General features: G+C 52.2%; 56 protein-coding genes and 3 tRNA genes (1 of these 59 only partly in view). 10 read left to right on the forward strand and 49 right to left on the reverse strand.

Features of this window, described 5'->3' with window-relative positions; translation table 11 throughout:
• Positions 1 to 154: 154 nt before the first annotated feature.
• The 3 genes from ACTOY7_RS05085 to ACTOY7_RS05095 are packed head-to-tail and all read right to left on the reverse strand — an operon-like array spanning position 155 to position 4295.
• Entirely contained in the window at positions 155 to 1897 is a 1743-nt protein-coding gene (locus ACTOY7_RS05085) for an NADH-dependent [FeFe] hydrogenase, group A6 (protein WP_004079188.1), read from the reverse strand.
• Positions 1898 to 1912: 15 nt separating this feature from the next.
• Positions 1913 to 3751 carry an NADH-quinone oxidoreductase subunit NuoF gene (gene nuoF / locus ACTOY7_RS05090; RefSeq protein WP_482670834.1) on the reverse strand — a complete coding sequence of 613 codons (1839 nt, stop codon included), beginning with the start codon at positions 3749 to 3751 and terminating at the stop codon, positions 1913 to 1915.
• Positions 3752 to 3800: 49 nt separating this feature from the next.
• Positions 3801 to 4295, reverse strand: a complete 495-nt coding sequence (locus tag ACTOY7_RS05095; RefSeq protein ID WP_004079191.1) for an NADH-quinone oxidoreductase subunit NuoE family protein — start codon at positions 4293 to 4295, stop codon at positions 3801 to 3803.
• A 231-nt stretch (positions 4296 to 4526) separates the two neighbouring features.
• On the opposite strand from ACTOY7_RS05095, the gene ACTOY7_RS05100 reads away from it, so the two are divergent.
• Entirely contained in the window at positions 4527 to 5537 is a 1011-nt protein-coding gene (locus ACTOY7_RS05100; protein WP_482670835.1) for a DUF4349 domain-containing protein, read from the forward strand.
• Positions 5538 to 5845: 308 nt separating this feature from the next.
• On the opposite strand, the gene ACTOY7_RS05105 is transcribed toward ACTOY7_RS05100, so the two are convergent.
• The 10 genes from ACTOY7_RS05105 to ACTOY7_RS05150 all read right to left on the reverse strand — a co-directional run bounded on the left by ACTOY7_RS05105 (position 5846) and on the right by ACTOY7_RS05150 (position 14219).
• A complete protein-coding gene (locus ACTOY7_RS05105) occupies positions 5846 to 6685 on the reverse strand; it encodes a metal ABC transporter permease (RefSeq protein WP_300884602.1) in 840 nt (279 codons plus the stop codon).
• Positions 6678 to 7496, reverse strand: a complete 819-nt coding sequence (locus ACTOY7_RS05110) for a metal ABC transporter ATP-binding protein (protein ID WP_300884601.1) — start codon at positions 7494 to 7496, stop codon at positions 6678 to 6680. Before ACTOY7_RS05110 ends, ACTOY7_RS05105 begins: the two co-directional genes overlap by 8 nt.
• A gap of 74 nt (positions 7497 to 7570) precedes the next feature.
• On the reverse strand, positions 7571 to 8608 hold the full coding sequence (locus ACTOY7_RS05115) for a metal ABC transporter substrate-binding protein (RefSeq protein WP_482670836.1): 1038 nt from the start codon (positions 8606 to 8608) through the stop codon (positions 7571 to 7573).
• 17 nt (positions 8609 to 8625) lie between these two features.
• Positions 8626 to 9135 (reverse strand): dihydrofolate reductase, encoded by a 510-nt coding sequence (locus ACTOY7_RS05120; protein WP_300884597.1) that lies wholly within the window; start codon positions 9133 to 9135, stop codon positions 8626 to 8628.
• A gap of 214 nt (positions 9136 to 9349) precedes the next feature.
• Entirely contained in the window at positions 9350 to 10198 is an 849-nt protein-coding gene (thyA, locus tag ACTOY7_RS05125; RefSeq protein WP_482670837.1) for a thymidylate synthase, read from the reverse strand.
• Positions 10199 to 10212: 14 nt separating this feature from the next.
• A complete protein-coding gene (locus ACTOY7_RS05130) occupies positions 10213 to 10647 on the reverse strand; it encodes a MarR family winged helix-turn-helix transcriptional regulator (protein WP_004079206.1) in 435 nt (144 codons plus the stop codon).
• Positions 10648 to 10668: 21 nt separating this feature from the next.
• Positions 10669 to 11670, reverse strand: a complete 1002-nt coding sequence (locus ACTOY7_RS05135) for a cation diffusion facilitator family transporter (RefSeq protein ID WP_482670838.1) — start codon at positions 11668 to 11670, stop codon at positions 10669 to 10671.
• 210 nt (positions 11671 to 11880) lie between these two features.
• A complete protein-coding gene (locus tag ACTOY7_RS05140) occupies positions 11881 to 12660 on the reverse strand; it encodes an SseB family protein (RefSeq protein WP_482670839.1) in 780 nt (259 codons plus the stop codon).
• 33 nt (positions 12661 to 12693) lie between these two features.
• Positions 12694 to 13560: a DMT family transporter gene (locus tag ACTOY7_RS05145; protein WP_482670840.1), complete on the reverse strand. Its 867-nt coding sequence runs from the start codon at positions 13558 to 13560 to the stop codon at positions 12694 to 12696.
• Positions 13557 to 14219 (reverse strand): HAD family hydrolase, encoded by a 663-nt coding sequence (locus tag ACTOY7_RS05150; protein ID WP_004079215.1) that lies wholly within the window; start codon positions 14217 to 14219, stop codon positions 13557 to 13559. Before ACTOY7_RS05150 ends, ACTOY7_RS05145 begins: the two co-directional genes overlap by 4 nt.
• 240 nt (positions 14220 to 14459) lie before the next feature.
• Between ACTOY7_RS05150 and ACTOY7_RS05155 the strand changes: the two genes are divergently transcribed.
• From ACTOY7_RS05155 to carB, 5 genes are all read left to right on the forward strand, one after another.
• Positions 14460 to 14834, forward strand: a complete 375-nt coding sequence (locus tag ACTOY7_RS05155; protein ID WP_004079216.1) for a GntR family transcriptional regulator — start codon at positions 14460 to 14462, stop codon at positions 14832 to 14834.
• Between the two features lies 1 nt (position 14835).
• Positions 14836 to 15687, forward strand: coding sequence for an ABC transporter ATP-binding protein (locus ACTOY7_RS05160; protein WP_482670841.1), 852 nt, complete (start codon positions 14836 to 14838; stop codon positions 15685 to 15687).
• Between the two features lie 68 nt (positions 15688 to 15755).
• Positions 15756 to 16418, forward strand: coding sequence for an ABC-2 transporter permease (locus ACTOY7_RS05165; protein WP_482670842.1), 663 nt, complete (start codon positions 15756 to 15758; stop codon positions 16416 to 16418).
• Between the two features lie 295 nt (positions 16419 to 16713).
• Positions 16714 to 17790, forward strand: a complete 1077-nt coding sequence (locus ACTOY7_RS05170) for a carbamoyl phosphate synthase small subunit (protein WP_004079223.1) — start codon at positions 16714 to 16716, stop codon at positions 17788 to 17790.
• Complete coding sequence (gene carB, locus ACTOY7_RS05175) at positions 17783 to 20986, forward strand: carbamoyl-phosphate synthase large subunit (RefSeq protein WP_482670843.1); 3204 nt, start codon at positions 17783 to 17785, stop codon at positions 20984 to 20986. Before ACTOY7_RS05170 ends, carB begins: the two co-directional genes overlap by 8 nt.
• Before the next feature lie 144 nt (positions 20987 to 21130).
• Here the strand turns inward: carB and prfA are convergent, their stop codons facing one another.
• The 5 genes from prfA to rho all read right to left on the reverse strand — a co-directional run bounded on the left by prfA (position 21131) and on the right by rho (position 25899).
• On the reverse strand, positions 21131 to 22204 hold the full coding sequence (gene prfA, locus ACTOY7_RS05180; RefSeq protein WP_160281172.1) for a peptide chain release factor 1: 1074 nt from the start codon (positions 22202 to 22204) through the stop codon (positions 21131 to 21133).
• Between the two features lie 78 nt (positions 22205 to 22282).
• The gene (gene prmC, locus ACTOY7_RS05185) at positions 22283 to 23146 is read right to left on the reverse strand and encodes a peptide chain release factor N(5)-glutamine methyltransferase (protein ID WP_160281154.1); all 864 of its coding nucleotides are present in this window, start codon (positions 23144 to 23146) and stop codon (positions 22283 to 22285) included.
• Positions 23143 to 24102 (reverse strand): DUF1385 domain-containing protein, encoded by a 960-nt coding sequence (locus ACTOY7_RS05190; RefSeq protein ID WP_482670844.1) that lies wholly within the window; start codon positions 24100 to 24102, stop codon positions 23143 to 23145. The genes prmC and ACTOY7_RS05190 overlap by 4 nt, the downstream gene beginning before the upstream one ends.
• A gap of 73 nt (positions 24103 to 24175) precedes the next feature.
• Entirely contained in the window at positions 24176 to 24376 is a 201-nt protein-coding gene (gene rpmE, locus ACTOY7_RS05195; protein WP_004079233.1) for a 50S ribosomal protein L31, read from the reverse strand.
• Positions 24377 to 24549: 173 nt separating this feature from the next.
• A complete protein-coding gene (rho, locus tag ACTOY7_RS05200) occupies positions 24550 to 25899 on the reverse strand; it encodes a transcription termination factor Rho (protein WP_160281156.1) in 1350 nt (449 codons plus the stop codon).
• 428 nt (positions 25900 to 26327) lie between these two features.
• Between rho and mnmL the strand changes: the two genes are divergently transcribed.
• Together mnmL and ACTOY7_RS05210 are read left to right on the forward strand one after the other, a co-directional pair.
• Positions 26328 to 27275, forward strand: coding sequence for a tRNA modification radical SAM protein MnmL/YtqA (gene mnmL, locus ACTOY7_RS05205; RefSeq protein ID WP_160281952.1), 948 nt, complete (start codon positions 26328 to 26330; stop codon positions 27273 to 27275).
• The gene (locus ACTOY7_RS05210; RefSeq protein ID WP_160281951.1) at positions 27268 to 27780 is read left to right on the forward strand and encodes a DUF4364 family protein; all 513 of its coding nucleotides are present in this window, start codon (positions 27268 to 27270) and stop codon (positions 27778 to 27780) included. Before mnmL ends, ACTOY7_RS05210 begins: the two co-directional genes overlap by 8 nt.
• A gap of 23 nt (positions 27781 to 27803) precedes the next feature.
• On the opposite strand, the gene ACTOY7_RS05215 is transcribed toward ACTOY7_RS05210, so the two are convergent.
• From ACTOY7_RS05215 to ACTOY7_RS05225, 3 genes are all read right to left on the reverse strand, one after another.
• On the reverse strand, positions 27804 to 29123 hold the full coding sequence (locus ACTOY7_RS05215; protein ID WP_300884591.1) for a replication-associated recombination protein A: 1320 nt from the start codon (positions 29121 to 29123) through the stop codon (positions 27804 to 27806).
• Between the two features lie 127 nt (positions 29124 to 29250).
• Positions 29251 to 29973, reverse strand: a complete 723-nt coding sequence (locus tag ACTOY7_RS05220; RefSeq protein ID WP_300884590.1) for a tRNA threonylcarbamoyladenosine dehydratase — start codon at positions 29971 to 29973, stop codon at positions 29251 to 29253.
• A gap of 87 nt (positions 29974 to 30060) precedes the next feature.
• Positions 30061 to 30783 carry a polysaccharide deacetylase family protein gene (locus ACTOY7_RS05225; protein ID WP_300884589.1) on the reverse strand — a complete coding sequence of 241 codons (723 nt, stop codon included), beginning with the start codon at positions 30781 to 30783 and terminating at the stop codon, positions 30061 to 30063.
• Between the two features lie 112 nt (positions 30784 to 30895).
• Here ACTOY7_RS05225 and ACTOY7_RS05230 point away from each other — a divergent pair, with 112 nt between their 5' ends.
• The gene (locus ACTOY7_RS05230; RefSeq protein ID WP_394682696.1) at positions 30896 to 32269 is read left to right on the forward strand and encodes an MATE family efflux transporter; all 1374 of its coding nucleotides are present in this window, start codon (positions 30896 to 30898) and stop codon (positions 32267 to 32269) included.
• Between the two features lie 198 nt (positions 32270 to 32467).
• Here the strand turns inward: ACTOY7_RS05230 and ACTOY7_RS05235 are convergent.
• The 20 genes from ACTOY7_RS05235 to ACTOY7_RS05330 form a co-directional block, all read right to left on the reverse strand.
• A tRNA-Thr gene (locus ACTOY7_RS05235) sits at positions 32468 to 32540 on the reverse strand.
• A 105-nt stretch (positions 32541 to 32645) separates the two neighbouring features.
• A complete protein-coding gene (gene dtd, locus ACTOY7_RS05240) occupies positions 32646 to 33092 on the reverse strand; it encodes a D-aminoacyl-tRNA deacylase (protein WP_160281946.1) in 447 nt (148 codons plus the stop codon).
• Positions 33089 to 33718: a sigma-70 family RNA polymerase sigma factor gene (locus tag ACTOY7_RS05245; RefSeq protein WP_160281945.1), complete on the reverse strand. Its 630-nt coding sequence runs from the start codon at positions 33716 to 33718 to the stop codon at positions 33089 to 33091. The genes dtd and ACTOY7_RS05245 overlap by 4 nt, the downstream gene beginning before the upstream one ends.
• 94 nt (positions 33719 to 33812) lie before the next feature.
• On the reverse strand, positions 33813 to 34616 hold the full coding sequence (rlmB, locus tag ACTOY7_RS05250; RefSeq protein WP_394682697.1) for a 23S rRNA (guanosine(2251)-2'-O)-methyltransferase RlmB: 804 nt from the start codon (positions 34614 to 34616) through the stop codon (positions 33813 to 33815).
• 19 nt (positions 34617 to 34635) lie between these two features.
• On the reverse strand, positions 34636 to 35082 hold the full coding sequence (locus ACTOY7_RS05255; protein WP_394682698.1) for a Mini-ribonuclease 3: 447 nt from the start codon (positions 35080 to 35082) through the stop codon (positions 34636 to 34638).
• Entirely contained in the window at positions 35067 to 36473 is a 1407-nt protein-coding gene (cysS, locus tag ACTOY7_RS05260; RefSeq protein WP_160281943.1) for a cysteine--tRNA ligase, read from the reverse strand. Before cysS ends, ACTOY7_RS05255 begins: the two co-directional genes overlap by 16 nt.
• 121 nt (positions 36474 to 36594) lie before the next feature.
• Positions 36595 to 37263, reverse strand: a complete 669-nt coding sequence (gene epsC, locus ACTOY7_RS05265) for a serine O-acetyltransferase EpsC (RefSeq protein ID WP_300884583.1) — start codon at positions 37261 to 37263, stop codon at positions 36595 to 36597.
• A gap of 75 nt (positions 37264 to 37338) precedes the next feature.
• Positions 37339 to 38505 (reverse strand): GNAT family N-acetyltransferase, encoded by a 1167-nt coding sequence (locus tag ACTOY7_RS05270; protein WP_300884582.1) that lies wholly within the window; start codon positions 38503 to 38505, stop codon positions 37339 to 37341.
• A gap of 34 nt (positions 38506 to 38539) precedes the next feature.
• On the reverse strand, positions 38540 to 39100 hold the full coding sequence (ispF, locus tag ACTOY7_RS05275; RefSeq protein WP_482670846.1) for a 2-C-methyl-D-erythritol 2,4-cyclodiphosphate synthase: 561 nt from the start codon (positions 39098 to 39100) through the stop codon (positions 38540 to 38542).
• Positions 39101 to 39202: 102 nt separating this feature from the next.
• Positions 39203 to 39637: a hypothetical protein gene (locus ACTOY7_RS05280; protein ID WP_160281940.1), complete on the reverse strand. Its 435-nt coding sequence runs from the start codon at positions 39635 to 39637 to the stop codon at positions 39203 to 39205.
• 108 nt (positions 39638 to 39745) lie between these two features.
• A tRNA-Met gene (locus ACTOY7_RS05285) sits at positions 39746 to 39819 on the reverse strand.
• Between the two features lie 22 nt (positions 39820 to 39841).
• Positions 39842 to 39914, reverse strand: a tRNA-Val gene (locus ACTOY7_RS05290).
• A gap of 170 nt (positions 39915 to 40084) precedes the next feature.
• Complete coding sequence (locus tag ACTOY7_RS05295) at positions 40085 to 40597, reverse strand: dCTP deaminase/dUTPase family protein (RefSeq protein WP_300884580.1); 513 nt, start codon at positions 40595 to 40597, stop codon at positions 40085 to 40087.
• On the reverse strand, positions 40585 to 41073 hold the full coding sequence (gene nrdG, locus ACTOY7_RS05300) for an anaerobic ribonucleoside-triphosphate reductase activating protein (RefSeq protein WP_394682701.1): 489 nt from the start codon (positions 41071 to 41073) through the stop codon (positions 40585 to 40587). Before nrdG ends, ACTOY7_RS05295 begins: the two co-directional genes overlap by 13 nt.
• A 2-nt stretch (positions 41074 to 41075) precedes the next feature.
• Positions 41076 to 43196, reverse strand: coding sequence for an anaerobic ribonucleoside-triphosphate reductase (gene nrdD / locus ACTOY7_RS05305; protein ID WP_160281937.1), 2121 nt, complete (start codon positions 43194 to 43196; stop codon positions 41076 to 41078).
• Between the two features lie 157 nt (positions 43197 to 43353).
• Positions 43354 to 43509 (reverse strand): hypothetical protein, encoded by a 156-nt coding sequence (locus tag ACTOY7_RS05310; RefSeq protein ID WP_160281936.1) that lies wholly within the window; start codon positions 43507 to 43509, stop codon positions 43354 to 43356.
• 50 nt (positions 43510 to 43559) lie between these two features.
• Complete coding sequence (gene metA / locus ACTOY7_RS05315) at positions 43560 to 44486, reverse strand: homoserine O-acetyltransferase MetA (protein ID WP_160281935.1); 927 nt, start codon at positions 44484 to 44486, stop codon at positions 43560 to 43562.
• Positions 44464 to 45843 carry an AI-2E family transporter gene (locus tag ACTOY7_RS05320; RefSeq protein ID WP_394682704.1) on the reverse strand — a complete coding sequence of 460 codons (1380 nt, stop codon included), beginning with the start codon at positions 45841 to 45843 and terminating at the stop codon, positions 44464 to 44466. The genes metA and ACTOY7_RS05320 overlap by 23 nt, the downstream gene beginning before the upstream one ends.
• 118 nt (positions 45844 to 45961) lie before the next feature.
• Entirely contained in the window at positions 45962 to 46279 is a 318-nt protein-coding gene (locus tag ACTOY7_RS05325; protein WP_160281955.1) for a DUF1540 domain-containing protein, read from the reverse strand.
• A gap of 89 nt (positions 46280 to 46368) precedes the next feature.
• Positions 46369 to 46884, reverse strand: a complete 516-nt coding sequence (locus tag ACTOY7_RS05330) for an SEC-C metal-binding domain-containing protein (protein ID WP_160281933.1) — start codon at positions 46882 to 46884, stop codon at positions 46369 to 46371.
• A 245-nt stretch (positions 46885 to 47129) separates the two neighbouring features.
• Between ACTOY7_RS05330 and ACTOY7_RS05335 the strand changes: the two genes are divergently transcribed.
• A complete protein-coding gene (locus tag ACTOY7_RS05335; RefSeq protein WP_160281932.1) occupies positions 47130 to 47336 on the forward strand; it encodes a hypothetical protein in 207 nt (68 codons plus the stop codon).
• Here ACTOY7_RS05335 and ACTOY7_RS05340 read toward each other — a convergent pair whose 3' ends face one another.
• The 8 genes from ACTOY7_RS05340 to galT all read right to left on the reverse strand — a co-directional run.
• Positions 47337 to 47558 carry a hypothetical protein gene (locus tag ACTOY7_RS05340; RefSeq protein ID WP_160281931.1) on the reverse strand — a complete coding sequence of 74 codons (222 nt, stop codon included), beginning with the start codon at positions 47556 to 47558 and terminating at the stop codon, positions 47337 to 47339.
• A 319-nt stretch (positions 47559 to 47877) separates the two neighbouring features.
• Positions 47878 to 49152: an adenylosuccinate synthase gene (locus ACTOY7_RS05345; protein WP_160281930.1), complete on the reverse strand. Its 1275-nt coding sequence runs from the start codon at positions 49150 to 49152 to the stop codon at positions 47878 to 47880.
• Positions 49153 to 49414: 262 nt separating this feature from the next.
• On the reverse strand, positions 49415 to 50986 hold the full coding sequence (cls, locus tag ACTOY7_RS05350; RefSeq protein WP_160281929.1) for a cardiolipin synthase: 1572 nt from the start codon (positions 50984 to 50986) through the stop codon (positions 49415 to 49417).
• 99 nt (positions 50987 to 51085) lie between these two features.
• Complete coding sequence (locus ACTOY7_RS05355; protein WP_300884524.1) at positions 51086 to 51442, reverse strand: hypothetical protein; 357 nt, start codon at positions 51440 to 51442, stop codon at positions 51086 to 51088.
• Between the two features lie 142 nt (positions 51443 to 51584).
• Complete coding sequence (gene pdxR, locus ACTOY7_RS05360; protein WP_160281927.1) at positions 51585 to 53045, reverse strand: MocR-like pyridoxine biosynthesis transcription factor PdxR; 1461 nt, start codon at positions 53043 to 53045, stop codon at positions 51585 to 51587.
• A 21-nt stretch (positions 53046 to 53066) separates the two neighbouring features.
• Positions 53067 to 54734, reverse strand: coding sequence for a glutamine--tRNA ligase/YqeY domain fusion protein (locus ACTOY7_RS05365; RefSeq protein ID WP_160281926.1), 1668 nt, complete (start codon positions 54732 to 54734; stop codon positions 53067 to 53069).
• A 523-nt stretch (positions 54735 to 55257) separates the two neighbouring features.
• Positions 55258 to 55605 carry a hypothetical protein gene (locus ACTOY7_RS05370; RefSeq protein WP_160281925.1) on the reverse strand — a complete coding sequence of 116 codons (348 nt, stop codon included), beginning with the start codon at positions 55603 to 55605 and terminating at the stop codon, positions 55258 to 55260.
• Between the two features lie 138 nt (positions 55606 to 55743).
• Positions 55744 to 56820: the 3' portion of a UDP-glucose--hexose-1-phosphate uridylyltransferase gene (gene galT / locus ACTOY7_RS05375; RefSeq protein ID WP_160281954.1), read on the reverse strand. 417 nt of this gene lie beyond the right edge of the window; 1077 of the gene's 1494 nt are visible here — the last part of the coding sequence; the start codon falls outside the window, past its right edge; its stop codon occupies positions 55744 to 55746.

Genomic DNA, 56820 nt, shown 5'->3' on the forward strand with positions numbered 1-56820 from the left:
CAAGACTCGCTTGGTGCGGTATAGCTTGTACCTTACACCGTAGGACTTTCACCCACCGAATTCCAAGCCCTTAGCTGGGCGCACCCTATAGAATAAAAAAGGCAGACCTGCCGGATTGCTTTCCTCCCGCAGGTCTGCTTTCTTAAAACAGGATTTAGTTGATACTTCTCTTCACATAGCTGGTATGCAGCACATGATGAGCTTTCTCGCTTCCCGGCTTGCCTAAGTATTCCTCGTACAGCTTCTTGATAGACGGATTGTCGTGGGACTTCCGAAGGGGCTTCGCCGCATCGTTGTCATACAGCACCTTCGCCCGGATGGCACGTACGTCTTCGAAGTTACGCACGTCCGCATGTACCTGGGGCTGGCCGCCGCCGTTTACACATCCGCCCGGACAGCACATGATCTCGATAAAGTGATAATCCGCCTCCCCCGCGCGGACTTTTTCCAAGATCTGCTTTGCGTTGGACAGTCCGGATGCCACCGCCACCTTCACATCCATGTCCGCCACATGGTAGGTCGCTTCCTTAATCCCGTCCGTTCCGCGAACTTCCTGAAATTCCACGTCTGCCAGTTCTTCCCCGGTCAGCGTCTCCACTGCCGTCCGAAGGGCCGCTTCCATTACGCCGCCGGTGGCGCCGAAGATCACGCCTGCTCCGGTGGACTCACCCAGCGGATCGTCAAAGCCTTCCTCCGGGAGGCTTCTAAAATCAATGCCCACCTTGCGGATCAGCCTTGCCAGCTCCCGGGTGGTGATGGAGATATCCACATCCGGCACGCCTGCCGCGTCCTGGTCGTCTCTGCCTACCTCGAATTTTTTCGCCGTACAGGGCATCACGCTGACGCAGACAATATCCTTCGGGTCAAGTCCCATCTTTTCAGCATAATAAGTCTTAGTCACCGCTCCGAACATCTGCTGGGGCGACTTACAGCTTGAAAGATGATCCAGAAGATCCGGGAAATAGTGCTCGCAGTACTTCACCCATCCCGGGGAACAGGAGGTCATCATCGGCAGCACGCCGCCGTTTTGCACCCTCTCGATAAATTCATGGGCTTCTTCCATGATGGTCAGGTCCGCGCTGTAATCGGTATCGAATACCTTGTCAAATCCGATCCTTCTGAGGGCCGCGGCCATCTTTCCTTCCACGTCCGTTCCCATGGGATAGCCAAATTCCTCGCCCAATGCCGCGCGTACGGAGGGTGCGGGCTGAACCACCACATGCTTTGCGGGGTCTTCCACCGCTGCCAGGACCTCGTCCACGAAATCCTTCTCATACAGCGCCCCGGTAGGACAGGCCGCGATACACTGACCGCAGGATACACAGCTTGTCTCTCCCAGCCCCATATCGAACGGAGATCCGATAAAGGTGGCGAATCCCCGCTGGTTCGGTCCGATGACACCCACTGCCTGGGATTTTTCGCAGACTGCGGAGCATCTCCGGCAGAGGATGCATTTGTTGTTGTCCCGTACCATATGGGCCGCGCTGGTATCCAGCTCATAATGGTTGGCTTCCCCGGCAAAATACTGCTCGTCCGCAACGCCTAACTCCTGGCAGAGCGCCTGCAGCTCACAGTTTCCGCTTCTCACACAGGAGAGGCACTTCTTGTCATGGTCTGACAGGATCAGCTCTAAGGTACGCTTTCTCGCGGCGATCAGCTCCGGAGTATTGGTCCGCACCTCCATACCTTCATTGATCGGATGCACGCAGGCCGCCACTAAGTTTCTTGCGCCCTTTACTTCCACGATACACATACGGCATGCGCCGATCTCATTGATCTCCTTGAGAAAACAAAGGGTAGGAATCTTGATTCCGGCAATATGTGCAGCCTCAAGAATCGTTGAACCTGCCGGTGCGCTTACATCAAGGCCATTGATCTTTAAATTCACATTTTCCATTCTCTCACTCCTCCCTTACTCTTTGTAGATCGCGCCGAAGCGGCATTTTTCGATACAAGCGCCGCACTTCAAGCACTTCTCGGAATTGATCATATGCGGCTCTTTTACGCTGCCCACGATGGCCCCTGCGGGACAAACTCTGGAACAAAGCGTACAGCCTTTACATTTATCTGCGTCAATCTTATACTGCAGCAGGTCTTTGCAGACGCCCGCAGGACATTTTTTATCCACAATATGGGCAATGTATTCATCCCGGAAATACCGCAGCGTGGAGATCACCGGATTGGGCGCAGTCTGCCCCAGCGCGCACAGGGAATTGGACTTTAAGTGGTAGCACAGCTCTTCCAGCTTATCCAGATCCTCCATGGTAGCCTGTCCCTTGGTGATCTTCTCCAGGATCTCCAGCATCCGCTGCGTACCGATCCGGCAGGGGGTACATTTTCCACAGGACTCGTCCACCGTAAATTCCAGGAAGAATTTGGCGATGTCCACCATACAGTTGTCCTCATCCATGACGATCAGCCCGCCCGAACCCATCATGGAACCGATGGCAAGCAGATTGTCATAGTCGATGGGTACATCCAGATGCTCAGCAGGGATACATCCGCCGGAGGGTCCTCCGGTCTGCGCTGCCTTGAACTTCTTGCCGTTCGGTACGCCTCCGCCGATCTCTTCCACGATCTCGCGCAGCGTCGTCCCCATGGGGATCTCCACCAGCCCCGTGTTGTGGATCTTGCCGCCCAGGGCAAATACCTTGGTCCCCTTGGACTTCTCGGTTCCCATGGAAGCGAACCACTCCGGGCCGTTGAGGATGATCTGGGGAATGTTGGCGTAGGTCTCCACATTGTTCAGGATGGTAGGTTTCTGGAACAAGCCTTTGAGCGCCGGGAACGGCGGACGCGGACGCGGCTCCCCGCGGTTTCCTTCGATGGACGTCATCAGCGCCGTCTCCTCCCCGCATACAAACGCGCCGGCACCGAGACGGAGCCCGATGTCAAATTTGAAGCCGGTTCCGAAAATGTCATCCCCCAGAAGGCCCAGTTCCCTGGACTGGCTGATGGCAATTTCCAGACGCTGCACCGCAATGGGATACTCCGCGCGTACATAGATGTACCCCTGTGTCGCTCCGATGGCGTAGCCGGCAATGGTCATGGCTTCCAGAACCGCATGGGGATCGCCTTCCAAAACGGAACGGTCCATGAACGCGCCCGGGTCGCCTTCGTCCGCGTTGCAGCAGACATACTTCTGATCCGCCTGGTTGGCAGCCGCAAACTTCCACTTCAGTCCTGTGGGGAATCCCGCGCCGCCGCGTCCCCTCAGGCCGCTGTCCGTGATGAGCTGGATGACCTGCTCCGGGGTCATCTCGGTGAGCACCTTGCCCAGCGCCTCATAGCCGCCCACCCCTATGTATTCTTCGATATGCTCCGGGCTGATCTCCCCGCAGTTGCGCAGAGCCACCCTGTGCTGCTTCTTATAGAAATTGGTCTCCTCCAGAGGCAGGATGTGTTCGGTCTTGGTGGTCTCCTCATACAAAAGCCGTTTGACCACATTGCCGTTTTTGAGATGCTCGGAAACGATCTCCGGAATATCCTCTTCCTTTACCATGGAATAAAAAGAGCCTTCCGGATGTACGATCATGATCGGCCCCAGGGCGCACAGGCCGAAGCATCCGGTCTTTACGATCTCTACATCCTCCTCCAGGCCGTTGGCCTTGATTTCCTGTTCCAGCCTTTCAATGATCCTCAGGCTTCCCGAAGAAGTACAGCCCGTACCTCCGCACACATGGACACGGTAACGGCAGGCATGCTTCTTCGCGTTTTCCCTGATCACACGTAATTCTTCAAGAGATTTCATATATGTCCTCCATTTTTCTCAAATTCTGCGGATATTCTGAAACAATGTTTTATTCATATTTTGCCAGGATATCGTCAATATCATCTACCGTAAGACGTCCATAAACCTCGTCGTTCACCATCATAACCGGCGCCAGTCCGCAGGCCCCCACACAGCGGCAGGCATCCAGGGAAAACTTCCCGTCCGGCGTACACTCCCCGCCGACGATGCCCAGCTTTTCCATCAGCGCATTGTAAATGTCCCCGGAACCCTTTACATAGCAGGCTGTCCCGAGACAGACTGAGATCCGGTACTTGCCCTTGGGACTTAAGCTGAACTGCGAATAGAATGTCACCACTCCGTAAATCTTCTCCAGCGGAATCCCGGTCCCGTCGGAGATCATCTTCTGCACTTCCATCGGAAGATAACCATAGATATCCTGCGCCTTCTGCAGGATCGGCATCAATGCCCCCGGTTCGTCTTTCAGCCCGGCGATCACTTCTAACAAAGCTTCTTCCTGTTCCTTTGTTCCTGAGAACGGAACCGTCTGTTTCTTTTCAGGCATTACTTTACCTCCATTTCTTAAATTAAGTCATTCTGTGGTACATTTTATCACAATATGTTATAATTTTCTACAAAATAAATGAAACTTTTGCAAAATGTGACTGCGGCTTGTAAAAATTTCCCATTTTTTTTGAATTTACCGCAACAAAACCGTCGTTTTCGTACTCTGATATAATATGGCGCAATCCATTTGCCGCGCAAATTGGTTACAAATATAAAGGAGGAGACACTTATGAAGATTATGAAAAGAAAATCCCACAACCTTCTGATCCTGTTTCTGATCACAGTCCTGATCTTGACCGGCTGCGGCGCAAAGGGCTATGACAGCGCGTCCGGCGGGACCGAGGCTGCCCAGATCGTGTCGGATGCGGACAGCGGTTTTCAGAACAACTATGGGGAAACAAAAGAAATGTCTGCCGTGGACGCGGAAGCGTCAATCCCAGAGGAGGGAGCAGGCGAAGACAATTCCTCTTCCCCGGAGATATCCGGGCAGGATCTGTCTTCCCGGAAACTGATCAAAACCGTATCCCTCACCATGGAAACCAGAACCTTTGATACCCTGAAAAAGCAGCTTGAAGACTCCATCGCTTCCTTCGGAGGCTATGTCGAGCAGTCCAGCTATGACGCCCCGGGCGGCCAGAGCTACCGCTACTACTACCTCTGTGTGCGCATCCCCTCCGAACATCTGGACGATTTTGTGAGCAAAGCAGGGAAGCTCGGCACGATTACGAACCAGTCGGAAAGCGTGCAGGATGTGACGCTGGACTATGTGGATAAGACTGCGTACAAAGATTCCCTGCGGACCGAATATGAGCGGGTGATGGAACTGCTGGAGCAGGCAAAAGACCTGGAGCAGATCCTTGCCCTGGAATCCAAGCTCTCGGATCTGCGCTATGAGATCAACAGCTACGAATCCCAGCTTCGGACCTATGACAACCAGATCGACTACAGCACCGTCGATATCAACATCCGGGAAGTGGAATATGAAAAAGAGACCTCCGACACTGTCGGCAGCAGGATCAAAGGCGGCTTCCGAAACAGCTTGTACGGGATCCGGGACTTCTTTGTAAATTCCTTCGTCTTCCTGGTGTCCAACCTGCCTGTACTGGTATTGCTTGCGGCGGTAGCAGCTCTTGCAGTGCTGTTCCTGAAAAAGGGACGGAAATTGTTCCTGAAAAAAGCTCTGAAAGACGAAAATGACAGCCGGGAAGTGCCGGAAAAAAAGGAAACGTCTAAAGAGTAACGATTCTTGTATTACTAATGATTGTTGCTATCACTACAATTTTTGTATTTTAGCACATGACAGAGCTAAAATACAAAAATTGAAAAGAGAGACAGCATTAAAGTAAGACCTAATCCATAGACAGCCTTGGAAATATGGCCGACCTTTACGGGGGCAGCGCCGATTTCCTGCTTGGCCGCTGCGAATCCCATATTCGGGATTCCAGTCAGCCCATTTTCCTGCAATCATTGCCAGCGCTTCATGGCTGGCCGTAAGTTCAGCTTGAAATCCTGCTTGTATGCCTGTAAATCAAAGTTTTTTTGAGAGGATCAACCATTTTGTTTAAAAACACTCCGGTTTTTCACTGCCCCAGCTATGGTATATCCCCCCAGCATCAGAAGGTTTGCAATCACCACGCTGGCGCCGGCAGGCGCGGCAAAAAAGTAGGACACGGTGATCCCAACGCAGAAGCAGACCACCGACACAACAGCGGAACTGACCGTCACGGAGCGGAAGGTTGTGCACACCCGCATGGAGGTCAGGGCCGGGAAGATGATCAGGCTGGAGATCAGCAAGGTTCCCATCATCCGCATGCCCAGCACGATGGTCACCGCAGTCAGCACCGCGATCAGGGTATTGTACAGCCCCGCCCTGACTCCGGTGGCCTGGGCAAAGGTCTCATCAAAGGTGACGGCAAAGATCTTGTGATAGAAGAATACATACAGGATCAGGACTGCCAGGGAAAGCAGCACGCTCATTTTCACATCCTGGCTGCTCATGGCCAGGATACTTCCAAACATATAGTTATACACGTCCGTATTCATTCCGGTAGTCATGGAAATGACCATGATTCCCACGGCCAGCGCGCTGGTGGAGATCAGGGCAATGGCCGCATCCCCTTTGATCTTGCTGTTTGCGCTGACCCGCAGAAGCAATACCGCCGCCGTGACCACCACCGGGATGGCCACCGTCAGCGGAGCGGCATTCAGCGCGGCGGCAACTGCCAGCGCGCCGAACCCCACATGGGAAAGCCCGTCCCCGATCATGGAATACCGTTTGAGCACCAGGCTGACCCCAAGCAGCGCACTGCACAAAGACACCAGGATTCCCACCACAAAGGCCCGTACCATAAATGGATAGGAAAGCATTTCAAACACCGTATCAATCAAAATCTGTACCTCTCTTTTCAGAAGTTTCTGTATACACAGGTATCCCGCTGCCTGTTATTTCTGCATTTCCCGCAGGCTCCTGACTCCCACAGGCCATTTCTCCGGGCGTTTTTGTACGCTCCAGAAACATCCGGCCCACCAGGCTTTCCCTGTACTCTTCCGCTTTTCCGTAAAACAGTGCGGTTTCCTGCAGGTGGAGGATGTGGGAGGCATCCCGCACGGCGCTCTCGATGTCATGGGAAACCATCACCACCGCGATCCCGGACCTTTGGTTTACTTCCTTGATGAGCTGGTAAAACTCTGCTGTCACAAGGGGATCCAACCCCGTCACCGGCTCGTCCAGAAGCAGCATCTTTTTCGTCGCGCAAAGCGCCCGGGCTAAGAGAACCCGCTGCTTCTGCCCTCCGGACAGATCCCTGAAACAGCTCCGTCTCAGCCCTTCGATCCCCAGAAGACCCATCATGGCCTTTGCCTGTTCCCTGTCCCTTGAGGTGTAAAAAGGCTTCATCCCCCGGCTGTTCAGACGGCCCGAGAGAACCACCTCCTGGACGCTGGCCGGAAAATCCTTCTGGACGTCCGTCTGCTGGGGCAGATAACCGATCTCCTTTTGCTTTAACCCGTCCCCCAGCACGATCCGCCCCTTCAAGGGGGCTTTCAGTCCGAGAAGGCTTTTCACCAGGGTACTCTTGCCGGAACCGTTTTCTCCCACAATACAGAGGTAATCTCCGGGATGGATCTGAAACGACAGATCCCGGACCACTACCTGTCCCTCATATGCGATTGTAAGCTCCTCACACTGTACCAGTGCCATAATCCGTCCATCCTCCCTGACCCGATTCTCTCTTTATTTTCCCTCACCGGCGCTTCTCTTGTCAATTTCTCTTGTCATTGTCCCAGCGCCGCCTGCAGGGTTTCCGCATTTTTACGCATCATGGAGAGATAACTCTCCCCGGCTTCAAACTGCTCTGCAGTCAGGTTGTGGCAGCTATAGAGCACCCGGACCTCTGCCCCGGAAGCCTCTGCCACCGCCCGGGCGATCTGTTCAGAGCTCAGCTCCATTTTCAGGATCACGGGGATCTGCTCCTCCCTTGCCTTTCGGATCAGAAACGCCATCATCGCCGCGCTTGGCTCCGTATCCGACGCGCACCCGGGAAATGCCGCATAATATTGCAGACCGTACTCCTGTGCAAGATAGCGGAAGGGAAACCGGTCTCCGAACAGCAGCAGATCCTGTCCCCTGGCCGCAGCCTTTTGTGTGATCTCCCGGAACTGGCGATCCAGCGCTGTAAGCTCTTCCAGATAGGCGTCCAGATTGGCCTTATATTCTTCTTGGCCATCCGGATCCAACGCAGAAAGCTCCTCTGTGATCCGCTTCGTGATCTCCATGGCATTTTTCGGGGAGGTCCAGACATGCTCGTCGTTTTCCTCCTCTTCTTCCTCTGACCCCGGGCATAGCTGCCCCTTATGCCGCATCCCTTCCACATGCTCTTCCTTTAGAAGCGCTGTGCAGTCCACCAGGCGGAGCCTTCGCACCTGCTTCATCTCCGGGGCATCCAGGATGTCTTCCACCCACGCATCATTTTCCCCGCCCACGTAGATGAACAGATCCGCATTCTGGATGGCAATGATATCCCGGGGCGTGGGCTCGTAGGAATGGGTCTCCTCCCCCGGTTTCAGCAGCATCTGAAGGGAAACCCGTTCTCCGGCGATCTGCCGTACAAAATCATACTGGGGAAAGATGGTCGTGACGATCTTAAGAGCAGAACCATCCCTGCCCTTGGAATCCGTTTCCCGAACAGGCCCGGACAAAACACCGCCTCCGCCCGTACAGCCGGACAGAAGCAGGGCCGCTGCCAGCAACACTGCCATGGAACATCTATACCAGGTTTTCCGTTTTTTCTCCGCTGCCGGATCATGCATCATACTCACCACTGTTCGTTTTACTCAAAGCCTTTTGTGCCGCTTTTGCGCTCATATTTTGTAAATACAAATTCCAGGTCAAAGCTTGTCTGCTCCTCGCCGGCCTCTGTCATCTCCCATTCCGGCATCTCATCCAGATTGGGGAAATGGGTGTCCGCATCGTAGGCGTGGTCGATCTTTGTGACATATGCCGTATCACAATAGGGCAAAAACTGCCGGTAAATGCTTTCCCCGCCGATGATGAAGATCTCCTCGGGAGCATAGCCTTTCAGATGCTCCAAAAGCTCCTCTGTGGTATGCATGACCAACGTCCCTTTTACCTGATAATTTTTGTCTCTGCTGAGTACGATATTCGTCCGCTGTTTCAGAGGGAGGCCGTTTGGAAAGCTTTCCAGAGTCTTCCGGCCCATCACCACCACATGTCCGGTTGTTTTTTCCCGAAAAAACCGCATATCCGCCGGAATGCTCCACATCATCTTATTATTCTTCCCAATCGCCCAGTTTTTATCTACCGCAACAATGATATTCATTCTGTGTTTCCTCCTTCAATGCTTCGCATTTGTCTTCCTCCTGTTATAAGGTAGCGCCCCCTCACCTGCGGTTCGAGGGCAAGTCGTCGGAAGGCATGAAAGAAATGCTTCGCATTTGCCTTCCTCCTGTTATAAGGTAGCGCCCCCTCACCTGCGGTTCGAGGGCAAGTCGTCGGAAGGCATGAAAGAAATGCTTCGCATTTGCCTTCCTCCTCTAAACAGCAACCGGTATATTTTTGATTTGGGGGTGGGTTTCGTAGTGATCCAGGCGCACATCCTCCGGGGTGAACCGGTAAAAATCCGTCACCTCCGGATTCAGCCAGAATTTTGGCGCGGGAAGCGGTTCACGGGAGATCAGCTCCTCCACCAGTGGGATATGGCGGTCGTAAATGTGGGCGTCCGCGATCACATGCACCAGCTCCCCGGCCTGCATGCCGCAGACCTGGGCCAGCATGTGCAGCAGTACCGCGTACTGGCATACATTCCAGTTGTTGGCCGTCAGCACATCCTGGGAGCGCTGGTTCAAAATCCCGTTTAAGGTCAGATCCTCACTGTCCCTGTTTTTCGTCACGTTAAACGTCATACTGTAGGCGCAGGGGTACAGGTTCATCTCATGGAGGTCCTGGTGCACATAGATGTTCGTCATGATCCTCCGGCTGTAAGGGTTGTGCCTCAAGTCGTAGATCACCCGGTCCACCTGATCCATCATGCCCTCTTTGTATTGGTGCTTCACCTGCATCTGGTATCCGTAGGCTTTTCCGATGGAACCGTCGGCATCCGCCCAGCTGTCCCAGATGTGGCTGTTCAGGTCATGGATATTGCTGGACTTCTTCTGCCAGATCCACAGCATTTCATCGGTACAGCTTTTGATCCCGGTGCGCCGAAGCGTCAATGCCGGAAATTCCCTGGACAGGTCGTAACGGTTTACCACCCCGAACCGCTTCACCGTATAGGCGGAGGTTCCGTCCTCCCACACCGGACGTACCTTCTCCCCTTCCGTGCTGGTGCCGTTGTCGATGATATCCCTGCACATGTCTATAAATACTTTATCCGCGTAGCTCATTGTGATTTCCTCCTTCACGGGTCTGCAATGTTGTACAGCATTTTCTCAAGCGCCCGGGTCACTGCCGCGACCTCCTTCTTCGTCATCCCCATGGTCAGCCGCTTATCCAGCTTTTTCCGGTCTGTTTCCATCCGTTTCTGGATATCGTACGCTTTTTCCGTCAGATAGATATTTTTCCTCCGCTTATCCTCTTCGTTGGGCACGCAGAGGATGTAGCCCTTTTCGTCCAGACGCTTTAAGATCCCGGTCACCGTCGGATTTTTCAGGTTCAGGTTCCGCTCCACGTCCCGCTGGTTCACCGCTTCCTTATTGGAGTGGAACAGATAGTCCAGCACCGCGCACTGGGAGGAAGTGACGCCGATCGTCCGAAGCCTCCCGTTGAGCTCCTTTTCAAATACATTATTGATCTGCTTCACTAGAAATCCTATCGGCTGTTTTCGGCTCTCCATATGCCTCCTCCTTTGTACTTCCTAATCCGGCCGGCCCTGCTTTCGTTTCTCCAGGTAGCCCAGAAGAAGCTGATACACATCTTCCAGATCCCCGTTATCCACTTCCCCGAGAAGGGCATACACCGTCTTGCGGTTGATATAAGGGTTGACATGGATCATGATATGCTTGATCTGCGGAAATGCCTTCTCAATCTCGTCATGGACATCCTCCGCAATCTCATGGGATTCATTCAGCGACAGATGGCCATCCGCCGCAATCTCCAGATCCACATAGATTTTATTTCCAAATTCCCTTGTCTGCAGGGAATCCACCCGCATCACGCCGCGCTGCCGCTTTGCCAGGGCGCGGATCTTCTCCACGGTTTCCTCGTCGCAGGCTTTATCCACCATCTTATCCACTGCGTCCTTGAAGATCTCATAGGCCGCCTGGAAAATGAACAGGCAGATGATCACGCTTGCCAGAGGATCCATCACCGGAAATCCCAGCCTGGCCCCGATGATGCCCGCCAGGGCGCCGATGGAAGACAGGGAATCCGAACGGTGATGCCAGGCATCCGCCATCAGCGCCCCGGAATTGATTTTTTTCGCATTTGCCCGGGTGTACCAGAACATCCACTCCTTCACCACAATAGACAGGACTGCCGCCCCCATGGCAAGGATTCCCGGGACCGCAAGGTTCTCAAAGGAACCGCCTGCGATCTTGCGCAGGCCGGAAAAGCCGATCCCCGCCCCCGTGAGGGCCAGCACCGCGGACAAAAGGATGGCTGCCACGCACTCCATACGCTCATGCCCGTAGGGATGCTCCTTATCCGCCTTTTTTCCGGCCATCTTGATTCCGATGATGACCACAAAGGTACTGAACACATCGGACGCGGAATGAACCGCGTCGGAGACCATGGCCTCCGATGAAGCCAGGATTCCCGCAGCCAGCTTCGCCAGGGACAGAAGCGTATTCACAAGGATGCTGGTTTTGGACACCCGCATCGCAACCTGTTCCATTGACATCGTTTCATGTTGATTCATATCATGCTCCTTTTTTGATGATAGTAAAGTATATGCCTGAGTATGCCCGAAAATCAGTTCTGCAGCCTGTATTACTGTTCACGGTGCCTTGCACCCTGCTGCAAGGCATCCGGCCAGTAAAATAGCGGTTGCGTGCATTCAGTCCGCTTTTTTCTGACATTCCCTCCGGCCGTTCCCCGGGCAGACACATTCCTGTCATCCGGCAAGGCGCTATCCGTTCTTCACCTGCTTCCCACGTTTGATCTGAAGCTGCAGGTTCACGCCGAAGGGATTGACCACCACGCCCGATGTCTCCGGCGCAAGGAGTCCCGGAATCTGATCCGCCGGAAGCACCGCAGACTTGATCTCCTTCTCCTGCTGCATGCTCAAGAACTTTTTATACTCCTGAATATCCGTAAAAACAGGCTGGAAGACCTGTCCGTTTTTTTGTTTCATCACCAGCGTTCCGGCGTTTTCTTTGACCGGGATGATGTATTTCCCGCGCTGATAATGTACCATCATTTCCTCATGGAGCTCTTTTAATTCCTCTGTCAGCTCCACTTTCTGCGCTTTCCGCACCGACTGCATAAAATAAAGGGCCGTCAGATGGAGCTGGGGATTCTCAATCAGGACATTCCCCTCCTCTTCCGGCTCCTTCCTGCGGATGATCTCATGGAGCTGGATGGAGATCTCCACCGGCGTATCCCGGTTCACAAGGATGCAGTTGACCCCCAGAGGCATCAGGCTGACATAGAATGCCAGCAGATCCTTTTTCTCAATCTTCACCGCCTGCACAGGCTCCTTTTTCTCCAGCAGCTTTTTCACCGCCGCCTTTGCCGCTTCTTCCTCAAAATAAAGAAGGATCTCATCATCGTAAGTGGTCTCGTCGCAGACCACATAAGGCATTCTGGTGCAAAGGGACAGGATCATGTAGACCGCCTCTGCCTTCCGGAGCATCTCGGCGGCTGCCCGCTTCACCGCAATATCATTACTATTATTCTCACTGCTCATGGATTTCACCCTCACTCTTTGACTGATTTCGTTTCACAAGGTCCGTTTCCGGTTATATAAAAACATGGCAACGGCCATGGAACAAATGATCCCGTACCCAATCCAGCTCAGCGCGTCCGGTATCTGCCCGAACACGAAAAAACCCAGGACAGCCGAAAAAAGGATCTGGGAATAATCATATACGGATATTTCTTTTGCAGGGGCGTGGAAATACGCCGCGGTAATACTGAACTGCCCGCCCGCCGCCGAAAGCCCAGCCAGCAGAAGACTCAAAAGCTGCCCTCTTGACATAGGCTGAAAATACAGCGGGAGGTAAGGCAGCGTCACCGCACAGGAAAAAGCGGAAAATACAAATACGACAAAAGGCCCTTTTTCCCCCTTCGTCCCCAGCACCCGGACATAGGTATATGCGATTCCGGCCCCCAGGCCGCCCAGCAGCCCGATCAGGGCCGCAGGGGAATGGAATACCGCTTCCGTCGGTTTGATGATCAGAAGGCTCCCCGCAAAGGCGCATCCCACGATCAGCGCCTGGGGAAGCCGGATCTTCTCTTTCAGGATCAGGTAGCTGAACACGATCGCGAAAAACGGCGACATCTTATTCAGCATGGATGCGTCCGCCAGCACCAGATGGTCCACCGCATAAAAGTTGCAGAGGATTCCCAATGTTCCTGCCGCAGAGCGCAGAAGCAGATACCGGATATTCTCCCGCTTTCCCGAAAACCACGCGCCCTCCCGTTTTAAGATCGCAGCGGCAAAGGCAAGGGATACCAGGTTGCGGAAAAAGCTTTTCTGCACCGACGGCAGGTCTCCGGACAGTCGCACAAACATATTCATCAGCGAAAAGAACAGTGCGGAAAGCAGGATGTAAATGACTGCAATAGCTTTCTTCTTTTCTTTCACAATTTTGACACTCTCCTCCAAAACAGATCAAAGTCCGCATATTCGGACAGATAGATGTCCGCCGTATTCCAGATCTTGCCAAGTTTCCCGTCGTTGGCCTCGTCGTATACGGCCACCGTCCGGAAGCCGTATTTTTTTGCGGTCAGGACGGCGTGGTAAGCATCCTCAAAGACAAGGGTCTCCCATGGCTCCGTATCCAGCTGCAGGGACGCGGCCAGATAGATGTCCGGCCGGTTCTTGTCGGTTCCCATCTCCGTGCAGGTCAGCATCCCGTCGAAAAAGTTCATCACGCCCAGCCGTTTCAGCGCGGCCTCTACATTTCCCCGGTCGCTGGAGGTCACGATGACCATCGGAATCCGATATTCCCTCAGACCCTCCAGAAAATCCCGGACTCCCGGCTTTAAGGGAACCTTCTGGGCATAAAAATCCCGAACCTGCTGGTTGATGCCGTCCAGAACCTTGTTCCGCGTCTTCCCCAGATGATAGTGCTGGATCAGATAATCCGCCCCCTGCGGCAGGCTCATGGCAGACAGTTCCTCGCCCAGCCCCGGCTCCGCCTCGACCCCGACGGATTTCAGGTAAAGCTCGCCTAAATTTTCCCAGACTGGCATGGAATTCAGCAGTGTACCGTCTACGTCAAATATCGCACCTTTAATCATAGCAGCTCCTTTTCCTGTCGCTTTTATCTAAAAAAAATCAACGGATGGATGGCGATGGAAACAAAATCCTTGCTCATCCGCGTATTATGAATGTAATACCGCTTCCAGTTTTTGTCAACTATTTCATTATATCATAAAACTGTCCGCAGTGAAACAAAATTATTTTTGAATAAACAGTATAAAACAGTTGACAACAGTTTATTACTGTTATATACTGTTTATGCAGAAGGAGGGATGACAGTGAAATTGATCATCAACAATTCTTCCATGCAGCCCATCTACGAACAGATCGTCTCGCAGATCAAGAAGTTCATCATGAGCGGGGATCTGCAGGAGGGGGCCATGCTCCCATCGGTGCGCACCCTCTCCAAGGAGCTGAAAGTCAGCGCGCTGACCGTAAAGAAAGCCTACGACGCGCTGGACGCGGAGGGCTTTGTCGTCACCGTACATGGGAAAGGCAGCTTTGTCACGCTGGCCAGCCAGGAGCTGATGCTGGAGGAGAAGAAAAAAGAAGTGGAGGCCGACCTGGAGATGGCGATCCGGAAAGGCCGAAGCTGCGGTATGAGCAACCAGGAGATTACAGATTTATTTCAGATTGTATTGGAGGATCAATAAGATGTTAAGACTAGAACACGTAACCAAGCACTATAAAGGATTTGACCTGGAGTGCTCCATAGAGGTCCGCAAGGGCTGCGTCACCGGCCTGGTGGGGAAGAACGGAGCCGGAAAAAGCACCACGTTTAAAGCGATCCTGGGGCTGATCTCGCCGGAGGGCGGCTCCTTACAGATCTTTGGAAAACCGGCCCAAAACCTGGATCTGCAGGATAAGGCCCGGATCGGCGTGGTCCTGTCGGATTCCGGCTTTAGCGGCTCTTTGACGGTTCAGGAGCTGATTCCCATACTCCGTGCCATGTATCCCGATTTTCAAAAGGATAATTTCCTGAAAAAATGCGAAGAGTTTTCCATTCCCACAAAGAAGAAACTGCAGGAATTTTCCACCGGGATGAAGCAGAAGCTGCAGGTTCTGACAGCCATTTCCCACAATGCCCGTCTGCTCGTCCTGGACGAACCCACCGCCGGACTGGACGTGATCGCAAGAGACCATCTGCTGGATCTGCTGCGGGAATACATGGAGCCGGGAGATCGTTCGATCCTGATCAGCTCCCACATTTCCGCGGATCTGGAAGGTTTCTGCGACGATCTGTATATGATCCATGAGGGAAAGATCATCCTCCACGAGGACACGGATGTGCTGCTGGATAGCTACGCCCTTCTCAAGATGACAAAGGAGCAATACGACGCCCTGGACAAATCTTACGTCCTCCGGTATAAAAAGGAAACCTTCGGGTATAGTTGCCTGACGAACCAGAAGCAGTTCTATCTGGAAAACCACCCGGAGATTACGGTGGAAAAAGGCAGCATTGACGAGCTGATCGTGATGATGATCTGCGGGAAAGCCCTCGGATAAAGGAACAAACCAGGAATATGGACTCTGAATCAATCAATAGAAAGAATAGAATGAAAGGATTATAAGCTATGAAAGGATTATTGATTAAAGATTTTCAATTATTAAAGAAGCAAAAGATGCTGGTTGTTTTATCCATGGTGATCTCGTTTGCGTTTTTGTTATTCGGCACCAGCGGCATTCCCTTCATCATCGGCTATATCACCATCATGTTTTCTTTGGCATCTACGTCTACGATCTCCTACGACCAGCACTCCAACGGGATGAGCTTCCTTCTGACGCTTCCGGTCAGCCGCAGGGGCTATGCAATGGAAAAATATGTCCTGATGCTCGTTACGATGGCCGGATCACTGGCTGTGTCCTCCGTGCTTCTCCTGGCCGCGGTTTGCACAAACCGTATCCCCTTTGATCCGGGACTTATGCTGCGGGTTCTGCTGTCATGCGCCCTTTGGTCGGCGTTAGTCCATGCGCTGATGATCCCCATCCAGCTAATATTTGAAGCCGAAAAAAGCCGGATTGCATTTGCCGTAATCATCGGAATAGCGTACGCAGTCTTTTTTGGTGGGATTGCGCTGGCAAGGCATTTCCATATTGATGTTCCCGGGTTATTCAGGAGTCTTGTTTCCCGAATGGACACGGCAGTCCTGACACTGCTCCTTTGTCTGACCTCGGCCGGAATACTGGGGATCTCCATTCTGGTCTCCCTGCATGTTATGAAGAAGAAGGAATATTAAAAATCCGATAGAAAACCTGCCGCTGTTCTGTGCAGAATCGTATCTGGAACAGCGGCAGGAAGAAAGGTCTTTCTCCCGAAAATAAACCTCTAAACTTTTCTAAACCCGCAGATAATCCATAAATAATCCCTCTGAAAAAAACAAGTTGAATTATCAAAGGAGTTGTAGTATAATCTTTACAATTTGGGAATGCGGACACCGATCGTTCCCGGATACCGCTGCCCTCTCCCGCCGGGAGCCGCCGGCAGTTGATTGCTACTACAAGACGAATACACACGAAGGGAAAGGTGAATGGATGAAAGCGTTTCTCATTTTAGAAGACGGAACTGTGTTTACAGGTACAAGCATCGGTTCCACAAGAGACATGATCAGCGAAATCGTATTCAATACGTCTATGACAGGATATTTAGAGGTGCTGACAGACCCTTCTTATGCGGGACAGGCCGTTGTGATGACCTATCCTTTAATCGGCAATTACGGAATCACACCGGATATGGAATCCCGGAAGGCATGGCCGGACGGTTATATTGTGCGGGAGCTGTCTCGCAGGCCCAGCAATTTCCGCTGTGAAGGCACCATTCAGGATTTTCTGGCGCAGCAGGATATCCCGGGGATCGCAGGCATCGACACCCGCGCGCTGACCAGGATTCTGCGGGAAAAGGGAACCATGAACGGTATGATCACCACCAATTTGAATTACAACCGTGAGGAGATTCTTCCTCTGTTAAAGTCATACCATATCGGGGACGTTGTTTCCAGGGCGACCTGCCGCAAAAAACAGGTTCTTCCGGGGGACGGCAAAAAGGTAGCACTTCTTGATCTAGGGGCAAAACAGAACATTGCCAGATCTTTACACGAACGCGGCTGCGAGGTGACCATCTATCCGGCGCACACCGCCGCGGAGGAAATCATTTCCGCTAATCCGGACGGTATCATGCTTTCCAACGGGCCTGGAGACCCGGCGGACTGTGTTTCTATTATCGAAGAAATCAAAAAAATATATCAGTCGAATATTCCTGTATTTGCGATCTGCCTCGGCCACCAGCTCATGGCCCTTGCCGCAGGCGCTAAGACCCACAAGCTCAAATACGGGCACCGGGGCGGAAACCACCCGGTCAAGGATCTGAGAACCGGACGGGTCTACATTTCCTCCCAGAACCACGGCTATGTGGTGGATACCGACCAGATGGATTCGTCCGTTGCCGTTCCTGCCTTTGTCAATGTCAACGACGGCACCAATGAAGGGCTGGAATATGTGGGCAAACCGATTTTTACGGTCCAGTTCCATCCGGAGGCGTGTCCGGGGCCCCAGGATTCAGGATACCTGTTTGACAGATTTTTGGAAATGATGGAGGGATCAAACAATGCCTAGAGATATGAGCATCAAAAAAGTACTGGTTATCGGCTCCGGCCCCATCGTCATCGGCCAGGCCGCAGAGTTTGACTATGCAGGAACCCAGGCATGCCGTTCCTTGAAGGAAGAAAACCTGGAGGTGGTACTTTTAAATTCCAACCCGGCCACGATCATGACCGACAAGGATATCGCGGACAAAGTCTATATCGAGCCCCTGACGCCGGAAGTGGTGGAGCAGTTGATTTTAAAGGAACAGCCGGACAGCATCCTTCCCACCCTGGGGGGACAGGCGGGCTTAAACCTGGCCATGGAGCTGGAGGAGTCCGGTTTTCTGCGTGAGCACCATGTGCGTCTCATCGGAACCACCTCCGAGACCATCAAAAAAGCGGAGGACCGGCTGGAGTTCAAGGCTGCCATGGAGCGCATCAGCGAGCCCGTTGCCGCCTCCCTGGTGGTGGAGTCCGTGGAGGACGGACTGGCCTTTGCACGGGAGATCGGCTATCCGGTGGTCTTACGCCCTGCCTATACCCTGGGCGGAAGCGGCGGAGGGATTGCCCGCAATTCCGGCCAGCTCATGGAGATTTTGGAAAACGGCCTGCGCCTCTCCCGTGTAGGGCAGGTTTTGGTGGAGCGCTGCATTGCCGGCTGGAAAGAGATCGAATACGAGGTGATGCGGGACGGCCGTGGCAACTGCATCACCGTATGTAATATGGAAAATATCGACCCTGTAGGCGTCCATACCGGGGACAGCATCGTTGTTGCGCCCTCCCAGACTTTGGGTGACAAGGAGTACCAGATGCTGCGGACCTCCGCACTCAAAATCATCGACGAGCTGAAGATCACGGGAGGCTGCAACGTGCAGTACGCCCTCCATCCGGAATCCTTCGAGTACTGCGTCATCGAGGTCAATCCCCGGGTGAGCCGCTCTTCTGCCCTGGCTTCCAAGGCCACCGGATACCCCATCGCCAAGGTGGCGGCAAAGATCGCCCTGGGGTATACGCTGGATGAGATCAAAAACGCCATCACCCACAAGACTTATGCCAGCTTCGAGCCCATGCTGGACTACTGCGTGGTGAAAATCCCCAGGCTTCCCTTTGACAAATTCATCAGCGCCAAGCGGACGCTGACCACCCAGATGAAGGCCACCGGGGAGGTGATGAGCATCTGCGACAATTTCGAAGGTGCCCTGATGAAGGCCATCCGTTCCCTGGAGCAGCATGTGGATTGCCTTTTGTCCTATGATTTCACCGGCCTGAACCGGGAGGAATTGACCGAACAGCTTTCCATTGTGGACGACATGCGGATCTGGCGGATTGCGGATGCCCTCCGCAGAGGGTTTGATTATGATACGATCCACGAGCGAACCATGATTGACCCATGGTTCATCGACAAGATTGCCATCCTGGTGGAGATGGAGCAGTCCCTTCAGACAAGCGAGCTGACGCCGGAGCTTTTAAAGGAGGCGAAGCGGATGGAATTTCCGGATGCCGTGATCGGCAGGCTCACCGGCAGGACTGAGCGGGAGATCCACGACATGCGCCATGCAAACGGCATTGTGGCGGCCTATAAGATGGTGGACACCTGCGCCGCAGAATTTGCCGCCGAGACCCCCTACTACTACTCCGTATTCGGCAGTGAAAATGAGGCGGCAAAAACCAATGACCGGAAGAAGGTTCTGGTTCTGGGCTCCGGCCCCATCCGGATCGGCCAGGGGATTGAGTTTGACTTCTGCTCCGTGCACTGTACCTGGGCATTTTCCCGGGAAGGCTATGAAACCATCATCGTGAACAACAATCCGGAGACCGTCAGCACAGATTTTGATATTGCGGACAAGCTCTATTTCGAACCCCTGACTCCCGAAGATGTGGAGAGCATCGTGGATCTGGAACAGCCCGACGGCGCGGTGGTGCAGTTCGGCGGACAGACCGCTATCAAGCTGACGGAAAGCCTGATGAATATGGGGGTTCCGATCCTGGGAACCTCGGCAGAAAATGTGGACAAGGCGGAGGACCGGGAGCTGTTCGACCAGATCCTGGAGGAATGCGGGATCCCGCGTCCCTCGGGCGGCACTGTCTACACTGCGGAGGAGGCCAAGGAGGTGGCAAACCGTCTGGGCTATCCGGTTCTGGTAAGGCCCTCCTACGTGCTGGGCGGACAGGGGATGCAGATCGCCATCAACGACCACGATATCGATGAGTTCATCGGCATCATCAACCGGATCGCCCAGGACCATCCGATCCTGGTTGACAAGTACCTCAGCGGAAAAGAGATTGAGGTGGACGCGGTCTGCGACGGCCAGGAAATCCTGATCCCGGGAATCATGGAGCATATCGAACGGGCCGGCATCCATTCCGGGGACAGCATCTCCGTGTATCCGGCCCAGAGCCTGACAAAGGCGGCCAAGGAGAAGATTGCGGAATACACCCGGAGGCTGGCAAAATCCCTCCATGTCATCGGACTGATCAACATCCAGTTCATTGTCTGCGGGGAGGCGGATGTGTATGTGATTGAGGTCAACCCCCGTTCCAGCCGGACCGTGCCTTATATCAGCAAGGTCACCGGGATCCCCATCGTGCCTCTGGCCTCCCGTGTGATCACAGGCAGTAAGATCCGGGATCTGGGATATACGCCGGGCCTGCAGAGGGAAGCCGAATACTTTGCAGTCAAGATGCCGGTATTCTCCTTTGAAAAGATCCGCGGCGCAGATATCAGCCTGGGACCGGAGATGAAATCCACCGGAGAATGCTTAGGCATCGCATCCACCTTCGACGAAGCCCTGTACAAAGCCTTTCTGGGGGCGGGGATCAAGCTGCCCCGGTTTAAGAATATGATCCTCACGGTGCGGGACGAGGACAAGGAGGAGGCGGTGGAAATCGGCCGCCGGTTCGCAGCCATCGGATACCGGATCTTCGCCACCGCAGGCACCGCCGCCGCATTGAAGGCCGGCGGAGTGAAGGCCATCGCGGTGCGTAAGATCGAACAGGAATCCCCCAACCTGCTGGATCTGATCTTAGGCCATGAGATCGACCTGGTCATCGACACCCCGGCCCAGGGGGCGGAGCACGCAAAAGACGGCTTCGTGATCCGCAGAAACGCCATAGAGACAGGGGTCAACGTCCTGACTGCAATGGACACGGCCCGGGCACTGATCACCAGCCTGGAGAATACGGATATCAAGAAGCTGACGCTGGTGGATATCGCTGAGATAAAGTAAAGGAGCAAAAAGACAGACCATGCGGGAAAACAATGTTCCCGTCGGTCTGTCTTTTTATACCGTCGTATGCAGAAAAGCTGCCAGTGGCAGGTTTTCTGTATGTTCTGTATGGTGTCACTCTACTTATTATTATTCACAGACACTTCACTGTCCATTCATCTTCGCCAGCTTTGCGCTCTGGTCCGCGGCGATCAGGCTGTCGATGATCTCGTCCAGATCCCCGCCCAGAATGGTATCCAGCTTGTGCAAAGTCAGCTTGATCCGGTGGTCTGTCACCCGGCCCTGGGGGAAATTATAGGTGCGGATCTTCTCGGAACGGTCCCCGGTCCCCACCTGGCTCTTCCTGGCTTCCGCCTCCGCGTCATGCTGCTTCGCCAGCTCCAGCTCGTAGAGTCTGGCCCGAAGCACCTTCAATGCCTTGTCCTTATTCTTAAGCTGGGACTTCTCATCCTGGCAGGAGATCACGATCCCTGTCGGAATATGGGTCAGACGCACCGCGGAATCCGTCGTATTGACACACTGGCCTCCGTTACCGGACGCCCGGAACACGTCGAATTTACAGTCATTCATATCCAGCTCCACATCCACCTCTTCCGCTTCCGGCATGATAGCAACCGTGATCGTGGAGGTGTGGATCCGTCCTCCGCTCTCTGTCTCCGGAACACGCTGTACGCGGTGGACGCCGCTTTCATATTTTAATCGGGAAAATGCCCCCTGTCCGGTCAGCATAAAGACACATTCCTTAAAGCCGCCGATCCCATTTTCATTCAAAGAGATCATCTCCGGACGCCAGCGCCGGGACTCTGCATAATGTACGTACATGCGGTAGATCTCCGCCGCGAACAAAGCGGCTTCGTCCCCGCCGGCTCCTGCCCGGATCTCCACGATGACGTTTTTATCATCATTGGGATCCTTGGGCAAAAGCAGGATCTTCAATTCCCGTTCCAGCTCTTCGATCCGTGCCTTAGCTTCGTTCAGCTCTTCCTTGGCCAGCTCCCGCATCTCTTCATCCGACTCTTCCTCCAGCATCACCAGGCTGTCCTCCACATTCTGCCGGCACTGCTTATATTCCTTAAATGCTTCTACGATAGGAGCCAGGTCGCTCTGCTCCTTCATCAGCTTTCGGAAACGCTCCGTGTCATTGGCCACGTCCGGCTCCTGCAGCTCTCCCATGACCTCCTCATAGCGAATCAGCAAATCCTCTAATCTGTCAAACATCATCTCATCTATCCTCTCTCTGCCCTGCGGTTACAGGCCGCATTTTGACCAGGCGTGCCCTGTAACTCCAAATCTCCACTATCCATCATACACACCGGATACCACCCGGTCAAGCCCTGCCAGATCTTTTTTTACGGAAATCCTCTGAAATCCGGCCTCCCGCATCCATTCTCCGACCGCCTGTGCCTGGTCATATCCAATCTCCAGCATGAGATACCCCTTCGGCAGCAAATGCTCCGTACTCTCCCGAATGATCCTCCGGTAAAAATCCAGTCCGTCCGCTCCGCCGTCCAAAGCCATGAGCGGATCATGTGCCCTCACCTCTTCCTGGAGCGTCCCAATCTCTCCGGTTCGGATATAAGGCGGGTTGGAGACGATCATAGAAAACCTGCCGTCTATCCTTTCAAACAAATCACTCCGGCAAAATACCGCTTCTGTTCCCAGAATTGCCGCATTTTTTCCGGCAACCTCCAACGCCTGCTCCGACAGATCCGCGCCTGTCCCATATATGAAGTCACACCCGCATTCCCGTTGCGTCAACTTCAGAATACTCAGCAGAATACAGCCCGAACCGGTACACATATCCAGCAGCGTGACCGTTCCCTTTTCCTTTTTCAGAACCGACAGCGCTTCCTCTACGAGAATTTCCGTATCCTGCCGCGGGATCAGCACATGCTCATTGACCAGAAACGGAAATCCCATGAACTCCTGTACCCCTGTCAGATGCTGCAGTGGGATCCGCTGCCCTCTTTTTTCGATCAATGTGAAATATTTTGTTTCCTGATCCGCATTCAGCTCTCTGCAGCCGTCCGAAAAATAAAGTGCCCGGCTGATACCTGTCACATGCTCCAGCAGATACCAGGCATCCAGCTCCGCTTCGGAAATCCCCTTCTGCCGCAGGATTTCCGTTCCCCTGATACATGCTTCCCGGATGGTCCTCATATTCCCTGCGCCTGCTTTTCTATCATACGGCTGCCGGCGCCAAAGTTTTCCGCCTGATATTCCTTCCAGTCAAATACGGCCTCCACTGCCTGGATCGCCACCTCAATCATGCTGTCGTCGGGCTCCTTGGTAGTCATGTTCTGTACCCACAGACCCGGCTGGCTTAACAGGTTCACCACCGGATTGTCGGTGTTACCCGCCAGACGGATGATCTCGTAAGAGACTCCCGCAATCAAAGGCATCAGCGCGACGCGCAGCACCACGCGCATGATCTGAGATTCCGCCGTGATAAAGAAGCAGAAGATCATGCTGACGATCATAACAAAGAACAAAAAGCTTGTACCGCACCGCTTATGCTGTCTGGAGCTGATTCGGACATTTTCCACATTCAGGTCCAGACCATGCTCGATACAGTTGATGCACTTGTGCTCCGCGCCGTGATACATAAATGTCCTCTGGATGTCCTTCATACGGGATACCAGGGTAATATAGCCCAGAAAGATCATCACCCGGATCAGACCCTCCAGTACGGTCAATACCCCTCTGGACGTGATCACCCGTTTCAGCAGCCCGCTCAGAAAATACGGCAGGACCATAAAGATCCCGATGGCAAGAACGATGGACAGAACCAGGACAAGAGACATGACCAGGGATTCCTTTTTCTCTTCCTTTGCCGCTTCGTCCGCTGTCAGTTCCCGCGCCTCTCCTTCTTCATCCTCGATAAATTCCGCCGAAAACATCAGTGCCTTCATTCCCAGTACCAGAGAATCTATAAAATTAAATATCCCCCGGATAAACGGGATCTTGCGCACTGCCCTGGGCACAAAGCTTTTATGCTCCTGCACGCGGACCTCGATCTCCTGATCCGGCCTGCGGACGCCTACCGCATAACGGTCGCCGTTCTTCATCATAATGCCTTCGAGCACGGCCTGTCCACCTATATTTGAAGATTTCATACTTATCAGCTCCTATATTTCTGAATAAGAAGAGGCTGAGATATATTTACCCCAGCCTTCTGCTTTGTTCCATTTATTTGATACCATATTTCTTATTGAACTTATCAACACGTCCACGAGCCTGTGCCGCCTTCTGCTGGCCTGTATAGAACGGATGGCATTTGGAACAGATTTCCACATGGATGCTCTTGTTGGTGGAGCCTGTTACGAATGTGTTCCCACAGTTACAAGTCACGGTTGCCTGATGGTACTCCGGATGGATTCCTTCTCTCATGTCTTTCACCTCTCTATTTTCAAAATATTCATTATACTCTCCAAAACAACGTTGATATTGTATCATACCGTACAAACTTTTGCAAGAGATTTTCCACGATTCTCACGTGTTTTTCTAAATGTTTTTTAATGTATTTCTAAATTGCGCTCCGATTCAGAGCCGCATCAAAATTCTCAGATAAATTTCTGCCGGATGACCATTCTGGTCAGCTCGTCGTTGCTCTTGGTCCGCGAGAACATGTTCAGAAGGTTGTCCACCGCCTCATCGGACTTCATGCTGTTCAAAGCCTTCCGGATGATGTAGACCGCGTCCTGCTCTTCCTTGTTCAGAAGCAGGTCTTCCCTTCTCGTACCGGATTTTGGAATATCAATAGCCGGGAATACCCGCCGCTCCTGCAGCTTCCGGTCCAGAACCAGCTCCATATTGCCGGTGCCCTTGAATTCCTCATACACCACATCATCCATCTTGCTTCCGGTATCCACAAGGGCTGTCGCGAGAATCGTAAGGCTTCCGCCCTCCCGCATATTTCTGGCTGCGCCGAAGATCCGCTTGGGCATGTGCAGGGCCGTGGGGTCAAGACCTCCGGATAAGGTCCTTCCGGACGGGGGCACGATCACATTGTAGGCGCGGGCCAGACGGGTGATGCTGTCCAGAAGGATCATGACGTCCTTGCCGTGCTCCACCAGACGCTTCGCCCGCTCGATGACCATCTCAGATACCCGCTTATGATGCTCCGGAAGCTCGTCAAATGTGGAATACACCACTTCTACATTGGGACCTGCTATAGCCTCCCGGATATCCGTCACTTCCTCCGGACGTTCATCGATCAGCAGGATCAGAAGATGGATATTGGGATCCGACTTCTTCACAGAAAGCGCGATCTCCTTTAACAGGGTCGTCTTACCTGCTTTCGGCGGGGATACGATCATACCGCGCTGCCCTTTACCGATGGGGGACAGCAGGTCTACGATCCGCATGGCCATGGTACAGCCCGGCGTCTCCATCCGCAGACGCTGGTTCGGAAAGATAGGTGTCAGATCTTCAAAGTTGCGGCGCTTCTGCGCATCGGCCGGACGCATGCCGTTGATCGCTGATACATAGAGCAGGGCGCTGAACTTCTCACTCTGAGTCTTGATCCGGGTATTTCCCATCAGGATATCTCCCGTCTTGAGGCCGAACCGCCTGATCTGGGACGGGGAAACATATACGTCATTTTCACCGGGAAGATAGTTGTCGCTTCGGATAAAGCCGAATCCATCCGGCAGTACTTCCAGGATCCCGCTGGCAGTCTTGCCGCTGTCAAGCTGCTCGATATCCGTAGACTCCTTCTTTTCCTTCATCTCTTCCCTTACTTCTTCTTTTGCTTCCTCCTGGGCCGCTTCCTGATTGTCCTTCTCGTCCTGCGCAAGCATCGCGTCGATCAGGTCGCTCTTCTTCATGGTGGAGACCCCTTTCATACTCCTTGCTTTCGCAAGCTCCTTCAACGTAGCAAGAGGCAGTGATTCATACTTCTCTCTCGTCATAAAATTACCTTTCCTTTCTATATTGCTTCATTATTCGGTTGGTGTCTATGGATTTTTATGGGTCAGATGGCAGAACTGCTGTTGAATACGGTCATATCTGTTCGGATAAAAATGAAAAAATAAAATGACGGTATGGGCAGTTCCTTCTATCTCCTCAAGAATCTTAGTCTGAATTGACTCAAATGAACTAAAACCTGTTTGTATTATACACGAACTCTCAGAAAAAGCAAACCTTTTTTTCAAAAAACTGGCAAATAAAGTATAAATTGTTTGGTAAGCGTAATTTTTCGTATTTCCGGATTCGTCTTGCGCAGTCACTTTAAGCATGATATGATTAGTTACAGGTCACTGACAAACCAGTGCCCTGCAACATAGGATTACTCCATGTGTAAAACTTCTATCAGGACCGGAAAGGAATGGTTGGATTTATGACAGATTCGCATCAGAAGCAGGTCCGCTGGGGAGAAAAGCGTTACCATTCAATGGATTATGATTTAAAGCAGACCTACGGTGAAAAGGTCTATAAAATCACATTGAACGGAGGTATGACCTGTCCAAACCGGGACGGCACCGTCGGACGCGGCGGCTGCATCTTCTGCAGCGCCTCAGGGTCCGGAGATTTTGCCGGCTCCCGTCTGCTCTCCATTACGGAACAGCTCCGGCAGGGAAAGGCGGACCTTGCACTGAAACGCCCCGTGCATTCCTATATCGCCTATTTTCAGGCGTTCACCAATACCTATGCTCCTGTCAGTCATCTAGAACGGATCTTTACAGAAGCGCTCCGGGATCCTGAGGTCAGGATCCTCTCCATCGCGACCCGCCCGGACTGCCTTGGAGAACCTGTACTGGATCTCTTAGAACGGCTTGCCCGGATTAAGTCCGTTTGGATCGAGCTGGGACTGCAGACTATCCACCCGGGCACTGCCGCTTATATCCGGCGGGGCTATGCGCTGCCTGTCTTTGAGCAGGCCGTCCAAAACCTGCGCCGCCGCCGCATTTCCGTGATCGTCCATACCATCCTCTGCCTTCCGGGAGAGACCCGGCAGCAGATGTTCGAGACGCTGGACTATCTGAACCGGAGAGATATCCAGGGGATCAAGCTTCAGCTTCTTCACATCCTGCGGGATACGGACCTTGCCGCCGAATATGAGAGCCATCCCTTCCCGGTCCCGGATATGGCAGAATATATCACCCTGCTGGGAGAATGCATCTCCCGGCTGCGGCCGGATCTCACCATCCACCGCCTGACCGGCGACGGGCCGAAGGAGCTTCTGATCGCGCCGCTCTGGACAGGCAATAAGCGCACTGTACTGAACAGACTGCATCAATATCTGAAAGAACAGGATATCTGGCAGGGAAAGGAATATCATGAATGAAACATTTACCTTATATAAATTGATGATCTTATATCTGCTCAAAAAAGTAAAGTTTCCCCTGGCTACCACGCAGATCTCTGACTTTATGCTGGGAATGGAGTATACCAACTATTTCCGGCTCCAGGAAGCCCTGTCCGAGCTCCGGGAAGCCGGCATGATCGAAGCGGAAAATACATACCGGCGCACGCTCTACCACCTCACCGGCGACGGCGCCAGAACGATCCGTCTTCTCCAGGGAAATATCAACCATGAGATCCGGCGGGATATCGATGCCTTTGTAGAAGAAAATGAATACGACTTACGGGAAGCCATGTCCGTGAAGGCTTCCTATTATCTGAATACCAATCACGAATATGAGGCGCGCTGCCAGATCCTGGAGGGAAAGTACAGCCTCCTGGATCTGAAGCTGACCGTCCCCACCAAGGCCGAGGCGGAATCCATTGTTAAAAACTGGAATCTGTCCAGCCAGGATATCTACGGGGAGCTTCTCACGAAGCTATTATAAGGATCAAAAACAGCGGTCCGCGATCACTTCATCCCCCGCAGACCTGCCAGGTATTCCCTGATCTGTTTCTCATAGCCGGAATCACTGGGCTCATAGAACCTGGCTCCCTGCACTTCATCCGGCAGATACTGCTGCTCCACATAATGTCCGGGGTAATTGTGCGCATACTTGTAGCCGGTCCCCCTTCCCAGGTTCTTTGCCCCTTTATAGTGGGCGTCCTGGAGATGGACGGGAACCGATGTACGGGTTTGGCGCACGCTTTCCCCGGCCGCCGCGATGGCCATGACCGCAGAATTGCTTTTGGGCGCGGACGCCACATACAGGACTGCCTGGGAGAGAATGATCTCCGCCTCGGGCATTCCGATACGCTCCACCGCCTGAGCTGCCGCTACCGCCACCGTCAGCGCCTGGGGATCCGCATTTCCCACATCCTCGGACGCGCAGATCATGATCCGGCGCGCGATGAACTTGATATCCTCCCCTGCGTACAGCATTTTTGCCAGATAATACACCGCCGCATCCGGGTCCGATCCCCGCATGCTCTTGATAAATGCCGAAATCGTGTCATAGTGGTTGTCTCCGGTCTTGTCGTAGTGCACCACACGCTTCTGGATGCATTCCGAAGCCACCTCCAGGGTAATGTGGATCAGGCCGTCCTCGCTGCGGTCCGTGGTCAGAATCCCCAGTTCAATCGCATTGAGCGCGTTTCTGGCATCCCCTCCGGAAATATCCGCCAAGAAATCCAGGGCGTCCTCGTCAATCTCCGCATGGAAGGAGCCCATCCCCTTTTCCTTGTCATACACCGCCCTGCGCAGGATCGTTTTGATATCCTCCTTATCCAGCGCATGAAGCTCAAAGATGCTGGATCTGGACAGCAGCGCCCCATTGACCTCAAAATACGGGTTTTCCGTAGTCGCCCCGATCAGCGTGATGGTGCCGTCCTCCACAAACGGAAGCAGGTAATCCTGCTGTCCCTTGTTGAAACGGTGAATCTCATCGATAAACAGGATGGTCTTTTTCTGATACATCCCCAACACTTCTTTTGCTTCTTGAATGACCTGTTCCATGTCCTTCTTACCTGCGGATGTGGCATTGATCTGCTTGAATTCCGAGCGGGTGGTATTGGCGATCACCTTTGCCAGGGTCGTCTTCCCGGTTCCCGGAGGCCCGTAAAAAATGATGGAGCCCAGCTTGTCCGCCCGGATGGCCCGGTACAAAAGCTTGTCCTTCCCGATGATGTGCCTCTGTCCCGCTACCTCATCCAGGGTTGCGGGCCGCATCCTGGATGCCAGCGGAGACTCCTTTTCCTGCTGTGTTTCTCTCATATAATCAAATAAATCCATGTTCAATCCCTCTTCTTTTGATCACCATTTGGAACCGCCGCAATCTGAAAAACAGACCATATTGATTCCATCACAGTTCCTTATCTGTGACATGTGGCTTTTTCCGATTGCGGTGATTCTTCTTTTTTCAAGTATCAATGCCGGCCAAAGCGCGGATCACTTCCCCCGCGATCAAAAGCCCAGCAGCCGGCGGAACGAAGGAGATGCTTCCCGGTACGGCCCGGCGTCCTTCCTGCGCTTCCTCCGGCATCCGTCCGGAGACATCTACCGGCTGTTCTCTGGAATACAGTACTTTTAAATGTGGAATCCCTCTCGCCTTCATCTCCCTGCGCATCACCTTGCAGAGCGGACAAACACTGGTCTCTGACAAATCCGCAATCTCAAACAGCTCCGGGTGCAGCTTATTTCCCGTTCCCATACAGCTGATCAAAGGAACTCCCTCACGCTGCGCCCATTCCGCAATGGTCAGCTTCGCGGTCACGGTGTCTACCGCGTCCACAATGTAATCCGGCTTCTTTTCAAACAGCCCGGACAGGTCTTCTTTCAGGATAAAGCGTTCGTAAGTCTGAACCCGGATCCCCGGGCAGACGGCCCGGATCTGCTCCTCCATGATCTTGGTCTTATACTGTCCGACCGTATGGTGGTATGCCACACACTGGCGGTTGATGTTGGTCAGAGAAACCTTGTCATTGTCGATCAGGATCAGGCTGCCCACTCCGCCGCGCGCGAGGGCGTCAATGCAGTGAGAGCCTACGCCGCCCACGCCGAATACCGCCACCTCGGCCTTTTTCAAACGCTCCATCGCCTCCGGGCCGATCAGAAGCTCCGTTCTGGAAAATTCATGTATCATCGTTTCTGTTTTCTCCTGTATTTTTTAAGGAGCTGTAGAAAAATAAGTGATACAGACTGCACAGGATATTTCTACAGATCCTGACCGTCACTCTAAGAGCAGTTCGTCAACCGTAACGAATTGATAGCCCTCGGCTTCCAAAAGATCTACGATCCGCAGGGCCGCCCTCACAGAGCTTTTATAACAGTCATGTAACAAGATAATATCATTTTCTTCCACTTCCGTCACTACTTTATTTACAATTTCATCCTCATTTTCCGTAGCCCAGTCCAGTGGATCCACAGTCCACATGACCGGAAGCACATGGATCCTCTGCTCCAGCTTTTTCTGCCACAGGCCGAAGGGTGGCCGCATATATTCCACCGGCGCGCCGGTAATCTCCGAGATCAGGTCGTTGGTGGCCTTGATTTCCTGGTAGGCTACGTTATTGCTCACCCGCGTGATCTCCACATGGTTGTATGTATGGTTGCCCACCAGATGTCCTTCCTCCCACTCTCTCTTCACGATGTCCGCATTATTGCCCGCCTCGATATTTTTCCCGATCAGAAAAAATGTAGCCTTTATGCCGCGTTCCTTCAATCCGTCCAGCAAAAATGGCGTAAACTGCGCGTTCGGACCATCGTCAAAGGTCAGGGCGATCTTCGGCTTTTCCATTTTTTTGTCCGTTTCTTTTTTCGTTCTTTCCGAACGGATCAGATAGAGTGTTTCCCCTGTGTCATTCTGCGCGTTTCCGCCTGCCGCCCCGGGGACGCAGATTCCCAACAGCAGCAGGATATAGATCAATCCGATTCCCTGCATCCATCTTTTCATGATTTGCCTTCCGGTTCCCTTTATTCTTTTCAATATATGCATTGTACTTTTAATTTATTGATGCTATAATGTAATGCGCTGACGCGCAAAATAAAGGAGGTTTATTTCTGAAATGCAGAATACACAGACAAAAGAAAACAAAATGGGGGTCATGCCGGTTCCCAGGCTGTTGATCACCATGTCCCTGCCTATGATGCTGTCCATGCTGGTACAGGCGCTGTACAATATTGTGGACAGTATTTTCGTGGCCCAGATCAATGAAAATGCACTGACAGCCGTGTCGCTCGCGTTTCCGATTCAAAGCCTGATGATTGCCATTTCCGCAGGAACCGGCGTGGGGATCAATGCCCTGCTCTCCCGCAATCTGGGGGAGAAAAAGTTCGAGGACGCGAACCGGGCCGCCAAAAACGGAATCTTTCTCGCCCTTGTCAGCTTCGCGCTCATGGCCCTCATCGGCCTCACCTGCTCCCACAGCTTTTTCCGGCTGCAGACCCGGGATGAACAGATCGTCACCTATGGTACTCAATATCTGACGATCATCTGCATCCTCTCCATCGGAATCTTTATGCAGATGACCCTGGAACGTCTCCTGCAGTCCACCGGAAAGACCGTCTATACCATGATCACGCAGGGGATCGGGGCGATCATCAATATTATCATGGATCCCATCCTGATCTTCGGCCTGTTCGGATTTCCCAGGCTGGAGGTAGCCGGAGCCGCCATCGCCACAGTGACCGGGCAGATCGTTGCCGTTACCCTTTCGGTCTACTTTAACTGTACCAAAAACAAAGAACTGAATCTGAATATGAAAGGATTCCGCCCGGATAAAAAAATCATTGCTACCATCTATCAGGTTGGCGTGCCGTCGATCATCATGCAGTCCATCGGTTCCGTCATGGTATTTGGAATGAACAAGATCCTGCTCATGTTCTCTTCCACCGCCGCCGCGGTGTTCGGCGTTTATTTTAAGCTGCAGAGCTTTATCTTCATGCCGATATTCGGGCTTAACAACGGCATGATCCCGATTATCGCCTACAATTACGGCGCCAGAAATAGAAAACGGATCGAAGCCACCATGAAGCTGAGCATCGGCCTGGCAGTAGGCATCATGTTCGTTGGGCTGGCCGTGTTCCAGATCTTTCCAAAACAGCTTCTGGGCTTTTTCGACGCTTCCGAGCATATGCTGGAGATCGGGGTGCCCGCGCTGCGTATCATCAGCCTGAGCTTTATCTTTGCCGGGTACTGTATCATTGTAGGCTCTGTTTTTCAGGCTTTGGGAAATGGTGTCTACAGCCTGGTTGTATCGGCGGCGAGACAGCTCCTGGTGATCCTTCCGGCGGCATACCTTTTCGCCGTACTGTCCGGTCTGTCCATGGTATGGTGGTCGATTCCCCTTGCAGAGATTGTCTCCGTGGTTCTCTCCACCCTGCTGTTTAAAAGGATCCGGGTTCTGAAAATCGAGCCCCTGGACAATCCTCTTGAATAAAAAGGCTGTATGCTGCATAAGATTGCGTGATCCGTGATACCTCACAGCAATCTCATGCAGCAATACAGTCTTTTTTCTCTGAATCCAATACAGCATTGCGCCATTATTCATCACATAGTGATCCCTGCAAAATAATATAAAAAAAGAAACCTCTCAAGAAAATCAATCTCGAAAGGTCTCCATCTTCATTCCGTATAAAGCTGCCTAGCGGATTTGAACCGCCGACCTCATCCTTACCAAGGATGCGCGCTACCTGCTGCGCCAAGGCAGCCTGCAACATGTCTGAATCTTCCGCTCAAGCCGAAGCATCATGTCACACAACGTTATAAGTATACAATAGAACACTCCGATTTGTCAATATTTTTTTCAGAATTTGTCATATTTTTTCAGAATCGAGCAGAACCGTAAACGGCCCATCATTGACCAGACTGACCTTCATTTCCGCTCCGAAGCTGCCAGTCTCCACAATCGGTACGTTTTCACGGCATTTTGCGATGATATACTCATAAAGCGCATTCGCCTTTTGGGGAGAACCTGCCTCCGTAAAGCTGGGGCGGTTTCCCTTTTTACAATTGGCGTACAGCGTAAACTGGGAGATCAGGAGCAGCTCCCCTTTCACATCCGCCAGGGACAGATTCGTCTTTCCGTTTTCATCCTCAAAGACGCGAAGCCCGGTCAGCTTCCTTACCAGCTTGTCCGCGGTTTCCTCGGTATCCTCCTCGGCAACCCCGATCAATACCAGGAGTCCCTTCCCAATCTTTCCGATTACAGTTCCGTCTACGGATACGCTGGACTGCGTGACCCTCTGTATTACAAATCTCATAATTGTACTCCTGTCCTTTCCAAAAGCTTCCCTGCCTTCGTCTTGATCCGCTGCAGCGCATTGTCGATCGTCTTGGGGCTTTTATTCAGAATTTCCGCAATGGTCCGGTAATCGGTCCCCATCAGATGCAGGTAGAGCACATGGTTTTCCAGCGCGCTCAAAGCCCCTTTCAGATTCTCCACAAAAACTTCCACATACTCTTTTCCGAAATACAGCACCTCCGGATTGTTGTCTACCTCAGACCGGATCTTGTCGATCAGCGGGATCTCCTTGCTCTCGTCATCATCAGCTTCCACCTCATACAGAGACACATAGGAATTCAGCGGCAAATGCTTTTTCCGCCTGGAAGCTTCGATGGCGCTGTACATCTGGCGGGATACGCACAATTCTGCAAAGCTCTGGAAGCTGTTCCCCTGCTCCGGATCAAAATTCTGCACGGCTTTCATCAGTCCGATCATCCCCTCCTGGATCAGATCGTCATTCTCCCCGCCGATCAGGAACATCTCCCTTGCCTTACGGCGCACCATGGATTTATATTTCACCATCAGATAATCCATGATATCCCGCTCCCCTGCTCGAAGCCGGGACAGAAGCTCTTCATCTGTCATCGTATCATATATTCCCAAGTTTTTTCCTCCAGACCCGAAAGCCCTTACTTTTTGACTCATGCGAAGCGTTACAGGCCACACCCTCACCAGGCGCGCGCTGTAACTCAGGCCGTCAGACGCTCTTAAGCATCCGCTGCCGCGCGATCTCATAGGACAGCATCCCGGCTGCCACCGATGCATTGAGGGAATTGATCTCCCCCTTCATCGGGATTCCTGCCAGAAAATCACACCGTTCTCTGACCAGCCGCCCCACGCCTTCCCCTTCATTGCCGATGACCAGGCCGATGGGTCCTGTCAGATTCATCTCACAGGGAACCTTTCCGTCCATGTCCGCGCAGACGAACCAGAGCCCCTTTTCCTTCAGCTCTTCGATGGTCTTTGCCAGATTGGTGACCTTGGCCACCGGGGTATAATTCAGCGCCCCGGCGGATGTCTTGGCCACCGTAGAGGTCAGGCCCGAGGCCCGGCGCTTCGGAATGATCACCCCGTGGGCCCCCATCACATTGGCTGTCCGGATGATTGCCCCAAGGTTATGGGGATCTTCAATATTGTCCAGCAGGATCAAAAAAGGATCCTCCCCCTTTTTCTCTGCCAGCTCCAGCATGTCCTCCACCCGGGCATATTCATAGGCCGCTCCGTAGGCAATGACCCCCTGGTGCTTTCCGGTCGCGGAAATCTGGTTCAGCCGTTCCTTTCCCACAAAATTCAGGATCACATCGTGCTTCTTTGCTTCCCGGACGATGGTACGGATCGGACCGTCCTGGCATCCGTCCAGTACAAACAGCTTGTCCACCGGTTTTCCTGAGCGAAACGCTTCCAGAACGGCATTTCGTCCTTCGATCACCAGAGACTGCTCCTGCTGCTCCTTTTCGTTCCCAAAAGCCCGGCTCCCCGTCCTTTTTTCTGTTTTATCCATATATGATATACTCCTGTTTTCATTCCTTCTCTTTCAGGCTATCCAGCCCGATCTTGACCAGCTCCATCAGACGGGCATACCTTTTTTTCAGAAACAGGTATCCCACCAGCGCCTCAAATCCGGTGGCCCTGCGGTAATCCGTGATGGTCTGGTTTTTTGCCGCGGATACGGACCTGGTATTGCGTCCCCTGCGGTAAATGGCATGCTCCTCCTCCGTCAGATGAGGCTGCATGGCACGCATCATCCGTGACTGGGCGGAAGCCTGCACATAGCTGCTGGTCTCTTCATGCAGCCTGTGAACCTGCTTATTTCCCCTGCTGACCACCATGCTCTTGATGATCAGGTCATAGACGCAGTCCCCCATATAGGCCAGGACAAGGGGCGAATAGCTGTCCACATCCGTCTCCGGAAGCCCCAGCACCTCCCGGATCTGATCATAAAACTCAAATGTTATGCCCTTTTCCATTGCACTCCTTCTCGTGTGTCCTTCAAAATGATCCCTCTCGCAAGCAGCTCATCCCGGATCTCGTCAGCCCTTGCAAAATTCTTTTCCTTCCTTGCCGCCTGCCGTTCCTCGATCAATGCCTCAATATCCGCGTCCAGCAGCTCTTCCTTTTTCTCCACGATGATCCCCAGCACATCCGTCAGCTTCCCGAGCACATCCAGGATTCCCTGCAGGTATTCTTTCGAGCTGTCCCCGTCCGCCGTCGTATTGGCATACTTCACCAGCTCAAATACAGCCGCCACCGCGTCCGCCGTATTAAAATCATCGTCCATCGCTTTCTCGAAGCCCTCCACATACTCCCGAGTCTTCGCAAATGCTTCCTTCTCGGATTCGTTCATGGCCTCCGCCTGTGCGTTTTTCATCAAAAATCTCAGGTTCTCCGCCGCCGTCACGATCCGCTCCAGTCCGTTTTTCGCTGACTCCATCAGCTCTGCGCTGAAATTCAGCGGGCTGCGGTAATGAGCGCTGAGCATAAAGAACCGCAGGACCTGGAGGTCATATTTCTCACTGATCTCACGAACCGTAAAGAAATTTCCGAGAGATTTGGACATTTTCCGATTGTCGATATTCAAAAATCCATTGTGGAGCCAGTATTTTGCAAATTCCTTTCCGTTTGCCGCCTCACTCTGGGCAATCTCGTTCTCATGGTGCGGGAAGATCAGATCCTCTCCGCCTGCATGGATATCAATCTGCTCTCCCAGATATTTTTTCGACATCTCCGAGCACTCGATATGCCAGCCAGGCCGTCCCTCGCTCCAGGGCGACTCCCATGCGGGCTCCCCTTCCTTTTTCGGCTTCCAGAGCACAAAATCCAGGGGATCCTCTTTTTCATCCTCCCCGGTCACAAGAAGGGAACGGTTTCCGGAACGCAGGTCATCCAGATTCTTATGGGACAGTTTCCCATAATCCGCAAATTTTCTGGTACGGTAATATACGGTACCGTTTTTCTCATAGGCAAAGCCCTTGTCGATCAGCGTCCGGATCAACTCGATCATGCCGCCGATCTCCTCCGTCGCAAGGGGATGCGTGGTGGCCGGCTTTACATTCATACCCTCCATGTCCTTCTTGCATTCCGCAATATAGCGTTTGGAAATCTCATCTGCCGTAACGCCTTCCTCGATCGCCTTTTTGATGATCTTGTCGTCCACATCTGTAAAATTGGACACAAAATTCACCTCATATCCCTTGTATTCAAAATATCTGCGGACCGTATCAAACACGATCATCGGCCTTGCATTTCCGATGTGGATAAAATTGTAGACTGTGGGACCGCAGACATACATCTTGACCTTATCCTGCTCTAAAGGCACGAACTCCTCTTTTTTCTTTGACATCGTATTATATAATTTCATCACGCTCTTCCTCTCTTCCTGATCTGTTTCGTAAGAGAACTGCCGGCCTCATGCCGTTTGTCGCCAGACAGCTCCCGTCTGTTTTTTCCAGCCGCGGCTATTCTGCGCCGTTTCTGCGGCATCAATGCTTATGCTGCCAGGAACCCATCCGCTTTTCCATCTCTGACATCTGCTTTTTCAACTGCTGATTCTCCTGCTGCAGCGCCCGGATATCATTCAGCACCGGATCCGGCAGATGCACATGATCCATCTCCGTGCGGGGCACCTTCTGGTTGCCCATCCGGACCACACGCCCCGGAACGCCCACTACGGTACAGTTGGGAGGTACCTCCTCGAGCACCACGGAGCCCGCCCCGATCTTGGAATTTTCCCCGATGGTAAAGGAACCCAGGATCTTGGCTCCGGCGCTGACCATAACATTGTCCTTTAAAGTCGGATGCCGTTTTCCCTTTTCCTTCCCGGTCCCTCCCAGCGTCACACCCTGGTAGAGCGTCACATTGTCGCCGATAATGGTGGTCTCTCCAATGATCACGCCGCTTCCGTGGTCAATGAACAGCCCCTTTCCGATCCGCGCTCCCGGGTGGATCTCAATCCCAGTCTTCCTTGTCGCCCTCTGGGAAATCCACCGGGCCAGGAAATAGTGCTTCCTCCGATACAGCTTATGAGCCACACGGTAGCTTAAGATCACCTTAAAGCTGGGATACAGAAGTACCTCCATATTGGACTTGATCGCCGGATCCCGCTCCCGGATCACCTGGATTTCCTCTTTGATATAAGATATGATTCCCATTTACAACCTCCCCGCGTCCGCGGCCCCTGTCGTCAGGCAAAAGCTCTGATGACAGCGCGCGGCCGCTTGCTTCCTCTATACGATCTCATTCAGCCAGACATTTTTGAGCACCTTCAGCTTTTTCATCTCCGCCTTCAAATGCTCTGTCATGATCACGTCCTCTTCCTGTGCCGCCTCTTCGATCGTCCGGTAACCAAACAACAGGCTCGTCAGAGCGCCGATGGTCAGTACGCCTTCCGAATCCTCTGTCTCCCGCACCCGGACCTTACCGCCGTCGGTCTCTCCGCCCTGAATCCGCCAAACCCGGCTGTTCTGCGGCAGAAAAGGATCCAGCACCGCAAAGGAGCAGTCCATCTCCTGGCCTTCCCGGACTTTCATGCAGGAAAGCATGCTCTCCAGATGAAGGATCCGGGCCATGATCATGGGGATCCTTTTTGTCCCTTTTTCCCATGCATAGAGCTTCACACGGTCTCCTCTGCCCTCCGTCAACGCGAGCACGGCCTGCGCAAACGCCGCCTCATATTCCGGAAGATACAGCGGTTCCCGGATCTCCAGCCCGTCTTCGTCTGCGTAGAGAAAAAAGCCCGCAAGCCTTCCCTCCGCCCGGATCAGCCGGATCCCGCCGTGTTCACTCTGCTGTTCAAAAATCAGTGTATGATAATATTCCTCATTTCGTTCCGCATAGACCTGCCATTTTTCTGTGAAATGCGCTTCCACAAATGCACAGATCTCCCCTGCGTCCCCCATCGACGCATCCTCAAAAGTCACCGTCTTGCAGGAGAGATGTCCGAAAGACAGCATATCCTGCTGCTCAAAGCAGCCTGGATCCGCCCCGCCCTCCTCCGTCTGGCTCTGGTCATATACAAACCGGAAATCATAGGGTGTATAGATCCTTTCCGCGGCCGGCATCAGGAACGTAAAGGGCTCCTTCCTGCCGTACATCTCCTCCATGGCACGGCGCAAAAGCGCTCCCATATAGCCCCGCTTCCGGTAGGCGCATTCCGTGGCGACTCCGACAATATAATGACAGGGCCGGGAATCCTCCTCGATCCACAGGGTATAGGGATTGAGCTGAAGCATGGAGCGGATCCCGCCGTCCTCCTCAATCACAAAAATCTCATTATCCTTTGTCTTAAAATAATAATAATAATCCAAGAATTCTTTGGAATCCTCTGAAAACACAGTTTCCCACAGCTCTCTTGTGTTCCGGTGTTCACCTGGTTCCAGCTTCCGAAGCTCCATCCTGTTTTTGTTTCCTTTTCTGGCCGACACTCTGTCACTCCCTATCCGCAGAAAGCCGCTGACAGCCGGGACAGGATTCACAGGCCCCGCTTCCGGGTGTCACGTCCACACTGCTGTAGTTCATGAACTTCTCCAGAAGGCACACCGCCTGTGCGGAGATTCCCTCTCCCGTACCGGTAAATCCAAGCCCTTCCTCCGTAGTCGCTTTGATATTGACCTGATCAACGGATATCTTCAGCGCTTCCGCAATATTCTTTCTCATCATTTCGATATGGGGCAGCATCTTCGGCTTCTGCGCAATGATCGTCGCATCAATATTTTCTATCAAATACTTCTGCTCGTCCAAAAGCGCTGCCACCTGTTCCAGAAGCCGGATACTGGAGATTCCCTTGTACTTCGGGTCCGTATCCGGAAAATGCATTCCGATGTCTCCCAGGGCCGCAGCCCCAAGAAGCGCATCCATCACCGCATGGGCCAGCACATCCGCATCCGAATGCCCCAAAAGCCCTTTTTCATAGGGAATCTTCACTCCTCCGAGTATCAGATCCCTTCCTTCCGTCAATCGATGGACGTCATAACCCATTCCTACACGCATATTCTGTCTCCTTTTTTGATCCGCCCGCAGAAAGGACGTATTTTATTACTGTTCAGAATGGCAGCTTACATATATATTTATACGCAATTCCAAACAGTTAAATCATTTTTTCCATACCGTCGTGTCCGGTCCGACTGTCTGCAGCTGCACCGTTGCAGAGCTGGCCGCTGTCTGCCCGCGCGGCTTCTGTTCCGGCAGGGAAGATCCCTCTGCTCCTTCTGCCTGGTGTCCTTCATTCAACAGGACCATCGGAGCCGTCCGGAACATGGACTGATCCCGGACAGGCATTGCGGAATAAGGCGGGTCCATCTCCAGCGGATACTCCGCCGCCCGCTCCTCCAGCGCTCTTTTTATGACACCGCCCACAAGGATGATCAGGTACACTGCCCCGACCAGGATAAATACGGCTGCGATCCCGCACATGACTTCCTGATTCCCCGGGCGGATCTCCAGGATGGTGTTCAGCAGCGTCACTCCGACAAATATAAGATAGGCTCCCGCCAGCAGCTTCAAAACAAAACCAATTCTTCGACCCAACAATTTATCCTCCGTACAATGTTTCCACAAATCGCTATACCATTATAACATGAAAAATAGTTCCCGAAAAGGAAAAAGAAGAGTTTCCACGAAACTCTTCTTTTACAGTAGCGGAAACTGGATTTGAACCAGCGACACCACGGGTATGAACCGTGTGCTCTAGCCAACTGAGCTATTCCGCCATATATACTTTTGAGAAAATCCTGGGGCCTATAGGGCTCGAACCTATGACCCTCTGCTTGTAAGGCAGATGCTCTCCCAGCTGAGCTAAGACCCCATAACTCTCTGTGGGTTCCTCTTTCCCGAACCCGCTTTGCTATTATACTATTAAGAGAACCAACTTGTCAACACTTTTTTCGATTTTTTTCGCATCTTTTTTTCAAGGCATAAAAGAGGCCGGATTCCACTCAGATCCGTCTGCCTTTGTGAGCGGAATCCGTCCTCTTTCTACTTTGTCGTGCTTCCAAAGCCTCCGTTGCGCACGTCGGTCACATCATCATCGGTTGTGATTCCGTATTCCACAAAGATCCCCTGCATGAATCCTTCCCCCGGGGCAATCTCCACAGTCTTCCCCTCTTTGGAATCATTGGTCAGCTTTGCAAAAATATGCCCTTCATTATCGGAATAAAAATAATCGCTGTCAATGATGCCCACCGTGTTGTTGAGCTGCAGCCGGTACTTGAAGCCCAGTCCGCTCCTGGGGTAGCATTTCAGCACCCAGCCGGCCTCCATCTCCGCCCGGATCCCGGTAGGGATCTTCACGTTCTCTCCGGGCGCCAGGAAAATCTGAACCGGGGCATAAAAATCATACCCCGCGGAGCCTGCCGTCGCCCGTCTCGGAAGCTTCACGGCCTGATAGACCGCAAGAGCGTCCTCACTGCTGTTTTCCGGAAAGGTATCCGCCCAGTCCTTCAAAAACTGTTCCTCACTGACTTTATGAAATTTCGCTATTCTCTGCATATCGTTTCTCCTGCCTTCAGACTCTTTTGTACATCAACCACCTTCTGGTTTCTGCTTCCGCGCCAGGGCAGAAGGGAATCCTTCTGGGCTTCTATATATCTGCCATCCACGACCACATCCAGAAACGGTACTGCCCGTTCCCCTTTGATCTCTTCCCACTGGTACCCGGTATAGAGCCACTGGGTCTTGTCCGGATATTTTGCGCGGATCTCCTTTGCCAGACCTGCGATCGCCCCCCTGTTTCCCGCATACAGCGGATCTCCTCCGCTGTAGGTAATCCCGTTGATATAGCTGTGATCCAACTGAGCAAAAAGCTCCTGCCGGGCAGCATCGTCAAATTCCAGACCTCCCTGTGGATCCCATGTCACCGGGTTATGGCAGCCCGGACAGGCATGGGAACATCCGGCCACCCACAATACGACCCGTAGTCCTTCCCCGTTCAGCATATCATCCTTTGTAATATTATGGTACTGCATGGTTACATACTTTTCCTTTCCGCAATCTCTGCCATCTTCGCCTCATTCAGGCGGGTATCGCCTTTGACCCTTGAATAAGAAAGATAGCCGTTCATCCGGTCGATCTTCGTCAGGTTTTTGCTGCCGCATACCGGACAGACATCCATATCCAGCTCCTCATGGCCGCAGTCATCGCAATAAGCCAGCGACAGGTTCACACCCTCGTAATAGCCCTTCTTCATGGCTCTGCGGACCAGGGCGCGGATGGCCTCTTTATTGTAGCTGACCGGATACTTCACATACTGGATCTTGCCGCCGTTGCTTAAGTTCCAGAAGCGCCCCTCCAGATTCTGCTTCTCGATGGGGGTAAGTTCCTCGCTGACATGGCAGTGGAAGCTGTTGCTCACATACTCCCGGTCCGATACATTTTCAATGATCCCGTATTTCTTTCGGAACTGGTGTACCTGCACGCCGCACAGATTCTCTGCCGGAGTTCCGTAGATGGCATAAAGATGCCCGTCCTCCTTCTTGAACTCCGTCACCCTCTCATTGATATACCGCAGGGTTTCCAGCGCAAAGGCTCCGTCCTCCGCAATAGATTTTTTATTGTAAAGCTGCTGCAGCTCATTCAAGGCCGTGATCCCAAAGGATGCGGTGGCTGATCTCAGCAGCGGCTTGATCTTGTCATACAATCCCAGATGCCCTCCGTAAAAACCGCCTTCGCAGTAAGCCAGCGGATTCGTAGAGGCCTTCATCTCTCCCAGATAATCATAGGTCCTCTGGTGGAGCTTGCGGATCAGGTTCAGATAATAGTCCAGCTCCTCAAAGAAGTCCCGGCTCTCCTGTCTGGCCTTTGCCAAGATCATCGGAAGATGCAGGCTGATGGCGCCGATATTGAACCTTCCCACAAAGATCGGCGTATCCTTTTCATCAGCCGGCTCCATGCCTCCCCGCTCGTACCAGGGGGACAAAAATGCCCGGCAGCCCATGGGGCTGATGATCTTCCCGTACTTTTTGTACATGCTGGGCACATAGCCTTCACCGGTGAGGCTCAGCCAGTCGGGATACATGGTCTTGCTGGAGCATTCGATCCCGGCCTCAAACACGTCCTCCAGTGGACCTCCCGGCCCGTGCAGCTTCTCATCATAGAGGAACACGATCTTCGGGAACAGCACCGGCTTCTTATGACCTGCCTTGCCCTGTCCCTTTTTGCGCACCTCCAGCATGGTCTTAGTCACCAGCTTGCCGTATTCGCTGGTCCGGGTGCCTGCCGTCACGGTGATAAAGGGGTAATCGCCCCGGCTGGAAGAAACCGAATTGAACTTGTACTCCCATCCCTGGAAGCCCTGCTCCATCTCCTTCTCCAGATCCTTCCATGCCACCTCCTGGACCTTCTCCTCTGCCAGTCCCAGATCCCGGTACTTCTGGATCAGCTTCTTGTGAGACTTCTCTGCATAAGGCTCCAGGATCTCGTCCACGCTGGGCACCGTAAAGCCGCCGTACTGCTGGCTCGCCGCGCTCAAGACGATATCTCCGATCACGTCGAAGGCCGTATCCAGTGTCTTAGGCTCGTTGTACCAGAGATTCCCCATCTCAAAGCCCCCGCTCAAGACATTCTGCACATCGAACAGGCAGCAGTTCATGGTATCTCTCCGGGCGGACATGTCATGGATATAGATGTAGCCGTCCCGGATGGCCTGGATCTCCTCCACCGTCAGGAAGAACTTTTTATATAATTCCTTATTCAGTTCGTTAAAAATCAGGCTGCGCTTGGTGGATACAAGCGCGCTGTCCGTATTGCTGTTTTCCTTGTCTCCGATATACATGATAGACTGGCTCTTTTTATAAACCTCATCCAGCATCTGTACGAAATCCTGCTTGTAATTCCGATAATCCTTGTAGCTCTTCGCCACTGCCGGATTGACGGCCTCCAGGGCACTCTCCACCACATTGTGCATCTGCGCGATCCGGATCTCCGATACATTCATCTTCTTCACCCGGTCCTCCACAAACCTGCAGATAAAATCCAGTTCCTCGTCCGTAAATGTGACCAAAGCCCTGTAAGCAGATTTATTCACCGCCACAACAACCTTCTGCACATTAAAATCCTCTTTTGTGCCGTCCTTCTTCACTACACTGATCATGCCCCGCGCCTCCTGTTAAATCCTGCAAATCCCTATATTTAGTACTTATTTTCAAGCTTCCCACTAGATAAAGTGGTTAGTATTTAACAGTGTATCACTTATCCGTATTTCCGTCAACCTGCAAATTTCACAAAAAATCAGTGAAAATTTTTGAACCTTACTGCTGTTCCGACTTTTTTTGTTCCGGCTCTTTTCTTTTGCCTTCTACTGTCTCAATACAATCCACAATTTTATCATTGTCGAACCCCTGCGCTCTTAACCAGTCAATTAAATTCAGAACCTCTTTTGCTGTCATACACTTTAATACCTCCATTTTTATTCTCCTCCTTTCCTCCGTATCTAAACAATTCAAACGGTGCAAAGTCAGCTGAAATCCGGCGCTCCGTACAGGTCATACGGAGTCACCTGATATACATAATAGTTCAGCCAGTTGGAATACAGGTTATTGGCGTGCGACCGCCAGATCAGGTTCGGCTTGTTGTTCGGGTCATTTCCCGGATAATAATTAACCGGCATCTGAATCTCCAGCCCTTTCCCCAGATCCCGTTTATACTCGCTGTCCAGTGTCATCCGGTCATACTCCGGATGCCCCATAACAAAGATCTGCCGTCCCTCCTTTGCCATGCACAAAAAGACCCCTGCCTCCTCGGAATCCGCCAGGATCATCATGCGCTCATCCTGTTCCAGCAACGCCTGGGGCACCTCCGTATGCCTGGAATGGGGCGCGTAAAACACATCGTCAAAGCCTCTCACCAGAGGGATCTTGCGGTTCCGCACGTGATGCGGGAAGATCCCGAATTTTTTTTCCGCCAGGGGAGCCTTGTCGATCCCATAGTGATAGTAGATCCCCGCCTGAGCTCCCCAGCACAGATGCAGGGTGGAGGTTACATTGGTCACGGTCCAATCCATGATCTCCTTTAACTCCTCCCAGTAATCCACTTCCTCAAAAGGCATCTGCTCCACCGGAGCCCCGGTGATGATGAATCCGTCAAACCTTTGTTTTTTGATTGCCTCAAAGGGCTCATAAAACTTGTAAATATGGCTGGTGGACGTGTTCTTGGACACATGGCTGGACACCCGCACAAATGTCACATCCGTCTGCAGGGGCGTATTGGACAGGGAGCGCAGGATCTGCAGCTCCGTATCTTCTTTTAAAGGCATCAGGTTCAAAAGCCCGATGCTGATGGGACGGATCTCCTGATGGGCCGCCCGGTATTCATCCATGACAAAAATATTTTCCTGTTCCAGGACTTCTTTGATCGGCAGGTCATTTTGCACTCTGATCGGCATTTTTCTTTTCCTCGTCTTTCCTCAGTTCATTTTCATTGGAGTGTACGTAGGTTCCGTCCGAATCCACGTAGCTGTACTCATCATAGCAGTTTGTATCCATGGGGAGAGCCTTCTCCTCCAGTCTGTGGTTGATCAGCATCCGTACAATATAATAGATCACGGCAAAGGTAGGTACTCCCAGGATCATCCCCACAAAACCGAACAGTCCGCCACCCAGCAGGATGGAAAATACCACCCAGAACGCGGATAACCCAGTGGAATTGCCCAGGATCTTGGGTCCAATGATATTCCCGTCCAGCTGCTGCAGGATCAGGATAAATATCGCAAAATAGATACCCATCTTCGGGTCGGACAGCATGATCAGTATGGCGCTCGGTATGGCGCCGATATAAGGCCCGAAAAAGGGGATCACATTGGTCACGCCGACGATCACGCTCACCAAAAGCGTATACGGCATCTTCAGTATGGACAGACTGACAAAGCACAGAACCCCGATAATTGCGGAATCAATGATCTTTCCAATGATAAAGCCGCCGAAGATCTCGTTGCTTTTGATCGTCAGATGCAGGATCATGTTCGCCTGGGACGGACGGAATAATGCATAGATGATCTTTTTTGTCTGCATGGAAAAAGTCTCCTTGCTGAACAATACATAAATCGAAACGATAATTCCGATGATCGCATTGAACAGCTCGCTGACCACATTGATAACGCCCTCTGTCAGATTTGTCATGACCACATTGGCCTGGGTCAGCATGTCCGTCTTCATCCAGTTCTGCAGCAGATCCGTCACCTCCCGCAGCGTCCGGGTAAAGATCTGCTCCAGGGTGGAATCCCCGGCCAGCGTTTTCGTAATGAAGTCCAAGGCATCATTGAGCTGCCCCGGCACCGTCACGGCCATATCCCGGATACTCCGGTACAGCTCCGGAATCATCATGTTGCACAGCGCTACGATCACAGCGATCAGAAACATGACTGCCGCCAGGATCCCCACGCTTCTGCTGACCTGGTGCGCCTTTTCAAATTTTGGAAATCTTTTTTTGAGAAACTGACTCAAATGCTGCTCCACAAACTTCATGATGGGATTCAGCAGATAAGCGATGGCTAGTCCGTAGATGATGGGCTTGATCGTACGGACGACCATCCACAAAAGCTTTGAAATATCATCCAGCCGCAGCATTGTAAAATAAAAGATGATCACCAGCACGATCACGATAAACAATGACTTCTCCCGCGTAAGATGCTGCCGCAGCTTGGACTTTTCCTTGCTGCCGAAGCTGGGGCGGTTTATGTAATATCCGCTTTTTTGCTCCGCTGCCTCGCCGTTTTCATTTTTTTGATCCATATCCTGATTCATATTGTAACTTCCTATCCCTTTTATACAGCCGGAAAAAATACGGGAAAATCCGGAGTTTCTCCTGGATTTTCCCGCAGCGCTGTTCTTCACAGCCCAAAAACGCTTCCGGTCACTACGTTCAGCCTTTACAGTCAAAAGTCGCGCATTCCGTGGATTCGCAGCGGCAGGCATTGCTTCCCTCCACGCTGATCTTCCCGGCATGGCATTCGCACTTTTCATTGTACATACAATCCTTCGCCTCGCAGTGGATATTCGTGGAAGCAGAAGCTTCTCCTGTCACATTGGAATACGTATCTCCCGATCTTTCCTGGAAGCTGTCGCAGCAGGTCTCCCTGGCCTGCTTGGCATCGCTCCCGCCGACCTGGATCCGGTCCAGGTCACACAGGAAATTCTTATTGTGCCTGCATGTCTGTACGGTACATTTTAATTCCGGCATCATGATTCCTCCTTTATTATAAAAGTCAGTATCATTATGCCCGTTTTTCTGTGTTATATTCTTTGTATATCATGATCATTCGGCTGTTTTTAAACATTTCTTCCGCAGCACTTTTTGTATTTTTTACCGCTTCCGCAGGGACACGGGTCATTCCGGCCGATCTTCTTTTCCTTGCGGATGGTTCCGGACTTTCTCTGCTCCAGGAACAGACGCTTTCTCGTCTCTTCATCATAGATGTCATTCCACTGGGGCAGCTCATAGAGCCAGTCTGCCCTTGCGTCCACCATATTCTTATACAGCTTCTCCTTGTCGAAGGCCAGGCTGACCTCTGTATCCTCCTCCATGGTCTCGATCGGATTCGCCTCCTTCAGGCTGTCATTGATGCCGTCCAGAAAACCGACCATGGTCATAACATCCATGTTATATTTTTCAGCCAGTTCCCTGACCGTCCCCTTTACTTCCGTGTCCGGATCGGACAAAAGCTTTTCATAAACGCCCTTTTCCACCTGAAAATACGCATCCCACAGGCTTTTTAACTGCTCTCTCGTCTTTTTCTGGTCATAAGCCATCTCCCGCCATTGTTCCAATAAACTCTTATCACTCATCGTACTTAACTCCTTCATCATAAAATAAATCGCTTAATCATTATATACTAATTTTATTCTTACGTAAACTCTTATTTTAATCTATATGCATAATAAATGGCACCGGAAGCTCTTCATGCTGTCCATGCCCTTTTCATTTTCTGATTGAAGTTTCCAGCAAATTCAGATATAATTCAAACTATATCGTCACACGATCACTGTCAGCCTTTTCGCTGCTCGAATACCAATAAAGGAGAATTCCCCATATGAAACATATCAAACAAATTCTTGCCCTGCTCGGCGCCGTCCTGTTGGCCGCCTTGTATCTTTGCACTCTGATCTTTGCCCTGTCAGACAGCCCGCTGTCCTACGATCTGCTAAAGATCTCGGTAGCAGCCACGATCTTACTGCCTGTGCTGCTGTATGCCTGTATTCTCGTTGCCCGGCTCAACCACCGGGATGATGATGACTGATCAGATCAGCATCAGTTCTGCCAGCGCCAGCATGGAATACCACTGTCCGTTATTCCCTTTGCCGGCTTCCTCCCCTTTTGGCTCCTTCTTGCCTCTGCTATGTAGATCCTTTCCGCGCTCCTGCTCTTCCGGTTCTCTTCCTTTGATCACATTCCGTTTTCTCAAATACTCTTCCATCGATATCATGGTATCCTCCGATTTTCTATTCATTTTCTGCTGCATAAATTACCTCCTGTGCGCATAAACCCCAGCTTTACTATTATATGCCCTCCCCCCGGAAATATTCCTCTTTATTCATTTCTGTATCATCTTAGCAGTCAAATGTGACAAGCAAGTGACTCAATTCTTAAATTTTTCTAACAATTCTTAACAAAACATCTGTATTATTTTCAACCGATGCGGAGATTAAAGCTTCCTGTTAAGCAAAAAAGGCCGGACAACATTCCTCTTTACAGGGGAATATCCGTCCAGCCTGAAAGACACCTGCCTCCGTCCGCAGTCTTTTTGACTGCCGAAGCGCAGGAAGCCTCTTTTCGATTCCTTATCTGTATATGATATCCTCTCTTCCCGGACCATTGCTGATCATCCGGATCGGATATCCGATCTGTTCCTCTACAAATTCAATATATTTTCTGCAGTTTTCCGGAAGATCCCCATAGGTTTTGATGCCCCGGATATCGCATTTCCATCCCGGCAGCTTTTTCAGCACCGGCTTTGCCTGATCCAGCAGGTATGTCACCGGGAAGTCCGTCGTCACCTCACCGTTGATCTCATAGCCCACGCAGACCGGGATCTCATCCAGATACCCCAGCACATCCAGCACTGTAAATGCCACGTCTGTCGTGCCCTGCATCCTGCATCCGTATTTGGAGGCCACACAGTCAAACCAGCCCACTCTTCTGGGGCGCCCTGTGGTTGCGCCGTACTCTCCGCCGTCTCCGCCCCGTCTTCTGAGTTCTTCCGCCTCGTCACCGAACAATTCACTGACAAATGCGCCGGCCCCTACCGCGCTGGAGTATGCCTTGCACACCGTGATGACCTGTTTGATCTCATAGGGCGGGATCCCCGCGCCGATGGCGCCGTATGCTGCCAGCGTGGACGAGGATGTGACCATCGGATAGATCCCATGGTCCGGATCCTTTAAAGAACCCAGCTGTCCTTCCAGCAGGATATTCTTCCCCTCCTTTAAGGCATTGTGCAAAAACAGGGATACATCGCCTACATACGGATCAATCATCTCTTTATATTCCATCAATTCCTGATATAACGCGTCCGGATCGATCAGAGGTTTGTGATACAGATGCTCCAGGAACACATTTTTCTGTTCCGCCACACGGACGGACTTTTCCCTGAGCAGCGCTTCGTCATAAAGCTCGCTGACCTGGAAGCCAATCTTCGCAAATTTATCGGAATAGAAGGGCGCGATCCCGGACTTGGTCGAGCCAAATGACTTTCCGCCGAGACGTTCTTCCTCATACGCGTCAAACAGCTTATGATAAGACATCACGATCTGCGCCCGGTCGGACACCAAGATCTTCGGAGACGGCACTCCCCGGTCCACAACAGACTGTATCTCCCCGCACAGCCTGGGAATATCCAGCGCGACCCCGTTTCCGATCACACTCGTTGTATGGCTGTAAAACACACCTGACGGCAGAGTATGCAATGCAAACTTGCCATAATCATTCACGATCGTATGCCCTGCATTGGCACCTCCCTGAAACCGGACAATGATATCCGATTCCTTCCCCAGCATATCGGTAATCTTGCCCTTGCCTTCATCGCCCCAGTTTGCTCCAACTACTGCTTTAACCATTTCAGATCCTCCTTTTAGCGCTCCTTCTCCAAAGCGCCGTAAGCATTATACTATAATTTCCCCGATCTGTAAAATATTTTTTGTAAAAATTCAGGACAGAGCCCTCCCTACGTTACTGTTCACACGGCGTCGCGCACCCTGCTGCGCGGCGTCCGGTCAATAAAGTAACATTTGCCATAATATCCAGCCTCTCGCCGAAGGCGACTTAAAATAGGCTGGATACTGTTACTGGAGCACCCAAAGGGTGTGAACAGTAACCTCCCTACATCAGTGGCGCGATCATCCGCAGGCTCCTGCCCATGATACTCATTCCGAGACTGATCTTTTTTAAATCTGCCACACAGATCCTGCGGCACTGCTTCAATGTATTCTGGAAATCCTGCTCCACATCCCACACCACCGGATTATTGTAGAGAAAGACACCGCACTCAAAATGCAGGTACAGGCTCCGGTAATCCAGGTTGATCGTCCCGATGGTGGCCGTGTCGTTGTCGGACACAAAAATCTTGGCGTGCACAAATCCGGGTGTAAATTCATAGATTTTTACCCCTGCCTTGATCAGCTCTTTATAGTAGGTCTTTGCCAGAGCAAACGCATACTTCTTATCCGGAATCCCCGGCATGATGATCTTCACATCGATCCCGCTCTTTGCCGCCCGGCAGAGCGCATCCATCATCTTGCTGTCCAGGATCAGATACGGGGTCATGATATGTACATATTTTTTCGCATGGTTCAGAATATGGCAGTACACCTCCTCTCCCACATCCTCGTGGTCAAAGGGACTGTCCCCGTAAGGCATCACAAAGCCCAGCTCCCGGCGAAGCTTCCCCGCCGGCTTCGTGAGATACCGTCCATAATGCTCCGGCTTACGCTCCGTCACGTTCCACATCTGCAGAAACAGCATAGTCAGGCTCTGCACCGCGTCTCCCTCCAGCATAACTGCGGTATCCTTCCAGTAACCGAACCTCTCCTGCCGGTTGATGTACTCGTCCCCCAGGTTGATCCCCCCGGTAAACCCGACTTTTCCGTCTATGACACAGATCTTCCGGTGATCCCGGTTATTCTGCGCAGTAGTAAGCACCGGGCGGATGGGACTGAACATCTTGCAGCGGATTCCGTATTTTTCGATCATTTTCGGATAATTATAGGGAAGGAGCGAGATACTGCACATGCCGTCGTACATAAAACGCACATCCAGTCCCTGTGCCGCCTTCTCCTTGAGAACCTTCAGGATCGAGCCCCACATATATCCCTCGGCTACAATAAAATATTCGAGAAAGATAAATCTCTTCGCCTGCTTCATCTGTTCGATCAGAGCCGGAAATTTTTCCTCCCCGCAGCTGAAATAAGTCGCCTTTGTATTGCGGTATACCGGGAAATGAAGCGACCGGTTCATATAATGGGCCAGATTGGCGTTGGCCGGCTTGCTGGAACGCAGATCCTCCAGGATACTCTTTTTTTGATTGAGATACGGCCACGTCTCCATCTGCCGCTTTTTCAGCTGCTCTCCCACAAAATGGGTGCCCAGCTCCAGCTTCGCGTAGACATAAAAGGCACATCCGAACACTGGAAAGATCAGGATCAGAAGGATCCATGTCCGGGTGAATTCAGGACAGGTCTGCTCATTCATAATGTAGATGATCACACCTGCCTGCACTACCAGAATCACGCCATAAATATAGACCATATAATCCTTCAGGATCGTGAGCAGTCCGGCAAAGGTTGCCAGCTGCAGAAGGATCAGCAGCAGGATCAGCGCGGTCCGGCTGAATATCACGCGCAGCACGCCCTTTTTTGCTTTTTTCCCTGCCTTTACGGCAATATTGTACTCCATAAAACATCCTTTCATTGCGGACCACAAGAAATTCCAACTCTGCGCAAAAACAGATAAAATCCCTTGGAGCAAAGGCTCTCAGGGATCTCATCAATCATGTCAGATCTGTACCTTCTCAGAAGCATCCTCTTCGGCCGCTTCTTCCTGGTCTCTGGACTCTTCTGCCGCAGGCGTCTCCTTCTCGCCGGAAGCGTCCCCGCGGGCCTTATCACCGTTCTCTTCTGCTTCGGTCTCCGCTTTACGCGCCGCAATGTCGGCCGCTTTGTTCAGCGGAACATATTCCCTTTCGGAAACAGGCTTTAAGTCTCCGTCCAGGTCAAAATCATCGTCCTCATCAAAATCGTCCTCATCAAAATCAGATATCTCATCGTTTTTCCGCATAAAATAAGCAATTATCAGTCCGATTACGGTACCCGCAACAGCAAGGGCTGTCAGCCATTTAAAATTCTTTTTCAAAACAGAGCTCTCCTTTCTTCCCTACCGTGACTAAATCATTTACTATTCTAATACTTTTTAATCATAATTACAATCTTTTTTCATCACAATCTTTTTTTGAGCCGCATTCCATACCGCGGAAAACAATTCGGCACGCAAGCTGTCATATCCATTCTTCTTCCAGGATCCGCACAGCTTCTACGATCTTTTCCTCGCTCATGTTCGCATAGCCCAGCAGGATCGTTGCAGGCGCGTCCGGCCGCGGCTCGACATCATACTCGGAAAGTCCGTACACCCGTACACCCCTTTTTTCCGCCCGCCCGATCAGTTCCTCCTCCGTCATGCCGTTCAGAACATGGAGCAGAAGATGGACTCCTGCATGCTCCCCAGAAATCCGAAACAACGGGCCTTCGTTTTTGCAGGCATTTCCCGGACGAATCCCCTGCCGCATATCCCCTCCGGTCCGGCAAAGTCTGCTCTTTAGGCAGGAAAGGAGCGTATCATGCCTGCTCTTATACAGTGCCCGGGTCTTATTCAGATGCCGCTCAAAATACCCCTCTTCAATGAATTTTTTCAGGATCAGCTGATCCACCTTGGATACCGTGGAGTTTAAAAATCCGCTTTTCTCCTGATAGCGTTTCAAAAGAGGCCGGGGCAGGACCAGGTAGCTCATACGGATGGCAGGCGCGATGGCCTTGGAAAATGTCCCGATATAGATCACCTTTTCCCGACTGTCATACCCCTGGAGAGCGGGCACCGGCTTTCCCTTATACCGGAACTCGCTGTCGTAGTCATCCTCAATGATGTATCGCCCTTCCTGCTTCCCTGCCCAGCGCAGCAGCTCCATGCGGCGCCGGATCGGCATCACGATCCCCAGAGGATACTGGTGGGAGGGCATCACAAACGCAATATCCGCGCCGGACTCTTCCAGCTTCTGCGCGTTCATCCCTTTTTCATCCATATCCACCGTACAGATCCGGAAGGACAGGTTTTCAAACAATCGGTAAGCCTGCCGGTATGTGGGATTTTCGAAGGCCACCTTATGGTCCTGCCCAATCACTGTCGCAAGCAGCATCAAAAGATAGTCATTGCCGGCCCCGATGATGAGCTGCTCCGGTCCGCAGTTGACTCCTCTGGCCTGATGGAGATAACTGCAGATGGCGCTGCGCAGCCCGTATTCCCCCTGGGGACTTCCCAGACGGAACAGCTCCGCCTGGTCGTCCAGCAGGCTTTCCTTGGAAAGCTTCCTCCAGGCATTGTAGGGAAAGCTGTTCAGATCCACGCCGTTGGGCGTAAAATCATAGGGATAAAAATTCTTTTTTTGTCCGTCAATCTCCGGATGCGCGGGGCTGGGGCGCTCCAGCTGATATAAGCCCTCCACATCCGCGGCAAAGAAGCCCCGGCAGGCTTCCGATTCCAGATAGCCCTCGGATATGAGCTGCTCATAGGCAAGCTCCACCGTACTCCTGCTGACATCCAGATACCGGCACAATGCACGGGTGGAGGGCAGCTTATCCCCGCTTTTGATCCCTCCGGTCTGGATCTCATGCTTGATATAGCGGTAGATCTGCTCATACAGCGGGGTCTTCGACGTTCCGTCCAGACTGATCGCCAGATCATTCATCTTTTTCTACAACTCCTAATCTTACTTCGGCAGCTTAAACGAACTCTTCAGGGATACGATCCGGTTAAATACCAGCGCGTCCGGAGCGGAATCCTTTGCGTCAATGCAGAAATACCCGGTTCTTACAAACTGGAAGCTGTCATAAGCCTTTGCCTCCGAAAATCCCGGTTCTACGAAACAGTCCTTCAAAACCGTGAGGGAATCCGGATTCAGATTCAGAGATCCGTCCTCCTTATTATAAACGCCCTTCTCCTCGTCCACCAGATTCTCATACAGGCGGATCTCCGCTTTCTTTGCGTAAGGAGCCGCCACCCAGTGGATGGTCCCCTTGACCTTTCTCCCGCTAAATCCGCTGCCGCTTTTGGTCTCCGGATCATAGGTACAATGAACCTCGGTCACATTTCCATTTCCATCCTTCACAAAGCTTTCGCATTTTACAAAATACGCGGACATGAGGCGCACTTCATTTCCCGGGAAGAGTCGGAAATACTTCTTCGGAGGCTCCTCCATAAAGTCCTCACGCTCTATATACAACTCCCGGCAGAAGGGGACCTTCCTTGTACCCAGCGCTTCATTCTCCAGGTTGTTGGGAACCTCCAGATATTCCGTCTCGCCCTCCGGATAGTTGTCTATGATCAGTTTGATGGGATCCAGCACCGCCATCATACGGGCCTTCTTCATCTTTAAGTCTTCCCGGATGCAGTATTCCAGCATGGCATAATCCACAGAGCTCTGCGCCTTTGACACTCCGCACATGTCGATGAACATCTTGATGGACTCCGGGGTAAAGCCGCGCCTGCGCAGCGCCGCGATAGACACCAGACGGGGGTCATCCCATCCGTCCACGATGCCGTCCTCCACCAGCTTCTTGATATACCGCTTCCCCGTCACCACATTGGTAAGATAGAGCTTGGCAAACTCAATCTGGCGGGGCGGATTTTTAAATTCACATTCCCTTACCACCCAGTCATACAGCGGGCGGTGATCCTCAAACTCCAGCGTACAGATGGAGTGGGTGATCCCCTCAATGGCGTCCTCGATCGGGTGCGCAAAATCATACATGGGATAGATGCGCCACTTGTCTCCGGTCCTGTGATGGGACATGCGCGCTACACGGTAGATCACAGGGTCGCGCATGTTGATATTAGGAGACGCCATGTCGATCTTCGCCCGGAGCACCTTCTCCCCGTCCTGATAGGCCCCTTTACGCATCTCTTCAAAGAGCCGCAGGTTCTCTTCCACCGTACGGTCCCGGTAAGGACTGTCCTTTCCGGCTTCTGTCAGCGTGCCCCGATATGCACGGATCTCCTCCGCAGACAAGTCGCAGACATAGGCTTTCCCTTTTTCGATCAGCCGGATGGCACAGTCATACATCTGATCAAAATAATCCGACGCAAAGTACAGCCTGTCCTCCCATTCCGCTCCCAGCCAGCGGATATCCTCCATGATCGAATCCACGAACTCCACCTTCTCTTTGGTAGGGTTGGTGTCGTCAAAACGCATATTGAAGGTTCCGTGATACTTCTGCGCCAGCCCATAATTCAACAGTATGGACTTGGCATGTCCGATATGCAGATATCCGTTGGGTTCCGGTGGGAACCGGGTGCACACCTTGTCATACACGCCCTCCGCAAGGTCCCTGTCAATCTCCTGCTCTATAAAATTCTTGGATACAACTTCGTTTTCCATGGTTTCCTCCTCAGTCTTTCTCTATAGATACTCTCAAAATCTCTGCCCACTATCTTACCATAATTTGTATACAACGGCAAGGCTGAAAGCAGGGTTTTCGTTACGATTCACGAAAAGGGTTGTTACAGGTCACACCTTGACCAGGCGTGCCCTGTAACTCAGACCGTCATTTTAAATTGCCTGCGGCAATGGACGGCCTGAATCCCAGCTTTTATGTGCATCCTCCTGACCAATCAGCGTAGTGATTGGTCAGTGTGTGACATGTAACAAAGGGTTACAGTTCACGGCCTGACCGGCCGCGAACTGTAACGCATCCAGCCATTGAAAAGTCGCCTGACGGCGAGGGCTGGATGCCTGCAGCCGCTATTTTACTGGACGGATGTCTTGTGGCAGAGCGCAAGGCACCGTGAACAGTAACCGAAAAGCAACGCAGAAAAAGACCGACCCTCCGCTGAAAGCAGCTGAAAACGGGCCGGCCCTTTTAGAGTTTTTCTGAACTCCTGGTTTTCACTCATTCTATTTTTTAATCTGTATCCAAAATAAAATAACTTCCCACCTCATCCAACAGACCAAGATACTGCAGAAACAGTTCCCTCTGGCCTTCCTGGAACAACACGCAGGACGGAATTCCCACATATTCATCATTCGCCTTATCCCAGTCCCGCTGCAGGAGCATCCTGAGATAGATCAATCCCTCTCCCTGATCCTCCCGTGTACAGATGCAGGTCTCAATGTTATTCTTCATAAAATCAAGATAGCGGTAAAAGTGCGGAACACCGCAATCCTGCCAATTATACAGGAATAACATCAACTCCTCCAATGCATCTCGCAGCGGAACTAGCTGTTCTGCTTCCAGGTTACGATAACTCATACGAATCCTCTTAGACTTGCCATTCATTCCATATACCATATGAATCAAACCACATTTATATATCGGCATGATTGCAATGATTCCATACGGAGCGAAACGTTTTTTGGCACAAACCGTTCCTGCAAGCATTCTATATCTTTAAAGCGTTCCGATAAATCTGCGGAATGCTTCCAGCCCTTCCGGCGTATATTTGTATACACCGGCATCCTCCAATACCTGGCAGAATACCTTTCCCACCTCTTTCTGAAGTATCTCCTCTATGTTTTCCGCGTTCACGTCCGGATACTGTGGCAAAAATCCCTCCACCCAGTCCGCATGCTTCTCAATGCTTTCCTCCGAGCGGATGTCTTTTCCTTCCAGGATATATTCCTTTAAAAGCTCCAGTTCTCCCTTCAGCCGCGCCGGAAGCACGGCAAGGCCCATGACCTCAATCAGGCCGATATTCTCCTTCTTGATATGATGCAGCTTCCCATGGGGATGATAGACTCCCAGGGGATGCTCCTCCGTAGTGATGTTGTTTCGCAGCGTCAAATCCAATTCATACAGTTCTCCCCGCTTCCGCGCGATCGGCGTAATCGTATTGTGGGGCTGTCCTTCCGTCTCCGCGAAGATAAACGCCGCCTCGTCCGTATAGTCTCTCCATGCCTTCAGGATGTACTCCGCCAGATCAATGATCCGGGTCTCGTCGGCGCACTGCAGACGGATCACGGAAAGGGGCCATTTTACAATGCCTGCCGTCACGTCCTCATATCCCTTTACCGTGAAGCTTTCCACCACAGGCGCCTTTGCCATGGCAAAGGTATAATGCCCGCCCTGGAAATGGTCATGGCTCAGGATGGAGCCTCCCACAATGGGAAGGTCCGCGTTGGATCCCAGGAAATAATGGGGGAACTGCTTTACAAAATCAAATAATTTAATAAACGCGGCACGGTCGATCTTCATGGGAGTATGCTCCCCGTTGAATACGATGCAGTGCTCGTTGTAATATACATAAGGCGAATACTGGAAGCCCCAGGCGGACTCGTTGATGGTGATCGGGATGATCCGGTGATTCTCCCTGGCCGGGTGGTTGGCGCGTCCCGCGTAGCCTTCATTTTCCATACAGAGCTGGCATTTCGGATAGGCGGAATTCTTTGCGTTCCTGGCAGCGGCTATTGCCTTCGGGTCCTTTTCCGGCTTGGACAGATTGATGGTGATGTCCAGTGTGCCGTAGTC

The sequence above is a fragment of the Schaedlerella sp. genome, assembly GCF_056796775.1.

What these genes read in the sequence shown, in the direction of transcription:
- ACTOY7_RS05085 (WP_004079188.1), bottom strand. Translation starts at nt 1,897, where the DNA reads ATGGAAAATGTGAATTTAAAGATCAATGGCCTTGATGTAAGCGCACCG.
- nuoF (WP_482670834.1), bottom strand. Translation starts at nt 3,751, where the DNA reads ATGAAATCTCTTGAAGAATTACGTGTGATCAGGGAAAACGCGAAGAAG.
- ACTOY7_RS05095 (WP_004079191.1), bottom strand. Translation starts at nt 4,295, where the DNA reads ATGCCTGAAAAGAAACAGACGGTTCCGTTCTCAGGAACAAAGGAACAG.
- ACTOY7_RS05100 (WP_482670835.1), top strand. Translation starts at nt 4,527, where the DNA reads ATGAAGATTATGAAAAGAAAATCCCACAACCTTCTGATCCTGTTTCTG.
- ACTOY7_RS05110 (WP_300884601.1), bottom strand. Translation starts at nt 7,496, where the DNA reads ATGGCACTGGTACAGTGTGAGGAGCTTACAATCGCATATGAGGGACAG.
- ACTOY7_RS05115 (WP_482670836.1), bottom strand. Translation starts at nt 8,608, where the DNA reads ATGATGCATGATCCGGCAGCGGAGAAAAAACGGAAAACCTGGTATAGA.
- ACTOY7_RS05120 (WP_300884597.1), bottom strand. Translation starts at nt 9,135, where the DNA reads ATGAATATCATTGTTGCGGTAGATAAAAACTGGGCGATTGGGAAGAAT.
- thyA (WP_482670837.1), bottom strand. Translation starts at nt 10,198, where the DNA reads ATGAGCTACGCGGATAAAGTATTTATAGACATGTGCAGGGATATCATC.
- ACTOY7_RS05130 (WP_004079206.1), bottom strand. Translation starts at nt 10,647, where the DNA reads ATGGAGAGCCGAAAACAGCCGATAGGATTTCTAGTGAAGCAGATCAAT.
- ACTOY7_RS05135 (WP_482670838.1), bottom strand. Translation starts at nt 11,670, where the DNA reads ATGAATCAACATGAAACGATGTCAATGGAACAGGTTGCGATGCGGGTG.
- ACTOY7_RS05140 (WP_482670839.1), bottom strand. Translation starts at nt 12,660, where the DNA reads ATGAGCAGTGAGAATAATAGTAATGATATTGCGGTGAAGCGGGCAGCC.
- ACTOY7_RS05150 (WP_004079215.1), bottom strand. Translation starts at nt 14,219, where the DNA reads ATGATTAAAGGTGCGATATTTGACGTAGACGGTACACTGCTGAATTCC.
- ACTOY7_RS05160 (WP_482670841.1), top strand. Translation starts at nt 14,836, where the DNA reads ATGTTAAGACTAGAACACGTAACCAAGCACTATAAAGGATTTGACCTG.
- ACTOY7_RS05165 (WP_482670842.1), top strand. Translation starts at nt 15,756, where the DNA reads ATGAAAGGATTATTGATTAAAGATTTTCAATTATTAAAGAAGCAAAAG.
- ACTOY7_RS05170 (WP_004079223.1), top strand. Translation starts at nt 16,714, where the DNA reads ATGAAAGCGTTTCTCATTTTAGAAGACGGAACTGTGTTTACAGGTACA.
- carB (WP_482670843.1), top strand. Translation starts at nt 17,783, where the DNA reads ATGCCTAGAGATATGAGCATCAAAAAAGTACTGGTTATCGGCTCCGGC.
- prfA (WP_160281172.1), bottom strand. Translation starts at nt 22,204, where the DNA reads ATGTTTGACAGATTAGAGGATTTGCTGATTCGCTATGAGGAGGTCATG.
- prmC (WP_160281154.1), bottom strand. Translation starts at nt 23,146, where the DNA reads ATGAGGACCATCCGGGAAGCATGTATCAGGGGAACGGAAATCCTGCGG.
- ACTOY7_RS05190 (WP_482670844.1), bottom strand. Translation starts at nt 24,102, where the DNA reads ATGAAATCTTCAAATATAGGTGGACAGGCCGTGCTCGAAGGCATTATG.
- rpmE (WP_004079233.1), bottom strand. Translation starts at nt 24,376, where the DNA reads ATGAGAGAAGGAATCCATCCGGAGTACCATCAGGCAACCGTGACTTGT.
- rho (WP_160281156.1), bottom strand. Translation starts at nt 25,899, where the DNA reads ATGACGAGAGAGAAGTATGAATCACTGCCTCTTGCTACGTTGAAGGAG.
- mnmL (WP_160281952.1), top strand. Translation starts at nt 26,328, where the DNA reads ATGACAGATTCGCATCAGAAGCAGGTCCGCTGGGGAGAAAAGCGTTAC.
- ACTOY7_RS05210 (WP_160281951.1), top strand. Translation starts at nt 27,268, where the DNA reads ATGAATGAAACATTTACCTTATATAAATTGATGATCTTATATCTGCTC.
- ACTOY7_RS05215 (WP_300884591.1), bottom strand. Translation starts at nt 29,123, where the DNA reads ATGGATTTATTTGATTATATGAGAGAAACACAGCAGGAAAAGGAGTCT.
- ACTOY7_RS05220 (WP_300884590.1), bottom strand. Translation starts at nt 29,973, where the DNA reads ATGATACATGAATTTTCCAGAACGGAGCTTCTGATCGGCCCGGAGGCG.
- ACTOY7_RS05225 (WP_300884589.1), bottom strand. Translation starts at nt 30,783, where the DNA reads ATGAAAAGATGGATGCAGGGAATCGGATTGATCTATATCCTGCTGCTG.
- ACTOY7_RS05230 (WP_394682696.1), top strand. Translation starts at nt 30,896, where the DNA reads ATGCAGAATACACAGACAAAAGAAAACAAAATGGGGGTCATGCCGGTT.
- dtd (WP_160281946.1), bottom strand. Translation starts at nt 33,092, where the DNA reads ATGAGATTTGTAATACAGAGGGTCACGCAGTCCAGCGTATCCGTAGAC.
- rlmB (WP_394682697.1), bottom strand. Translation starts at nt 34,616, where the DNA reads ATGGATAAAACAGAAAAAAGGACGGGGAGCCGGGCTTTTGGGAACGAA.
- ACTOY7_RS05255 (WP_394682698.1), bottom strand. Translation starts at nt 35,082, where the DNA reads ATGGAAAAGGGCATAACATTTGAGTTTTATGATCAGATCCGGGAGGTG.
- cysS (WP_160281943.1), bottom strand. Translation starts at nt 36,473, where the DNA reads ATGAAATTATATAATACGATGTCAAAGAAAAAAGAGGAGTTCGTGCCT.
- epsC (WP_300884583.1), bottom strand. Translation starts at nt 37,263, where the DNA reads ATGGGAATCATATCTTATATCAAAGAGGAAATCCAGGTGATCCGGGAG.
- ACTOY7_RS05270 (WP_300884582.1), bottom strand. Translation starts at nt 38,505, where the DNA reads ATGGAGCTTCGGAAGCTGGAACCAGGTGAACACCGGAACACAAGAGAG.
- ispF (WP_482670846.1), bottom strand. Translation starts at nt 39,100, where the DNA reads ATGCGTGTAGGAATGGGTTATGACGTCCATCGATTGACGGAAGGAAGG.
- ACTOY7_RS05295 (WP_300884580.1), bottom strand. Translation starts at nt 40,597, where the DNA reads ATGCAGAGAATAGCGAAATTTCATAAAGTCAGTGAGGAACAGTTTTTG.
- nrdG (WP_394682701.1), bottom strand. Translation starts at nt 41,073, where the DNA reads ATGCAGTACCATAATATTACAAAGGATGATATGCTGAACGGGGAAGGA.
- nrdD (WP_160281937.1), bottom strand. Translation starts at nt 43,196, where the DNA reads ATGATCAGTGTAGTGAAGAAGGACGGCACAAAAGAGGATTTTAATGTG.
- ACTOY7_RS05310 (WP_160281936.1), bottom strand. Translation starts at nt 43,509, where the DNA reads ATGGAGGTATTAAAGTGTATGACAGCAAAAGAGGTTCTGAATTTAATT.
- metA (WP_160281935.1), bottom strand. Translation starts at nt 44,486, where the DNA reads ATGCCGATCAGAGTGCAAAATGACCTGCCGATCAAAGAAGTCCTGGAA.
- ACTOY7_RS05320 (WP_394682704.1), bottom strand. Translation starts at nt 45,843, where the DNA reads ATGAATCAGGATATGGATCAAAAAAATGAAAACGGCGAGGCAGCGGAG.
- ACTOY7_RS05325 (WP_160281955.1), bottom strand. Translation starts at nt 46,279, where the DNA reads ATGCCGGAATTAAAATGTACCGTACAGACATGCAGGCACAATAAGAAT.
- ACTOY7_RS05330 (WP_160281933.1), bottom strand. Translation starts at nt 46,884, where the DNA reads ATGAGTGATAAGAGTTTATTGGAACAATGGCGGGAGATGGCTTATGAC.
- ACTOY7_RS05335 (WP_160281932.1), top strand. Translation starts at nt 47,130, where the DNA reads ATGAAACATATCAAACAAATTCTTGCCCTGCTCGGCGCCGTCCTGTTG.
- ACTOY7_RS05340 (WP_160281931.1), bottom strand. Translation starts at nt 47,558, where the DNA reads ATGCAGCAGAAAATGAATAGAAAATCGGAGGATACCATGATATCGATG.
- ACTOY7_RS05345 (WP_160281930.1), bottom strand. Translation starts at nt 49,152, where the DNA reads ATGGTTAAAGCAGTAGTTGGAGCAAACTGGGGCGATGAAGGCAAGGGC.
- cls (WP_160281929.1), bottom strand. Translation starts at nt 50,986, where the DNA reads ATGGAGTACAATATTGCCGTAAAGGCAGGGAAAAAAGCAAAAAAGGGC.
- pdxR (WP_160281927.1), bottom strand. Translation starts at nt 53,045, where the DNA reads ATGAATGATCTGGCGATCAGTCTGGACGGAACGTCGAAGACCCCGCTG.
- ACTOY7_RS05365 (WP_160281926.1), bottom strand. Translation starts at nt 54,734, where the DNA reads ATGGAAAACGAAGTTGTATCCAAGAATTTTATAGAGCAGGAGATTGAC.
- ACTOY7_RS05370 (WP_160281925.1), bottom strand. Translation starts at nt 55,605, where the DNA reads ATGAGTTATCGTAACCTGGAAGCAGAACAGCTAGTTCCGCTGCGAGAT.